Raw genomic sequence first — 40,716 nt, forward strand, 5'->3', positions numbered from 1 at the left:
CCAGCCTGTCCGGCTACACCGTCGACGAATCCAACATCGAGTGGGCCACGCCGCACATCAAGCGCTTCCTGGTCGACGTGGCCGAGAACTCCGGCGCCGACAACCTGTTCCTGGTCGCGCACAGCATGGGCAACCGGGGCCTGACCCGCGCCCTGGCCACGCTGATGCTCGAACGCCCCGACCTGAAGGGCCGCTTCCGCGAGATCATCCTGGCCGCGCCGGACATCGACGCGGAAGTGTTCCGGGAAGAACTGGTGCCCGCGCTGGTCCAGGCCGGCCAGCGCGTCACGTTGTACGCGTCCGGCCAGGACCTGGCGCTGAAGGCGTCCAAGGAAGTGCATGGCTATCCGCGCGCCGGCGACGCGGGCGCGGGCGGCCAGGGCATCGTGGTCGTGCGTGGCGTGGACACGATCGACGCCAGCGGCGTGGACGACAGCATCCTGGCCCACTCCTACTTCGTCGAGTCGATCCCGGTGATCCGCGACATCGCCGACATGGTCCGCCACCGCCTGCCGGCCACCCAGCGGGATGCGCTCAAGCCGGTGCGGAGCAAGGACGGCGGCTACTGGCAGATCGCGCCGGCGAAGTGACGCCGGCCGCCGCGCTCAACGGTCGCCGGCGGCGATCAGCACGAACGGCGCCCACGCCGACGGATGCGCCCACTGCGGCTTCCACCCCGGCAGCGGCGTGCCGTCCTCGCGCTGGCCGCTGCGGACGGTGCGCATCGCCTGCTGCAGGGCGCGCGAACGCGTCGGCTGCGCGGGGGCGCGCCAGGCCGAGAGTGTCTCCACGGTGAGCGCGGCGGTGGCGTCGTCGGATACCCGCCAGTGGCTGGCCAGCAGCGACTGCGCGCCGGCATAGAGGAATGCGCGCGCCAGGCCGGACAGGCTGGCCGCGCCGGGCGTGCCGTCGGCCGCGGCGGTGTTGCAGGCCGACAGGATCAGCCAGTCCGCGCGCAGCTCCAGGCCGGCGACCTCGGACGCGGTCAGCACGCCATCGTCCTCGCGGCTGGCCTGCGCCGGAGGCGTGAACACCAGGCCGGGCTCGTCGAGCCCGCGGACCTCGCGCGGCAGCAGGCCGTGGGTGGCGAAGGCCAGCACCGCCGCATCGCGCACCCGCGGCGAGCGCTTGAACGCGGCCTCGGTCGCCCCGGCGCCGGTCGCCACGTTCGCGCCTGCGCCGAACAGCGCGGCCATCGCATCGAGCTCGCGCCGGGTGCCCGGCAGCGGCGCCAGCGCGCGGATCGTCGCCGGGTCGGCCAGGCCGAGGCCGTCGCCATCGGCCACCGCGAACACCGGCCCGCCGCCCCGCACCGCGCCGGCGCCCCCGGCCAGCACCGGCGCACCGAACCCGAGGAAGGTCGTGGCCGCGCCGCCCGGCACCGCGGCCGACCCCGCAGGCACGGCGGGCTGCAGCGACGAGACGGCCGGCAGGGTCACCATGGCATAGCGGTCGGCCAGCCATGCGGTGCGCGCCAGCACGTCCGTGCTGGCGTCGTCCTCGCCCGCCTGCGGCGCCTCGGTGACCAGCACGCCCAACGGCAGCCCGCCCAGCGGGCCTGACGCGACGACGAACAGGCACGCGGTATCCACGAGCACGCCCTCCACCGGCGCCACCAGGTCGCGGTACAGGGCGTGGGCGATGCCGCGGTCGAAGCCGCGCCCGCCCTGCGCGGTGGCCTGGCCGTACACCGACGCCACGCCGCGCGACCCGTCCGCCGCGGCCTCGCCGCACGTGGCCGGGTCCAGCTGGCAGCGCAGCGCACCGACCTGCCTGGCGACGTCGTCCGCCCGGCCTTCCAGCCGGTGCCAGGCCACGCCCGCCGCGGACACGGCGAAGACGTGCACGTCGGCGGCCACCGGCACGAGCAGCAGCAGGCCCTCGTCGCCGGCCAGTTTCGATTGCACGTCGCGCACCGGCAGCGCCCGCGGCATGGCCATCTGCGCATACTCCGGGAACCCGGCGGCCAGCGCCTTGTCCACCGCGCCGAGTTCGGCGATGACCTCGGCGAAGCGCGCGCGCAGGCCGGCCGCGGCCGCGGGATCGGCAGCCACGGCCTCGGCCAGCTGGCGGTCCAGGGCGATGGCCTGTCCGGCCAGGTCCTGCTGGCGACGCACCTGCGCGGCCAGCGCGCCGCTGCCGGCGGCGGCGCGCGCGGCCGTCTGCGCCAGGGCCCGCGCCGCGCCGGAATGGTCGAAATCCTGCGCGGCGACGAAACCTTCGTTGCGGTACGTGCCGGCGAACGTCGGCTCGCCCGCCCAGCCCTGGTCGAACATTGGGTTGCCCGCCACCAGCCTGCGCCAGCTGACGTACAGCTGCGCCTGGTAGGCCAGCGCCATCGGGTCGGCGCCGCCCCGTCCCGCCAGCGCGCGCGCTGCGGCCGAGCCTCCCGCGTGCAGCAGGTGGCGCCGTTCGTTCGCGACGAATACCGCGTTCCCGGCCGCGGACTCGGCCTTGTCGAGGGTCGCGTCGTCGCGCCCCACCAGCAGCGCCATGCGCGCCTGCATCAGGCCGAACTCGGGATGGCTGGCGTCGAACAGTCCCAGCAGGCCGTACGCGGCGGTTTCGTACTCGCGCGCGGCCCGCGCGTGGTCGCCCCGGCAGTACAGGTTCCGCGCATGGGCCTCGTGGATGCGCAGCCCGGTCAGGGCCGGGATCCACATCGCATCGCCGGCGTCGGACGCCATCCGGTCCAGCAGCCCGCCCACCGCCTCGCATGCGCCGAGCGCCTCGGCGCTGTCGGCCAGTCCGAGCAGGATGTCCAGGGTCCTGGGCCCGGCGACCCCGCGTTGCGCGCGCGCGGCGACCAGCGTTCCCCATATCCCGACGGCTTCCTGGTGCCGGCCCTGCGCGACCAGCATCCGCGCCAGCGCGGCGGAGACCTCTTCCGACAGCGGGTTGGCGTCGCCCAGCCGCTCGCGGTGCAGCTGCAGGGCGCGGCGCAGCATCGACTCGCCTTCGGCGGTGCGGCCGCGCGCGGCGCGTATGCGGCCGAGCGTGGCCAGGCTCGCCGCCGCCGGGTACGACTGCGCGCCGTAGCGCGCCTCGCGGATCGCCAGGCTGCGGCTGGCCAGCGGCTCGGCCTCGTCGGCCAGGCCGTACTGCAGCAGCGAAACGGCCAGCAGGTCCAGCGCCTGGGCGGTGCCGACGCTCTCCGCGCCCATCGTCGCCTCGCGCGAGGCCAGTACCTCGCGGCGCATCTCCAGCGCCCATTCCGGCATGCCGTACGCCTGCGCGTAGGTGGCGGCGACCTCGAGGTCCGACGCGTAGTCGACGTCGCTGTCGCCGTCGAGCCGGTTCACGCCGTGGCCGCTCAACCGGACCAGCGGCCAGGAATCCAGCATCGCCCGTGCCGCCGCCTGGTCGTCGGCCTGCAGCATCGCAGCCAGCAGCGCGCGGGCGGCCATCCGCGCGGGAGGATTGAAGCTGCCGTGGGCCCGGTCCAGCACCTCCACCGCCGGCTTGAGCAGCGCGATGGCGGCGACCGGATCGCCGGCATGGACATAGCCCCAGCCGACGATGCCGGCGACCTCCGCGCGCAACGGATGGGCCGGCCCGTAGCTGGCGTCGAGCATCGCCACCAGCGCGTCGCCGAGGTCATGCGCCTGCGCCAGGTCGACCGCGTCGACCGCTGCGGCGAACGCCTCCATCCGCTGCGCCAGCGCGGCGGCCTCGACGTCGGTGAACGCGCGGATCGCCGGCGGATAGGCACCGGGGTTGGAGAAGTCGAGCACCGGCGCAGCGCCACCGCGGGTTCCGGACGGCCCCGGGACCGCCGCCGGCGATGACGGTGCGGCCTGCGCCCGGGCCGGCCCCGGCGCGCACGGCGCCAGCACGAGCGCCGCGTACAGGCACCACCGCAACGGGCGGGCGGCCACTCAGCGATCGTCCGCCGAGACGACCACGAACGGCGCCCAGGCCGACGGATGCGACCAGTCGGGCTTCCAGCCCGCGACCGCGTCGCCCGCCGGCGTGGTGCCGGTGCGCACCGCGCGCATCGCCTGCTGCAGGGCCGCGGCACGACCGCCGTCGCCGTCGCGCCACTGGCGCAGCGTCTGCACCGTCAGCGCGGCGGTGACGTCGTCGCGCACCCGCCAGTGGCTGACCAGCAGCGCCTGCGCGCCGGCATACAGGAACGCGCGCGCCAGGCCCGACAGGCTGTCGGCGGCGCCCGCGCCATCGGCCGACGCGGTGTTGCAGGCGGACAGGATCAGCCACTCCGCGCGCAACTGCAGCATCGCCGCCTCGGAGGCGGCGAGCACGCCGTCGTCGGCGTCGCTGGCCACCGCCGGCGGGGTGAACACAAGCCCGGGCTGTTCCAGGCCGTCCACCTCGCGCGGCAGCAGGCCGTGCGTGGCGAAGGCGACCACGCGCGCCTCGCGCAGCCGCGGATCGGCCTTGACCGCGGTTTCCGTGGCGGCCTCGCCCAGGGCGAGGCGGTCGGGGCCCGCGCCAAGTTCGCGCACCATCGCTTCCAGTTCCACCCGCGTGCCCGGCAGCGAGGCCATCCGCCGCAGGCTGTCCGGGTCGGCCAGCGACATGCCGCGGGCGTCGGCGCTGCGGAAATAGCGCGGAGCCGGTCCGGCGCCGGCATCGGCCGAACGCGATGCCGATGCCGTGGCCGTGGCCAGGACCGGATCGCCGAAGCCGACGAACGGCTGCGCGGCGGCGGTCGCGGAGGCGTCGCCCAGCGCCCGCAGGCTCGACACCGCCGGCAGGGTGATCAGCGCGTAGCGGTCGGCCAGCCAGGGCGTGCGCGCCAGCACGCCGGGATCGGCATCGTCCTCGCCCGCCGGCGGTGCGCCGGTGACCAGCACGCCCAGCGGCAGGGCGGCGACCGGTCCGGAGGCGACCACGTACAGGCGCCGCGCGCCCTCCAGCGCCGTCTCCACCGGGGCGACCAGGTCGCGATACAGCTCGAAGGCCGCGGTGCGATCGAACGGACGCCCGCCCTGCGCGACCGACGCGCCGAACACCGAGGCGACCCCGCGCGTTCCCGCACTGCCGCCCTCGCCGCAGGTGGCGCTGTCGACCTGGCAGCGCAAGCGCGCGACCCGGCGTGCCACCGCCCCGGCGCCGCCTTCCAGCCGATGCCAGGCCATGCCGCTGCGGCCGATGCCGAAGGCGAACAGGTCGCCGCCGGCGGGGACGAGCAGCAGCAGCGCCTCGCCCGGATGCAGGCGGGCCTGCACCTGGCTGGCCTCCAGCGCCCGCGGCGAGACCAGGGTGGCGTACTCGGGGAAGCGGCTGCGCAGCCGCGCATCGGTGGCGCGCAGGTCGGTGGCGGCGGCGTCGATCTGCCGGCGCAGGCCGGACGCGGCGGTGGCGTCGCCCTCGCCGGTGGCGGCCAGCAGCAACCGGTCCAGTTCGCGCAGGTGCGCGGCCAGGTCCTGCTGGCGCCGCGCCAGCGTGGCCAGGCAGTCGCCGGCGGCCGCGCCACCGGCGCACCCGCCATCGGCGATCCGCGCGGCCGCCTGCGCCAGCGCGCGCGCGGCGCCGGAGACGTCGAGGTCCTGGGCCGCGGTGAACGCCGCGTCGCGCAGCCGCGGCACCTCGGCCACCCGGCGCTGCGCCGCGTCCCACGCGATCGGCAGGTAGCCGCGATAGGCCTGCTGCATCGGGTCGACCGCATCGCCGAACGCGCGCGCGCTGGCGACCGCGTCGGCGCGGGCGCTTTCGCGTTCGCGCTGCGCGCGGGCGATGGCGACCGCGCGGCCGGCCTCGTGCTCGGCGTCGGCGTGGCGTCCCTGGCGGTGCAGCGCGCCGGCGAGCAGGCCGCGCACTTCGGCCACCTGCGGATGCTCCGCCCCCAGCGCCGCCTCGCGGATGCCGAGCGCGCGGCGGTAAAGTGCCTCGGCCTCGAGCGGCCGCTGCTGGAGGTCGAGCGAGGTGCCGAGGTTCTTCAGGCTGTAGGCCGCGTCCAGCGAATCGCGTCCCCACTGCCGCTCGCGGATCGCCAGCGAGCGGCGCAGGAACGGTTCGGCCTCGGCGGGACGCCCGGCCAGGTTGAGGTACCAGCCCAGGTTGCCGAGGTAGGTCGCCGTCTGCGGCGCATCGGCCCCGAAGCGCCGTTCGCCGGCCTGCAGCGCGCGGCGGTAGAACGCGCCGCCCTCCTCCATGTCCAGGGCGCCCTCGGTGAGGTCGCCGGCGAGGTTGTTGAGGCTGGCGATCGTATCCGGGTCGTCTTCGCCCAGGCGCCGCTCGCGGATCGCCAGCGCGCGACGGTCCAGGCGCGCCGCCTCCGGGTAGCGGCCCAGCGAGTTCAGCACCCGCGCCAGGTCGTGCACCGCCGCGGCGGTATCGACGTGGTCAGGGCCCAGGCGTGCCTCGCGGATCGCCAGGGCCTGCCGGTACAGCGGCTCGGCTTCCGCGTGGCGGCCTTGCGCGTCCAGCACGCCGGCCAGCCGCGCCATGGATTCGCCGACCTGCGGATGCCCCGCCCCCAGCAGCTGCAGCCGGCCCGCGTACACGCGCCGGAACAGCGCTTCGGCGCGCGCCAGCCGCCCCCAGGCCTCGTACATGTCGGCGAGGTCCGCGGCGATGGCGAGGGTGTCCGCCGAACCGGGTCCCTGCACGCGCTCCATCGTCGCCAGCGCGTCCAGGTACAGCGGCTCGGCCTCGGCCTGGCGCCCCTGGTTTTCCAGCGCGATCGCCAGCGCTTCGCGCGCCCGGGCGGTGTCGGCATGCTCCAGCCCCAGCGTGCGCTCGCGCGTGGCCAGGATGCGCCGGGTCAGCGCCTCGCCTTCGGCGTCGCGCGACTGCGCCTGAAGGTTGGAGGCGAGGTGCCCGACCGCATCGAGGGTGCGGGTGTCGTCCTCGCCGTAGTTCGCCGCCTGGATCTCCAGCGCACGGCGCCGCAGCGGCTCGGCCTCGGCTTCGCGGCCCTGCGTTTCCAGCACGCCGGCCAGCGCGCCCAGGCTGCCGGCGATGGTCGGCGAGCCGGCCACGTGGTTGGCTTCGTCCGCGGCGAGCACCCTGCGGTACTCGGCCTCGGCCTCGGGGTAGCGCCCTTGCCCTTCCATCAGCCGGGCCAGCCGGAAGCGGACGCTGACCGCCTCGCGCGCGTCCTCGCCGGAAACCTCGCGGTAGATGCCGAGGACCCGCTGGTACAGCGCCTCGGCTTCGTCTTCGCGCCGTTCGGCCTCCAGCAGCCGCGCCAGCGCCATCGCCGAGCGCGCCACCATGCGGTCGTCCGGGCCCAGCGACGCCTCACGCTCGGCCAGGTGGCGGCGGTACAGCGTTTCGGCCCGGGCCGCATCGCCGGCCTGGGCGATCATCCCGACCCACGCCTCGTGCGCGCTGACCGCCATCAGGTGGTCGGCGCCGACCGCCTTGGCGGTGATCGCGTACGCCCGCTCGAGCGCGGCCGCGGCCTCGTCCATGCGCCCGGTGCGGCCGAGGATGTCGGCCAGCATGCCGAGGCTGACCGCGCTCTCGAACGCGTCCGCGCCCAGCGCGGCGGCCTCCACCACCAGCAGCCGGCGCAGCAGCGGTTCGGCCTCCTCGTAGCGGCCCTGCCCGACCAGCCGCTTGGCCAGCGAGGACTGGCTGCCGCGCGTGCGCGGATGGGCCTCGCCCAGCCGCGCCCGGTAGATCGCCAGCGCACGGCGATGCAGCGGGAGCGCGTCCTCCTCGCCGGCGAAGCTGTACAGGGTGTCGGCCCATGCCGACAGGAAGTACGCGCTGGCCGCGTGCTCCGGGCCGTAGCTGGCCTCGCTGGCGGCGAGCGCCGCGCGCAGCAGCGGAACCAGGTCGAGCGATGCGGTGCCCGCGCGCTCCTCGGCCCGCGCCCGCTCGCGGGCGGCGGCCATGTGCCCGCGCTCGGGCGCGGTGGGCGCCCGCAGGTCGGGCGCCAGTTCCAGTGGATCGACCAGGTCCGGGACGGCGGCGGGCGACACCGGCGCGGACGGATCCGTCGCCGGCGAGGCCCGGGGCGGCAGGGCGGCGCCCGCCAGCGGCAGTCCCAGCAGCAACGCCAGGACGGCCGCGTGCGTCAGGCGTGCGCCCGCCACCGCCTGCGACTCAGTTGGTCACCATGTCGTAGGCGTTGTAGACGCTGCCGAGGTTCTTGACCTTGACGGTGAAGTCGCCGGTCCAGCGCGGGGTCCACTCGCACAGCATGGTGTCGGTGCTGTCCGCGTCGTCGCACACCAGGTTGCCGTTCTCGTCGTAGACGTACAGGTCCAGGTCGGTGTCGCCATCGCCGACCACGAGCACCGCGGCTTCCTCGCCACCGTTGAAGCGGATGGTGTAGGTGTCGGTGTCGCCCGCCAGCACGCGCTCGGACACTTCGCCCGGGCCGTTGCTGCGGCCCTTGCTCTCGCTGGCGCCGACGCGGTCGATCGCCGCCAGCAGGGCCGCGTTCTGCCCGGCCAGCGCGCGCGCCTCGCCCAGCAGCGAAGCGACGGTGCGCTCCGGCTTGGCGGCCTTGTCGCCGGCGGTGCCCTTGCCGTCGGAGGTCTTGGCCTGCTCGACCTCGCGCGCGCCGGCCTGCGCGATCATCTCCGCGGCCACGATCAGCGCCATCGGGTTGCGTGCCTCGTGGCCGTAGTCGGCCACGGCGTCGGCCAGGTAAAGCTGGTGCACGGCGCGCGAGTTGTCCGACGCGGTGCCGGCCTTCTCCGCCTCGTTGCTGCCCTTCGGTGCCGCCGCGGCCGCATCCAGGCTCGTCGCCGCCAGCACCATCGCCACCATCACGCCCATCGTCTTTCGCATTGCATTTCCCCTTGGTCTACACGGTTGAGTGATAAAGGCCACCGCCCTTCGCCGGGCCGCGGCCGCGACGGTGGCCGGGTCGCGGCCACCGCTGTTGCCCTGTCGGTGCGCGCGGTCAGTCCGCCGCCACCATCCAGCCGAACCTGAGTGCGCCCGCGCCGCCCTGCTGGCCGACGCTGGCCGAGCGCGCCGCGCCTTCGCCGAATCCCGCCTGGTCGAGCACGCGGTCCAGCGGCGTGGCCTCGCCCGCCGCGCGCGAGGGCGGCGATGCACCGGCCTGCGCGAGGTAGGCGTAGCTGGCCGGGCGCGCCTGGTCCGAGGCCTGCGGCACCGCGATCACCACCAGCTGCTCCAGGCCCAGCGGCATGCGCCGGCCGCTGGCGACGTCGGCGGTCTGGATCGGCGCGATGTAGGTGCGGCTCTGGCCCGGGCGCAGGCGGATGCCGTCCAGCTGCCCGTTCTCCAGGTAGGAGATGCCGAAGTCGCGGTCGAAGTAGAGCGGCGTCATGTCCAGGGTGACCTGGCCGGTGTTCTCGACGGTGACGTACACCGTGTCGCAGTGGCGCAGCTTGAGCACGCCGCCGTCCTCCGCGGTGGCCTGGTCCAGGGTGCGCGCGCCGGCCGGCGGCAGGCGCGCGACGCCGGCGCAGGCCTGGCCTTCCGGACGGCGGCTGCCGCGGTCGATGGCGACCGAGGTCGACAGCGAGGCGGGCGCCTGGGTTTCCAGCGCGCGCATCACGCCGAGCAGGCGCTGGCCGCGCGCGAACGCGACCAGCCGGCCCCGCAACGCCTGTGCCAGTGCGCCGGCATCGCTGCCGGGGGCCACGTCGAGCGAAGGCGGCTGCTGGCGGCCGGTGCGGTCGAAACCCTCGGCCTGGTCGGCCAGCCACACCCGGTCGGGACCGGCGCGCAGGTAGACGTCGGCCGGCTGGCCGGCGGGGACGAACACCAGGGCGGCATCCTGCGCCGCGGCGTCGGCCTCCAGGCGCGCGAGCGCGTCGCGCAGTTGCGCCGCCACCGGCGCGGCGTCGCCGTCGGCCGGACGGCCGACCCGGACCGCGAACGGCACCCCGGGCGCGACCGTTTCGGCGAGGTAGGCCAGGCCCGGATACAGCCCCTCGGCGGCCGCGGCCGCGGCGCCGGCGTGGGCCGCGCCCACCAGCGTGGCCGACGACGGACCGGCCTGCGCGACCTTCGCGTAGGCGAGCGGTGCGCCCGTGGGCTGGCGCGCATCGCGGATGGCCAGCAGGGTGCCTTCGTGCAGGCCGTCGAGCTGTCCGCCTTCGGCGAGCAGTCCCGCGCCTTCCCGGCGCACGCCCCAGCGTCGCGGCGGCACCCGCTCGTGGCCGAACAGCACGCGCTCGAACTCGCCGTCGAACGCCGGCTGCGGCGCCAGCCGCCCCAGTGCGTCGTACTGGCCCTGCACCTGCAGGTACAGGTCGCGGTAGGTCCGCGCCTGGCCGGAGGCGAGCGCCTCGGTGATGGCGTAGGTCAGCAGGCTGAGCGTGGGGGTGTTGGTGCCGTCGGGCAGCTGCTGCGGCCCGGCGATCGCCGCCTCTTCGGCGACGGCGGCGTAGAACGCGACCACCCCGCCATCCGCCGCGCCGCCGCCATCCAGGCTCCCGGCCGCGGGCCGGGCCCGCGCCGCCGGCGCGCGCGCGCCCTGCATGCGCGCCTGCGGCACCTTGAGCGCGGCCGCCGGAATGCCCTTGATCTCGATGTCCGCGCGCGCCGGTAGCGGCCCACCGCGCAACGCCGTGCCCGAATGGCAGGAGTCCACCACCACCCAGAGGTAGGCGCCGCGGTCGCGGATCTTCTGTACCGCCGCGCCGAACTCGTCGTCGGTGATGGCGTTGTCGACCATCTGCACGCTGTCCTGCCACGGGCCGATGTCCGAGGGCAGCAGGATCTCGTCGAGGCCGTCGTCCTCGTCGCCGTCCAGGTCCGGGCTCTGCGAGCCGTGGCCGCTGAAGTAGACCAGCACCTGGTCGCCGTTGCCGCTGCGCGCGGCGAGGTCCTCCAGCGCGCCCATGATCGCCGCGCGCGTCGGTGCGCGGGCACGCGCGTCGGCGCCGGCGCCGTTGGCCAGCAGGGTGATCTCGGCATCGGGGACGCCCAGGTCGCGCGCGGCGCGCAGCATGCGCGGCACGTCGTTGCGCGGCCCTTCCAGGTCGAACGGCCCCGCGCCTCCGGCGCTGCGGGCCGGCAGTGCGTCGTAGTCGGATACCCCGACGATCAGCGCGCGGCGGACCGGCGCCGCATCGGCGATACCCGCCATGCCCAGCGCGAAGAGCAGCACGCAGCCCCACGCGCGGCCCGCTGCGCGGCGCCGCCCAAGCCTCCCCACCATCGACTCCCCCTGTCGCGCCGGACCGGCGCCTGCCGGTCCCTTGCAGTCCGATATTGCGACGGGGCACACGTTACCCGAGGTCCCCGGGGGGCCGCCACCGGGGACCGGACGCGCAGCTGAACGCCCGGGCCGCGTCGGCCCGGGCCCCGGGGACCATGCCCGCGGCACGCAGCGGCGCCCGTCCGGCCGCCCCCCTCGGCCGGACGGGCCACCTTCCCCCGGGTCAGTGGGCCTTGGCCTCGCCGGCCTGCCGATCCAGCACGTGGCGTTCGAACAGCTCGTTGGCGTTGCCGAGCGACATCAGGTGCGCGTAGACCCAGCCGAGGTAGCCGGCCTTGTTCAGCGCCAGCACCTTCTTGTCCGGCAGCTTGAGGAACTTCTCCTCGTCGACGGCGACGAAATCGCTGAGGACGAAGCTCTCGCCGCCGCTGTGGGTCAGGCGCATGCTGCGCGGCGCCAGCAGGTCGAACTCGGCCAGCTTGGCCACGAACTGGCGGGTCCGCTCCATCTCGGCGGTGAAGTTGTGCAGGAAGCGGATCATTTCGTCGAGGTAGGCGCTGTTGCCGCCCTCGGCGTCGAACATCGCCTGGCCTTCCTGCTCGTTCCAACCCGCGAACTCGCGGTCGAAGCAGACCGTGAAGTTGCCGCGGCCCTGCGGGTCGGACCCCTGGTCGGCCTGGGCCAGCACGAACGGATAGCGGCGGACGAACGCCGGTACGTAGGCCGCGCGCCGCCACTGCCCGGATTCGCCGACGAAGCCGTTCTGGCCGGGCTTCAGGCCCAGCAGCGCGATCGGCGAGGCCTCGGCGCCCTCGCCCACGAACAGGATCGGGTAGTGACGCGCGGCCTGGAAGAACTCCACGCCGGCCAGCGGCACCAGGTGGGTGGAGGCGGCGAAGCGCGCGTCCTCGGCCTGGCGCAGCCGCAGCTGGCGGTGGGTGTCGCGGTTCAGGGCGGTGATCTGCTTGTACAGCAGCAGCTGGTTGCTCATGGGGTGTCTCCGTGTTCCGGTTCGGGTGCGCTCAGCGCACGATGATCTGAAGCAGGACCTGGCCGTCGTCCTGGTCGGGCACGATGTCGTCGAGCGCGCTGGCGGCGACCAGGCTGGCGCTGAAGTGGCGGTTCCAGTCCAGGTTCAGGCCGAGGCCGGCGCTCTGCAGGTCGACGTCGCGGGTGCCCAGTTCGGTGGCCAGGCCGTAGTCGTAGAACGCGAACAGCTGCCAGCGCTCGCCGAAGCGGCGCGAAAACTCCAGGCTGGTGCTCGCCCCGCGCGGCGCCGAGATCACGCCCGCGTCGTAGCCGCGCACGCTGGAGATGCCGCCGAGCTGGAAGTACAGCGCGGCCGGCAGCTTCGCCGGGTCGCTGGCGTACTGCCAGGCCAGCCGCCCGTTGAAGGCGTAGTGCTCGCCGATCACGCGGTTGACCAGGCCGCTGCCGTTGAGCAGCGTGTAGCTGCCGTCCTCGCCGCTGACCAGGTTGTCGGCCGAGGCCTGGCGCACGCGCTGGTCGTAGCGCACGTACCAGGGCGCGTTGCGGTACTCGGCGGTGCCGGTCAGGAAGAACTCGCCGATCTCGGTCTCGCTCAGCGGCAGGTCCTCCACCGTGGTCTCCGAGGCCTGCCACATGTAGCCGGTGCCGGCACGCAGCAGCCACTTCGGCCCCAGCCACCACGGATGGTCGTAGCCGGCCGAATAGACCTGCGAGTCGCCGGCGATGTCCAGGTCGGCGTACGGGCCTTCGGTGATCTTCATCGTGTTGCCGCCGGCCTCGGCCCAGACCACGCCGTTGTGGCGGTTGACCGGCCGGGTATAGCGCAGGCTGCCGTAGGTCGAATCGGACGTCCCCACCACCAGCGCGGTCAGGCTGTCGGACGCGCCCGACGGGGAGAACCAGGTCAGGCTGCCGCCGAGCTGCTCGCGGCCGCTGCCCTGGTTGCCGTAGTTGTTGGCGAAGGCCATCCACTGCAGGCGATCGGGTTCGTGCGCCTGCAGGGTCACCTTCGAGGTGCCGAACGCCTGCCCGGGCGACAGCCCGGCGCTGACCTGCGGACCGGGGGTGGTCGCGTTGAAGCGCTGGATGTCGGCCATCAGCCTGGGCCCGTCCAGCACCTCGCCCTGTGCGAGCGGGATGCGGCGGTCGTAGAACGCCGGGTCCACCCACTGGCGACCCTGCCATTCCACCTGGTCGACCTTGGCCTCGACCAGCACCACCCGCAGCTCGCCGTTCTCCAGCGTCTGCGGCGGGATGATCGCGCGCGCGGTCAGCTGCCCGGCCTTCTCGTACAGCGCGTTGACCTCGGCCAGCAGGCCGTTGAGGTCGGCGAAGCGGAGCTCGCGGCCGACGTAGGGCCGGGCCAGCGCCTCGAGGTCGGCGTCCTGCAGGAACTGCGACGGGGTGAAGCGGATGCTGCGCAGGACGAAGGCCACGTCCTGGTCCGGCAGCGCCTGGGCACCGATGGGATCTCCCCGCAGCGCCGGCACCTGGGTCTGACGGGCGCGCTCCTCCTGCTCGCGCTGGCGCTGCTGCTGCTCCAGCTGTTCGCGCTGCAGGGCCGGGCTCAGCTGCCCCGGCAGCGTCGGTGCGACCTGGGCGGCGGCCAGCCCGGCGGTGCACCCCAGCGCGGCCACCATGGCCAGGCGCAGTCCTTTTCCAATCGACATCACAGCATCGCTCCCAGGTTGCGTTCTTCTTCCTTCGGTTCGGCTTCGCTGCCGTCGCCGGACAGCTGCATGCGCGACCCGGCCGGCGCAGCGCCCCACGTCAGCTCCCACCCCTCCGGCGCGGCGCCCGCCTCGAACAGCTCCGAGTCCAGTCCACCGAGGCGCTGCTCGGTGAAGCCGGCCGACAGGTGCTGTTCGCTGTAGCGCGCGCCGCTGTTGCGCTGGAACTCCAGCAGCGTGTCCACGTGCGAGGCCTGGAAGTTCGGCACCAGCACCTGGTGGGTGTAGCGGCGGTGCACGACGTAGGCGTTGGTGGTCGAGACCAGTCCCTCCTGGCGCAGGCGGAAGGCCTTGTCCAGTTCGTACAGCTGCACGTCCGCACCGGCCAGGTACACCGGCGTGGTGTTGTCCATGAGCACGCTGGCGTTGGCGGTGTGCAGGCGCAGGTGGTCCACGTGCTGTGCGTCGGCGATCACCACCAGGTCGGCGGTCGTGCGCAGGCTGCCATCGACCACGAACAGGCGCGGCAGCAGGATCGCGCCGGCGTCGATCACCGCATCGAGCCGGTCGGCGGCCGGTGCGTCGATGCCCTCGACCCACAGGCCCAGGCTGCCGCTGCCGCTGTGGCGGCCGTACAGCTCGATGTCGCGGCCGTGGAGCGCCGCGGACTCGCCCAGCGTGGCGTCGCCGACGTGGATGCGGTTGCCCGAGTACACCTCGAGCGTCGGCGCGACGAGCTCGTCGAGCCAGACCGTGGCCTCGCTGGCGACGCCGCCACGCCAGCCGGCATTGACCACCGCGCCGCCACCGGCGGCGAGCCGCCGGCCGCGCGTGTCGAGCAGGCTGTCGAGATAGGCCTGCGTGCCGGCGAGCAGCTCGTCGAACGCGATGTCGCCGCTGCCGGCGTGCCAGTCCTGACGACCGCCGCTGCGGCTGCTGCCGACGTGGATGAAGCCGCGGCCGAGCAGGTCGATGTCGTTGCTCGCGACCAGCGAGCCGATGCTCAGGCTGCCGCCGTCCACGCCGATGCTGCCGGCGTCGGCCTGCAGCGCGGCCACGTCGATGTCGCCGCTGGCGACCAGGCTGACCTGGCCCGCCATCGGCTGGCCGTCGTGCGCGCCGCGCGAGCGGATCACCCCGCCGCTGGAAATGCCCCCGCCCCGCGCCAGCAGGTCGATGTCGCCGCCCGCGTCCACGCCCTGGTCCAGGTTGATCGCGCCGCCGGCGTTGACCAGCACGTTGCGCCCGGCCTTGATCGCCTCCAGGTCGACGTCGCCGCCGACGTTGAAGGTCAGGTCGCGGCCCGCCTCGGCCACGCCGTCCACGTCCAGGTCGCCGCCGATGCCCACGGTCAGGTCCTTGCCCGCCTTGAGCGAGTAGGTACCGCCGAAGCGCACTTCCGGCATGTCCAGGTCGCCGCCGGCGATGATGCCGACGTCGCCGTGCGCGTCGACCAGCAGGGCGAAGATGTCCTGCTCGGCCTGCATGAAGACGTCGCCCTGCAGGCTCTGGACCCGGCCCAGCCGCATGTTGCGGCCGATCAGGGTGACCAGGCCATCGGCCTCGGCGTTGCCGCCGTAGAGGTCGCCGTCGGTGCGCACGAGGATGTCGCCGCCGGACTTCAGGTGCGCGGTCGACAGGCCGTCGACGGCGTCCGGATCGGCCGGCGTGCCGAAGTGGATTTCGGCCAGCGAGCCCGGTTCGGCGGTCAGGGTCAGGTTGCCGCCGGCGTGGCCGTGCTGGATCCGCAGCGGGCCACCGGTGACGTGCATGTCCAGCGTCGCCGAGGCGTCGGCGGCATCGACGTCGATGCTGCCGGCGACCAGGTCGATGCGGCCGGAGGGCGTGGCCAGCGCGCCGGCCGAGAACCGGCGCTGCGCCTGCAGCAGCAGGTCGCCGCCGAGGCTTTCCAGTCGCTGCAGGTCGGCGCTGCCGACGTCGAAGCGCGCATCGGATCCGACCGTGGCCACACCGCCGCTCCAGTCGCCGTTGCCGGCCACGTCGAGCGTGTTGCCCACGACCAGCGTGCCGTACGCGAGCTGGCCGGTCGCGCCGGTGTGGCGCAGCACCGCATCGCGGCTGACCGCGGCGCTGCCGAGCACCAGGTGGTTGGCGACCGACAGCGACAGGTCGCCGTCGATGCCGAGCCGTTCGATCCGCGAGGCGTTGCCGGCGGTGATCCGGGTGGAGCGTGCGTCCAGCGTGCCCAGCGACAGGTCGCCGGACAACGCCACGTCGACCTCGCCAGCGACCGTGGCCTGTTCGACCACCGCATCGCCGCCATCGAGCTGCCAGTTTCCGCCGACGACCAGCGTGTCCATGCCCAGGCGCCCGGCCTGCTGCGTGGCGTCGCCCTGGATCGTCGCCGCGGCGATGTCCGCCTCGCCGGCATCCAGGCTCCAGTCGCCGCCCACGTCCAGCTGCTGCTGGGTCAGGGTACCGGCGGTCTGCGCAGCATCGCCGGCGATGTCGGCCGTGCCGATCCGCGCCTGCGCCGCCTGCATGGTCCAGTTCGCGCCGGCGACCAGGTCGCCCACCTCCAGCGTTCCGGCCACGACCATGTCCGTGTCGCCGGTATCGCTTTCGGCCGTGTCCAGGGTCAGGTCGTCGGCCTGCAGGTCCAGCGCGCCGTAGGCATACAGCGAGCCGATCGACACCGCACCGGTGCCGTCCAGCTGCACGTCGCCGCCGCCACTGCGGACCTCGTCCAGGACCACGTTGCCGAGCGTGGTCAGCCACTGGCCGCCGGCACTGGCCAGGCTGCCGCCGCCGATGCCGCCCAGCAGCTTCAGGTACAGGCTGCCGGGGATGCTGGCGATGTCGAGCCGCTGGCCGCCGACGGTCACGTAGCGGGTGGCCTGGCCGATGTCGCCGCCGGCCGCGCGCAGGCGCAGCAGGTCCATCGCCCGCCACTGCGCGTCGTCGTGCGTGGCACGCAGCGCATAGGCTTCGATGTCGATGCTGCTGCCGGCCGCGGTCGTCTCCACGTCGCCCAGTTCGGCGTCGCCGTCGACGCGGGCGAAGATGCCGTCGCGCGCCAGCAGCGAGGTGCCGGCCTGCATCCGCCACAGGTTGCCCAGGTCCAGCGAGAGCCCGCCGACGCTCCAGTCGCCGTACTGCCACAGGTCGGTGGTCTGGCCGATGTCGAGCAGCCCGGCCACGTCGACGTTGCCGAAGCGCAGCACGCCGGGCAGGCCAAGTGCGCCCTGCAGGCCGCCGATCCAGGCGTCGCCGCCGATGTCCAGGTTGATCCGGTCGGCCAGGCTGCCGGTGCCGAGCTGGATCCGCGACAGGCTGTCGCCGGCGCTGCCGGTCACCCACAGGTCGATGCTGCCGCCCAGCAGGTTCTCGCCGAACTGGGTGGACGCGGACAGGTTGCCGAGCACGCGCAGGCGCAGTGCGTCGGTGCCGGTCACGCGCTGGATGCTCAGGTTGCCGTGGTTGACCAGGTCCAGCACCTTCGCGCGGGCGGTGAGGTCGCCATCGATGTCGGTGTGCAGGCTGCCGTCGCCGCCATTCGGGTCGCCGCCGATCGTGCCGCCCGCCGCCTCCAGCACCACGTCGTGGCCGCGGATGACCACGTTGGTCCCGTTGGCGCTGCTGATGCTGCCGTCGGTCTTGATGTGGATGGTACGGCCGTTGACGTCGTAGATGTTGAAGTCGCGGTCGCCGCCCAGGTAGACGTCGCCCGCGGCGGTGGCGCGGATGTCGCCGCTCGCGCGCAGGTTGAGGTCGTCGCGCTGGACGATGCGGATCGTGGTCGGGTTGGTGTCGTCGTCGAAGTAGATGTCGTCGTACTCGGCCGACGCCAGCGCGGCGCGCTGCGCCGTGGTCAGCGCCCCCGGCCCCCGGGTCAGGTCGATCACCACGTCGTCGTCGAGCAGCCTGCCGATCTTGCGCGCCTCGAGGGTCACGTCGCGGCCCTCGATGTTCATCGTCTCGATCCGGCTGGACCCGCCGCTGCCGCGGTTGAGCAGGCTCGCCGACACCGAATACCGCAGCTCGTCCTCGGTCCAGTGCGAGGTGGACTCCAGCGCCGCCAGCTCGGTCGGCGAGAGCGCGTACTGGAAGCCGGCCGCGTAGTCCGCCCCGCCGAACTCGGCGTTCCACTTCGCGTACTCGGCGCGTTGCTGGGCCTGGGCCTCGGCGATGCGGGCGTCGCTCCAGCCCAGCGACCGCATCTGCGCGACCTGGGCCGCGCTGAAGTCGGCCTGCGAAGCGTCGTAGGCGTCCGCCACCCAGCTGCCGTTGACCAGCTGCAGGTTGCGCATCTGCCAGTAGCGGGCGTAGCGCTGGTTGCCGGCGCGGACCAGGGATTCCTTCTGCAGCAGCAGGGCGTCGTCGGCCTCGTCGCCGGTCAGGCCCATGCCCGCCCACAGCTCGCGCAGCTGGTCCAGCGTGCGCTCGTCGTAGGTGACGTCGGTGTTGCCGTCCAGCAGGTCGCCGTTGCGCACCTTCAGGTGCACGTCGCCGCCGGCGCGGACCGTGTCGATCCACAGGTCGCCGTTGGCCTCCTCGACGAACACGCCACCGACCGCGTCGGCGCTGAACAGCGCGCGCTCGTGGCTGCCGGTGTCGATGTTCAGAAGGCGGCCGGCGCTGCCGATGCTGCCATGGGTGGACGCGAGGCCGATCGACGCGCCGGTGACGGCGGCGCCGCTGCTGCTGGTGATGTCGCCCTGCGCCACCAGCTGGACGTCGCCGCGCGCGGCTTCCAGGCGGGTGAAGTCGACGCCGCCGTTGACCGCATGCAGGTTGACGTCGCCGTGGCTGCTGTAGGCGGACAGGGTGTCGCCGACCTGCACGCGCAGCGCCTGGTCGACCCCGCCGATGCCGTCGCGCGCTTCCAGCTCCAGCCGGTTGGCGGCCGCGACCACCGCGTCGTTGCCCTGGGTCAATGCACCCTCGGTCACCTTGACCGAGGTCCGCCCGCTCTCGTTGAACAGCGAACCCAGCAGGGTCACGTTGCCCTTCGAGGCCAGGTCGATCAGGCCGCTGTCGTAACCGATGAAGTCGATCCCGATCGGGGAGTCGGCCAGCACGGTGAAGCGGTCGATTTCCTTCACGCCGCGCTGGCTGACCGTGGTCCGCGTGGTGCGGTAGACATGGCACCAGATGAAATGCTTGAGGCAGTATCCCCCGTTGTAGCGGTTGATGACTTCCCAGTCGCTGGTGGTGTACTCCTGGTCGCGCTGCGACATGACCTGGCCGGCCTCGGTCAGCCAGATGCGGTACGGCGCGATCAGGCTGGAGGACGCATCGCCGGTGCGGACCGCAGTGACGTAGGCGCTTTCCAGCGCCTGGGCTTCGGCCACCTGGCCCAAGGCCCGCAGCCGGAACGACTCCAGGATCAGGGCGTTGATGTCGAGCCGATAGGCATTGCCCGCCGTGCCCATGTACTCGGCACCTTCGATCGGCTTGCTCGCACCGGCCACCGTGCTGTTGCTCAGCTCGGTGCCGTCCCCGGTGGGGATGAAGCCCCAGAACTCGTCCCAGTATTCGACGCGGGTGTTGGTGTCGGTGCGGTCGCGCCCCTGCAGCCAGACGTAGGTGCGGCCATCGGTCACGTCGTACTGCGCGGTGCGGCCGGCGGTGCTGCCGACCCGGAACCGGTCGTCGACCCGGATCTCGCTGCTCCAGCCCTCGTAGCGCTGCACCTGGTTGTTGTCGTAGGTGTAGATCGTCGACCACGCGCGGTCGTCGCCGGCCTTGCGGGCCAGGTCGTTGATCCGCAGCTGGCCCTGCACCCCGTTGCCGAGGTCGATGCCGCTGATGGTCAGGTCGCGGATGGTGTTGTTGACCACCTTGACCTGGCTGTAGCCGTCGAGCACCCGCAGCTGGCCGTTGCCGGTGCTCAGGATGTGGCCGGTCAGCTCCATGTAGCCGCCACCGATGTCCACCTGGTCCAGGACGATGCTTTCGGTGCGGAAGTCGTAGCTGTAGCCGATCCGGCCCAGCCGCGCGTCGGTCGTCGCCAGCTGCACCACCGCCGCGCCGCCGGCCTTCCAGGCGGCCCGCAGCGTATCGAGGGTGTTGAACGCGCTCTCGTCTATGACCACCGACCAGTCGGCCACGCCGCTCTGCACCAGGCCGTTGATGTTCAGGTACAGCGCGGTGATCACCACGTTGTTGCCGGCGACGGTGGCCGAGGCGGCCGGATTGAGCGTGCTGCCGTTGTTGTTGTACGCCGGGTCGCCGCCGATGTGGGTGAACCCGTCCATGTTGTTGAGGACGAAGTCCTTGCCGGCGCTGATGTTCAGGCTCTGGCCGCGGATGTCGGCGTTGGCGTAGATGCTGCCGTAGGACGCGGTCAGGTCGATGCTGCCGCGGCGGTTGCTGACCTTGCCGTTGATGTGGATGTCCGGCGCCGGCGCCTTCAGGCCCGAGCCGTCCACCTGGCCGGTGGCCGGGTTGTAGCTGTTGGTGACCGTGATCACCGGCGGCGGCGAGTTCTCCGAGGTCTCGATCGAGCTGAAGCGGGCCGCCAGGCCGAAGCGGTTGGCCGCGGAGATGTCGGCATTGCCGCGCATCCTGGCGCCGTTGAACAGCACCTGCCCGCCATCGCGGTCGGGGATCTCCAGGCCCTGGATGTCCAGGAACATCGAGCTGGCGTTGGCGATCTCGATCCTGGCGTCGCCCGGCGCGCTCAGGCTGCCGTTGCCGAGCAGCGCGTCGCCCTTGACGTGGATATTGCCCGGGCGCGCGAGGATCGGATCGACTTCCAGGATCCACACCTTGAGCTGCGAAGGCAGGCTGACGCCGTTGCCCGGCGTGCCGCCGAGGTCGGCGTACAGCTTGTCCAGGGTGCGGGTCAGCAGGTTGAGCTCGGCCTGGAAGCCGGACTTCTCGATCGGCGACAGGCCATAGTCGGCCAGGCGACGCTGCAGTTCGGCGATGCGGTCGGTGAGCAGCTGCGAGTAGTCGCCCCCGCGCACCGACCAGGTGACGTCCTCGCTGGCGTCCACCACCGGGACCACGGTCAGGTTGCCGGTGGTACCGGCGTTGATGCTGCCCAGGTCGGTGATTTCCACGCCGTCGATGAAGTACTTGAGGCCGGTGACCTTCAGGTGCCGCTGGCTGTACACGCCGGCGTCCAGGCTGCCGTTGGCGGTGACCAGCGCCATGCCGCCGTTGATCGTCTCGCCGCCGGTGATGTCCAGCGACAGGCCCAGCGCCTTGCCGATGCCCTCGCGGTAGAGGTCCTTGCCGACGCCCTCGCCGGTCAGCACCGAGTAGCCGGTGCCGGCATAGGCATGGACGTCGCCGACCGCGCGCCCGGCGCTGGTGCTGGCCAGGTTCACGTTCGAATCGCGCTGGTACCAGGCCACCGCTTCGGGATCGTTCACCACCGGGAAGGCGGTGTTGTTCCACAGGTCGGTGCGGGCCACCAGGGTGGCCTTGTTCATCGCCCCGGCGACGTCGTAACCGGCCAGGAACTTGAGGTCGTTGTAGGCGAACAGGTCGACGTCGCCGACATCGACCGTGTAGTTCGCATCGACCCTGGACAGGCTGTCGCCCATCGCCGCGCCGGCCAGGCCCCAGGTCTTGGCATTGGTCGAGGTTTCGATGTCGTAGCGGCCGCTGGCCGACAGCACGAGGTCGCCGATGCTGTACAGGTCGCTGCCGTTGCCGACCGACACCTTCGCGTCGGCCTGGCGCACGTCGATGCGCGACTCGGCGTCGGCGATGGCGATCGCGCCGCCGCTGTCGAGCTTGACCCGGTCGCGCGCGTAGACGTCGTTGTACGCCTGCACCACCAGCTTCTGCGGGTTGCGCCAGTCGCCGGACAGGGCCAGGTCGACGTTGTCGCCGATGGTGCTCTGCGCGTCCAGGTAGAGGGAGGAGGTGCTGCTGGCCGCGGCCGCGTCGAAGATGCCGCCCGAGCCGGACTGCACGTTGTAGTTCGCGCTCGCCGCCTTGGTCGCCTTGTTGCGCGCTTCCTGGTTGTAGCTCGCGGCCACGACGTCCGAGCCGTCCAGCAGGCGGGCACGGGTGTCGAGGTCGACGGTGTTGCTCGCCCACGAGCCGCTCATGCCCAGGACCGCGGCGCTGGTGCTGTCGACGAAGGCGTTGAACGTGGACTGGTGCAGCGCCGACAGCGTCAGGTGGCCCAGGTGGGCGGCGGTGCCGCCCTGTCCACGCGCGTACAGTTCGGCGCGGGTGGTGCTGTCGTCGCGGGTGGTGACGCTGGAGGCGGCACCGCTGACCAGGCCGCCCTGGCCTGCGGACGCCTCGGCCAGGTTGTCCACCGCCGCGCTGGCGCCGACGTTCATGCCGGCGTAGCTGCCGGAGAACAGGCCGTTGACCAGCGCCTCGGTGGTGGCGTTGGCGGTGGCCTCGGACACGTGGGCGCCCAGCGTGATCAGGCTGCCCGCGCGACCGGTGGTCCAGGCCCGCTGGCGGGTGTCGGTCGAGGCGACCAGGTTCCAGCTGCCGCCCTTGCCTTCGAAGGCCACGTCGCTGGCGCTGGTGAGGCGGCTGCTGCTGGTGTTCTTCGCGGTGGCGACCACCGCATTGACCGCCACGCCCGCGCCGCCGCTGACGCCATAGGCGGAAACGCCGGCACTGTTGCGGCCGGCGTTCAGGCCGACCCTGCTGGCGAGGGTCGCGTCGCGCGCGGCAAGGCGGGCGCCACTGCGCAGGTCCAGGCTGGCGTCGGCGGTGCTGTCGGCGACCGCGATCGTGCCGCCGGCCGAAAGCAGGCCGCCGATGGACACGCCTTCGCTGTAGATGTCCACGTGCGGCCGCGCCTCGGCGGTCAGCGACAGCGCGCCGTCGGCCGAGATGTCGGCGTTCTCGCCGACGGTGAGGCGCGAGTCGCTGTCGTCGCGGGCCACCATGATCGTCGCGTTGACCCCGGCGAGGATGCCGCCCGAGCCGCCGCGTCCGACCAGGCTGACCGCCGATTCGGACACGCTGGCCAGGTCGATGCTGGCCGCCTCGAGCGAGGTACCGGCCGACACGCCCAGCGACACGTCGCTGTCATGCTTGGCCACCCCGATCACCACGCCGGCGCCCGCGGCGCCGCCCACGTTGGCGCCCAGCGCTTCGACCCGGATGTCCTGCGCGTCGCGCGCGCGGCCGTACAGGGTGCCGCTGGCGTCGATGTCGCCGCCCAGCGTGGTCGAGACGCGGTTGTCCACGACCGCCACGCCGACCGCGGCGCCGGCGCCGACGAAACCGCCGGCCGCGCCGCTTTCGGCCTTGACCGTCACCGCCGGGGCGCTGCCCAGGTCGAGCGACTGCGCGGTCACCGAAACGTCGTTGGCCTGCAGGCTGCCGCCGAGCACTTCGGCCTTGACCTGCGCGTTGGAGAAGGTCAGGCCCATGCCGATGCCGACGCCGGCCAGGCCGCCGACCGCGACGTTGCCGGCCAGGTTGCTGGACTCCAGCCGGTCGGTGGCGTTGACCCCGGCGTCGCCGCCGGCCACCACCGTGCTGCCGTTGATGCGGGCGACGGTCTCGTGCCGGTAGCTGGCCGGTGCCGAGGCCTGCAGGCGGTCGCTGCCGGTGGCCTTGCTGCTGCTGTTGAGCGTGTTCTTGGAGGTGGCGTCGGTGCGCTCGACCCGCTCGTACTGCTGGGTCGTGCTGTTGTAGACGTAGTCCTCGTAGGTGATGTCGCCGACCCGGTCGTCGTCGCCGATGCCGTCGAGGGTGGACAGGGTGCCGTTGCCGTCCTTGTTCAGTTCGCCCATCGGATCGAACGACTCGCCCTCCTCGCTGACCTGGGTCGAGGCGCCCGAGCCGAGCACGAGCAGGCCGATGCTGCCGCCCAGCCCCACGCCCGTGCCACCGGAACCGGTGACGGTGTTCATGGTCACGTCGGTGGTGCGCTGGGCGTCCACGCCGACGTCGCCGGTGGCGTGCACGCTGCTGTTGTCGAGCAGCGCGCGGGTGGCGCTGTTGGCGACCAGCACGTTGGCGCTGGCGCCGACCGACAGCGCGCCGGCGGCGGCCGAACCGACGGTGACGTTCGCCTTCAGGCGGTCGCTGGCGTCGATGTCCAGGTGGTCGATGCGGTTGCCGGCCGAGCCGAAGTCGGCCTGGCTGGCGCCGGCCTCGGTCTCGGTCTCGATGATGGCGATCGTGGCGGTGCCGGCGATCGCCGCGCCGCCCGCGGCCACGCCCACGCCGAGCATCTGCAGGCGCGTGGTGTTGTCGGCCGAGATGTCGACGCCGCCGGCGTCGATCCGGGTGTTGAGCGCCGAGCCGTCGGTGCCGACGGGTTCGCCGACCCAGGCCCGGGTCGTGCTCTGGTTGTAGACCATGCCGAAACCGGCGCCCAGCGCGCCGGCGCCGGCGGCCAGGGTGGCCACGTTCGGCGCGATCACCTGCAGCGCCGAGGCATCGACCCCGAGCGAGCCGACGTCGAGCTGGCTGCCGCCGCCGACGACCGCCTCGGTCGTGCCCTTGAGGATGCTGATCTGCGCCGCCGCGGCGGCGCCGACCACGCCGCCACCGGCGGCCGCGACAATGCTGCTGGCGTATTGGGTCGACTCGGCCTGCACGGTGGTGTCGCCGACGCTGTCCAGCGTCGCGCCATTCACGCTGGCGCGGGTCTCGCGCTGGTTGACCAGGACGTCCACGCCGGCGCCCACGCCGGCCCAGCCGGCGGACACGCCCAGGCTGGCCTCGTAATTGGCGCTGAAGCCATGGCTGGCCGCACCCACGTGCACGTCCTGCGCGCTGCCGGCGCCGGCGGCCTGGTTGATCTTCGCCGAGTCGATGTAGGCCTCGGTCGCCCCGCCCAGCACGCTGGTGTTGAACAGGCCCGCCACCGAGGCGCCGCCCAGCGGCACCACCGAGACGGCCGCGGCCAGCGACAGCTGGCCGACCTGCTGCAGGCTGCTGGCCTGCACCGCCAGGCCGGTGAACGCGCGCTGGCCGATCCCCAGGTTCGGCGCCGGGTTGAACAGGTCGCCGCCGACCCACTCCTCGTCGTCGCCGTGGTCGGCCTCCACCGCGGACTTGTCGAACCATTCGCGGTCGTCCAGCGGCGCGTTGAGCAGCTCGCCGCTGTCGATGGCCATCGTGTCGCTGCTGCTCAGCCCCAGCGCGCTGACCTCGGTGGTCGCGCCGCTGATGTAGGCCTGGGTCTGGGTCTCGATCAGGTTGACCGTCACCGAAGCGCCCACCGCGACCGACCCGGCGCCGGCGATGCCGGCGCCGATGCCGAGGATGGCATCGTGGTTGCTCGCGCTGATGCCGACGTTGTGCTGCGCGACGACCTTGGCCCCGTCGCTGACGTGCGCCTTGCTCTGGGTGGTCACCAGGTTGGTCGCCACGGCCGCGCCGACCCCGACGCCGCTGCCGCCGCCGCCACCGACGGCCACCGACAGGATGTCGCTGGAGGAGTCGGCATCCACGGCCAGGTTGGTCACGTTCCAGCCGCTGCCGCGGGTGCCGGTCAGTGCCGCCTCGATTTCGCTGTCGATGCGGTTGATCGCGGTGCCCGCGCCCGCGCCCGCGCCGCCGGCGACGGCGACGCCGCCGGAGATGGCGTTGATCTCCGAATCGTCGGTCGCGCGCACGGTGACATTGCCCGCGCTGCCGCCACTGTTCTGGACCAGCGCGCCGGTGCGCGCGGCGATGTTGTTGCTGGTGTTGGAGAACGCGCCCGCGCCAGCGCCGCCACCGGCGCCGGCCACGGCCAGCGTATCGATGCGACCGCTGGTGGAGGCCAGCACGTCGACCGTGCCGGTGCCCACGTCCAGGCTGGAGTCGACGATCCTGGCCTCGCGCTTCTGGCCGATCGTGCTGATCGCCACCGCGCCGCCGACCGCCGCCGAGCCGCCACCCTGGACGTTGCCGGCCAGGGTCTTGATGTCGGCTTCGCCACGGGTCGCGGTGACGCTGACCGAGGCGGCCGAATGCACCGTGCTGTCGTCCAGCAGCGCGGATTCCTCGCCTTCGATCACGTTGATCGCGATCGAGGCGCCGCCGGCGAACGTGCCGCCACCGCCGCCGCCGACCGCGGCCGAACGGATGTCGGCATTGCCGCCGGCCGCCACGTCCAGGTCGCCGGACAGGGTCAGGCTGGCGCCGCTGACTTCCGCCTGGCGCTTGGCCAGGATGATGTTGTTGGCATTGGCCACGCCGATGGCGACGCTGCCGGCGCCGCTGACCGCGCCGCCGAGGCTCCAGATCGTGCGGTCGCCCTCGGCGGCCGAGACCTTCAGCGAGCCGGCGTCGATGCTGCCGCCTTCCACCGCCGCGCGCTCGGTGCCTTCCAGGACATTGCTGGTCGACGAGCCGTTCACCGCCACGTTGCCGGCGCCACCGCCGGCGACGGCGATCGCATAGATGTCCTGGTCGGCGCCGGCCAGCAGCGAGACGTCGCCGAAGCCGGAAATGGTGTTGGCCGCCTCGTTCTGGATCAGCGCGCTGCGGTCGGCGCCGATCCGGTTGACCGAGATCGCACCGCCGACGGCATTGCTGCCGCCGCCTTTGATCGAGCCGGTCAGCGAGGCGATCATCAGGCCGCTGCCGGCGCTGGCGTCGAGCTTCAGTTCGCCGTCGGCCTTGGTGGTGCCGATGTCGCTGTCCTCGACCAGCACGGTGTCGCTGCCGTCGATGTTGTTGACTACGATCGAACCGCCGACGCCGTTGGCGCTGCCGCCGGTCGCATCGACCGCGAAGCCCCAGATCTCGCCGTCCAGCGAAGACGCCAGGGTCGCGTCGCCGGTCAGGTTGACCGTGCTGCCGCTGACCTTGGCGGTGCGCTCGGCATCGATCAGGTTGATGGCCACCGCGCCGCCGACCCCGTTGCCGCCGCCGCTGGCGGCCAGGTTGAAGGCCAGCGACCAGATCTGCGCGCCCAGGCCGGGCTGGCTGGCGGTGACCGACAGGTCGCGCGCGTCGAGTTCGACGCCCGTGAGCGCCGCGGTGGTGGTGTCGGCGATGCGGTTGAAGGTGCCTGCGCCGCCGATCGCCAGGTCGCTCAGCGACACGCTGCCGGACAACGCGGCGGTGATGACGTGGCTCTGCTGGGCCGCGCCGATGGTGGCGTCGCCGGACAGGTCGTAGCTGCCGCCCTTGACCTCGGCGCGGGTGCCCTGCTCCAGGTCGTTGATGCTGAAGGCCCCGCCCATCGAGCGCGAGCCGGCGCTGCCGGTGATGTTGCCAGCCAGCGAATAGGCGCCGCCGCCCTTGGTCGCGGTCACGTCCAGGTCGTTGGCTTCCAGGGTGGCGCGGCCGGTCATGTCGACCGTGGCGGTGACCGTGCCGCGGGCGATGATCGCGGTGATCGAGCCGGAGGTGGCCGAATCGCCATTGCCCAGCGCGCCGGACACCGCGGCGGCCAGCGCCTCGGTGCTGTTGAGCGCGTGCACGTCCAGGTCGCCGCCGAGGGTCACGTCGGTGTTGGCCACCGAGGCGGTGTAGTCGCTGCCGGTATAGATGCCGCCGGCCGACACGCCGACCGCCTTGCCGTTGGACAGCGACAGGCTGCCGGCGATGCCCAGGATCGCCTCGCCCGCCGGCACGCCGTCGAACAGGCTGTGGGTGGTGCTGGTGTCGTCGGATCCTCCGAACAGGCTGTCGTCGGTGGACTGCTCGACCTCGATGCCCGCGACGGTGGTGGTGCCGTCCAGGTCCAGGCCGCTGCTGGACAGCGCCGCGGTGGAAGCGCTGTCGAACTGCGCGTCCAGCGCACTCATGCCGCTGACGCTCTTGGCCAGCACCTCGACGTTGCCGCCGTCGAGCACGGAATGGTCGGTGTCGTCGCTCCTGTCGACCTTGGCTCCGACTTCGTTGTCGACGATCAGCACGAACATCGAGCCCGCGCCGGCGGTGCTGTCGCTGCCGGCCGATACCGCGCCGGCGATCGCGCCGGCCAGCACGCGCGTGGCGCTGAACGCGCCGACGCCGAACTGGTCGAAGCCGTGCGCCTGGCTGCCCAGCCATTCGGCCTGCAGGGTATTGCCCAGGTAGCCGATGACCAGCGAGCCGCCGGCGCTGGTGCCGCTTCCGGAGGTGCCCGCGAAGGCGCCGCCGCCCAGCAGCACGCGCGCACGGTCGTACGCGGAGACCTCGACCGTCTGGGTGCTGCCCGCGTCGTCGCGCGAGTTCACCTCGCTGTCGACCACGGCCGCCCGCGTGGTGTTGGTGATCGCGCCGCCGGAGGCCGAGAAGCCGACGGCGGTGTTGTTGGTGCCCCCCGTCGACACCGCCAGGCCCAGGCCCAGCGCGATCTGGTCGCCGGCATTGGCGGCCTGCACCACGAGCGCGTCGCTGTCGTTGAAGGTGACGCCGTCGACCAGCGCCTCGGTCTCGTTGAACAGGTGGTTGTAGGCGATCGCCCCGGCCACCGCCGAGCTGCGGTCGGACTTCGGCCCGCTGGCCAGGGTCAGCGCACCGGCGCCGGCGCCGCTGAACTGGTTGGTCTGGTTGAGCGCGAGCACGGTGACGTCGCTGCCGGCGCCGCTTGTGCGCGGATCGATGGTGATGCCGCTGACGGTCGCGCGGGTGTTCTGGCCCGACACATTGATCGAGGCCGAACCGGCGCCGGCGATCTGGTTCTCGGGCTTCTGCGCCGCCTTCCCACCTTCCAGCTGGCCCGCGACCTTGTCGGGGGTCTCGGTCAGCGCATCCTTGATCTTGCTGCCGTAGTCGATCGCCGTGGCCAGGCCGTCGTACAGGCCCGCCTGGGCCAGGCCGAACTTGGCCAGCAGCAGCGCCCCCTCGCCGCTGAGCAGGTCGACCGGGCCGCTGTCGCCGCCGCCGTCCTCGGCGGTCGCTTCGTCCTGCTTCTGCTGTTCCTGCTCGCTGCGCGCCAGCGCGCCGGCGATGCCGAACGCACCGCTCTGGCCGGTGCTGCGGGCATCGACCAGCATTTCGTCGACGTTCCAGTTGGCGCTGGCGGCGCCCGCGGCGCCGTCGCCGATCGCCTCGGGCCGCCACCGGTTGACGCCGTCCGCGTCCCGCGTGTTGTTGTCGCCGACCGCGGCTTCCACGTCCGAGGTCAGCACGTTGACCGCCGCGCCGATGCCGATGCTGGTCTCCTGCGAGACCGCCAGCGCGCCGGCCGCGCTCCACAGGCCGATGTCGTGGCCCGCCGACAGGCCGACCTGGCCGGCCTGGACGGCGGTGCTGCTGTGGATGGATGCGTTGACGTTCGCGTCGACCACGCCGACCACCACCGCGCCATTGCCGGCGGCGCTGGTGCCCTTGCCCGCGGACGGGCTGATGCCGATGAACAGCTCGTCCTGGTGGGCGGAGACGTCGACCTTCTCCGACTCGACCGTGCCGTTGGCGCCGATGCCCGCGACGGTGCGGTTGGTGGCGACCTGCACGTTCACGCCGCCGCCGACCGCCTTGCCGTCGTCGCCGTCGGCGCCGACGTTGAACAGCGTCCACCACAGGTTGCCGGCGATCGACAGCTGCTCGACCAGGGTGTCGGCCTGGACCGCCAGCGAACCGTCCCAGTTCCACTCCAGGTTGCGCAGTTCCTCGCGATCGGCGTCCGCGTCGCCCTGGTCGTCGTAGAACGGCGCCAGGCCCAGCAGCGGCTTGCTGCTCCAGGCACCGCCATCGCTGGCGGTGCTGGTGAGGCTGACGTTGTCGCCGACCCAGGCGGTGGCGTCGAGCGCGTGGTAGCTGACCGCGAACGATCCGGCCATGCCCAGGTCCTGGGCCTCGCTGGTCGAGTTGGCGTACGAGGTGGAGATGCTGCCCGGGATCTCGGGCAGCCCGCCGGCGATGGTCTTCAGGTTGCCGAAGATGTCCGACACCGAGCTCCAGCGGGTGATGGTGCCCAGGTCGAGCAGTTGCTCGTTGCGCGCGCCGACGCCGATCCGGGCGGCGCTGAGGCTGCTGCCGTCGCCGACGATCGCGCGGGTCTGCTGGTCGATCTGGTCGTAGGCGGCGGCCACGCTGATCGAGGTCTTGGAGCCGTCGTCCTTGTCCGCGTCGGCATTGACCGTGCTGTCGGCGCTGTTGTGCATCGAGGACTGGCGCTGCAGGGCCTGCAGGCTCAGGTTGCCGGCGATGTCGATGTCCGGGGCGGTGCTGCCGCTGCCGATGACCGCTTCGGCCTGGTGGTCGGAGATGCCGATCGCCAGCGCCGAGGCCAGGCGGAACTTGCTGTCCGTCGGCGTCTTGTCCTTGTCCGCGCTGGGCTTCATGCCGAACAGCGACTTGACCTTGTTGGTCAGCGCGTCGGTCACGCCCTTGACCTGCGAGCTGCCCATCACCTGCTTCTTCAGGTGGTTGAGCGCGTTCTTGCCGACCTGGACCGAGGCGCTGTTGCTCTGGCTGTGGACCAGGTTGGTCGCCGAGACCGCCAGGTCGGTCGCCCCCGACAGGTCGGCGTCGAACACCGCGCGGGTCTTGCTGTTGAACAGGGTCAGCGCGATCGACGGGCCGCCGCTGGCGCCCTCGCCAATGGCCTTGAAATCGGCGCTGTTGGACAGGTTCTGCTCGGTCAGCGCGGCCACCGCGACGGCACCGTCCACGTCGAGCCCGGCGCCATCGGCGACCTTGGCTTCGGTGGTGATGTCGCTGTGGGCCATGCTGAAGGCGATGCCCATCGTGGTGAGCGTATTGCCGTTGGCGTCGTGGTTGTTGACCGAGGTGGCCATCACGTCGAGCGTGTCGTTGCTCAGCGCCTTGATGTCCAGGTCGCCGCCGGCGTTCAGCTCGGCGCCGGCCTGCACGTCGACCCTGGTGGTGCCGTCGATCCGGCCGTAGGCCAGGCCGAAGTTGAACGGCATCTTCTTGTTGACGATCGGCAGCGAGAACGTGGACGCCTGGACCAGGCGGGTGCTGTCGGCCTGCAGGTCCAGGTGGCGCGAGGCGTCGAGCACCGCGGTCGAGCTGACCGTGACGTCGGCATTGGCGCGCGCGATCAGCACCGACAGGTACGGCAGCAGGACGGTCAGCTCGCTGAAGTTGTTCGGGTCCAGGCCGAGCAGGTTCAGGTCGGAGACGCGCTGGTAGTCCACGGACTCCTGCAGCGTCTCGAACAGCTGGGTCCAGGCCGCCTCCTCGCCGATCGAGCCGACCAGGTTGCCGACGTCGGACGCCAGGTCGCCGGTATTGAGCAGGTTGTTGAGGATGCTCGCCGACACGTGCGCGTCGCTGGCAGCGCGCAGGGTGATGTCGCGGCCGGTGATGCTTCCGTCCACCCGGATCGAGCTGGTGGCCTCGGCGAAGCCGGCCATCTGCCGGTCGAAGGCGAACGCCTGCACGCTGACGTCGCCGGCCTCGCCGGTGCCCCCGCCGGTATGGCCGGCGTCGAGCGCGGCACCCGCGGCGATCACGACTTCCGCCTCGCCCAGCTTGGCCTGCAGCAGCGGGCTGGCCTGGGTCTTGAGGCTGTCGGCCAGCTCTTCGACGGTCTTGGCGTCGCCGGCATCGCCGTTGCAGAAGCTGCAGCTGACGTCGCTGTAGGCGTTGAGGGTGATGTCGCCGGCATCGCCATTGCCGCTGGCACGCGTCACCACCGCCGAGCTTTCCAGCAACTTGATCGTCGGCGCCTCCAGGGTCACGTCGCCGCCGTCCAGGCCGGCGACGGCCGCGGTGGTGTCGATCCGGCCGCTGCCCTTGAGTTCGATGCCGCGCGCGGCGGCCACCTGCACCACCGCGCCGGAGTTGTCCTCCATCAGCGCACGCAGCCCGCCGCTGAGCTCGACCGTGGTGTCGGCCACGATCTGGATCGCCCCGTCCTTGCGCACCGCCGCGCTGACGTTGAGCGAGCCGTCGTTGTTGACCACCGCGTCGAACACCTGGCTGCCGGCGTTGACCTGGCCGGCGACCACCGCCGAGGCGGCGAACAGGTCGACCTGCCCGGCGCTGTTGACCAGGCCGTCGATCTTCAGCTGGCCGTCGCCGCCGTCGTACTTGCCGGCCAGCAGGTCGAGCACCAGCTGGTCGCTGCCGGCCGCGCCGGTGCCGCGGGCGAAGTCCAGCAGTTCGTCCATCTTGCCGCTGCTGGGCGTGGTCACCAGCAGGCTGCCGACGTTGATCAGGCCGGTCCCGCCGACCACGAAGCCGTGCGAGCTGGCGAAGAAGATGTTGCCGCCGATCCTGCCGCTGGATTCGAGCAGGCCGTTGAGCGTGCCGTTGATCGTCGGCGCGCTGCTGTGCACCAGGTTGACCAGGTTGTTCGCGCCGGTGGGCACGTACAGGTTCACCGTGTTGCCGTTGTCGACGGTGAAGTGGCCGAACGAGTTGAAGCCCGTGTTGCCGCGGACCGTGGTGGTCTTGATGTCGGTGACGTTGCCGCCGCGCGGGGTGATCGTGGTCGCGGTGTCGGTGACGCCCGGGGTGCGCTCGGTCAGGGTGATGTTGTTGGCAGCCCCGGCCACCGCAGGCAGCGCGCCCCACGTCGCCATCAGCGCCACCGCCAGGCGGTTCGGCTTGAGCACCCCCGCGGGATTCGCGCTGCGCTTGCCGTTGCGGGTCGTCCTGACGGGGCCGGTGCTGTTCATGGCATCTGTTCCTGTAGGCCAGCGAACGCGCTGGCACGGGCACGGCCGATCCGGGCCGTTCGGCAAAACGGTCGGAGGAGGCTCAGCAGCGGGCGCGGCAGCACCCACGCGCCAGGGCGTCCGCCTCCCCGGCGGACGGCCTGGCGCCGGCCTGCGGGGCGGTGGCCCGGCAGGCTGCGTGGATGTTCTTCAGGTGTGTCGCGCAATCCCCCGCGCGACGGTCCGGCGCCAGGCGCCGGCCGGTGCGATGCTGCTGTCCCATGGTTTCCCCCTGGAGCGGAACCGACGGATTCACCCGTCCGCTATTCCACAAACCGCGAAACGCATCGCAAAACTATCATGGCCGCCCGGGACGTCCCGGCCGGCGCCGCGATCACGGGATCGCGCCTAAACCCTTTGGTTTCAGTGGGTTGCGCTGGTTTCACAGGCGACCATGTCGATCCGGAGGTCAGTCCGGCATGCCTTCCGTCGCCACGGACGACCAACGGTAGCCCGTAACCGACGAACGGCAGGGCCGAGCCCTCAAGTGGCGGCGGGTGCGGCCGCGCCCTGGGCGACCCACGCCGGAAGCAACACCCCCGGGTCGCGCACCAGCCGCTGGCGGACCACGGTCTCCACCTCGGCCGGCAGCGGCCCCATCAGCGCCACCTCGCCGGCAACCAGCGACGCCACCGGGATCCCGTCGCGGTAGATGACGCGGGCGCCGGCGATCCGGGGCACCTTGGCCCCGGCGACCACCGTCCCCGAGAGGTTGAGCGGATCCAGCGCGCTCAGGCAGACCAGCGTCCCGTCTTCCGGCTTGTTCCGCGCCTTGCGCAGCAGGCCGATCGCTTCGGGCAGGGCGAACTGCTCGCCGGACAGGCCGTCGATGAAGCGGCCTCCCCGGACTTCGCCCCGGGCCTCCAGCCGGTGGTACACGCGCAACAGTTCCCGCCACGGCGGCAGCCAGGCCGCTTCGCGTTCGAGGACACGCCAGCAGACCACGCCATAGCGGCGCAGCAGGACCCGCGCCACGTGCTCGACCGCTTCCGGGTCGGGCCTGGACGGGCGCGCGCCCGCGCGCCCGATGCCGGAATCCTCCGCCGCGAGCGCTGGGGCACGCCGCACCAGCGCCCAGCGGCCTGCGTCCTCGATCCCGAGCATCATCGAGCGCCGCCGGCCATGGCCGGGCACCGGCCGCCGCGACGCCGGCACCAGCAGCGCGCGCAGGCCGGCGAAACTGTCGCAGTGCGCACGCCCGCGCGCGACCAGTTCGGCCAGCGCATCCTCCAGCTCGGTCTGCAGCAGGCGGGTCCCGGCGACCATCTCGTCGAAGAACGAAGCCCCGTGCGCGGCCAGGAAATCGGCGACCTTCTGCGCCCGCGACGACAGTGCGCCGTCATCGGCCGGGGCCGGCGCCAGCGCCGTCCACTGCGGCGCGCTGCGCCGCGGCAGCAGCAGCACCGGGGTCGCCCGCAGCGACGTGTTGCCCCGCGGCGCGGCCGACTCGGTCTCGGCCGCGCGCAACCGCGTCCACAGGACCCGGCCGGCCGTGCACAGGTCGTCCAGCCAGGCGATCGAGTAGTCGCGCACGCGCGCCGGCAGCAGGTCGCCCTCCCACGCGGCGGCCTGCGCCTCGTAGCCTTCGAGTTGCGCCAGTACGCCGGCCAGCGCCTCCGGGCCGCTGACCTGGGCCTCCGTGGACACGCGCTGCCAGTCGAACAGGAAGCGCATGAAGTCGCGCGGCGCCACCGGCTGGATCTCCCGGCGCAGGCGCTTGAGCGTGTAGCGGTGGATGCGCGCGAGCAGGTAGCGCTCGCACCACTCCTCGCCGGCGGCGCCGGGCGAGAAGCGTCCCTGCATCGCATAGCCCTGCGACTGCAGCCGCAGCAGGGCCATGTCGGTGGCCAGCGGCGCCAGGCCAAGGCTGTCGGCGAGCGCGGCCGCCGTCACCGGGCCCAGCCCGGTCAGGCGCGAGCGCAGCAGCGCGACCGCGGCATCCTCGGGATTCCATTCCACGCGGGCGAATTCTCCGGGAACCGCGATCCCCGGCTGCTGCAGCGCCGACGGATGCAGCGCCAGCAGCTGCGGCAGCCGCTCGGCCGCGACCCACCACTGCCTTCCGGCGGCGGTGAGGCGGGTCGCGCGCGCGTCGCGGACCAGCGCCTGCAGCAGCGGCATCCACGCCGGCTCGCGCGCGGCCTCGTCGTCGGTGACGAAGCCCAGCCCGGTCAGCACCTCGTGCATCTCGTCGATGCCGCGCGCGCGCGGCCAGGCTTCGGCGCGCACCTGCTCGACCGCCGCGGCGTCGAGCCGGCCGAGGTCGCTGGCCGACTGCGGGTCGGCGAAGCGCCGGGTCTGCACGGCCTGGGTGCGGCGCTCCTCCAGCGGGGCGTCGTCGAGGAAGGCGTAGGGCCGCGCGTTGAGCGCCTCGGCCGCCAGCGGCGACGGCGCCGTGACGTCGCGCGCCTGCACGTCGATCGCGCCCGATTCCAGCCCGCGCAGGACCTCCAGCCATCCCTCGGTATCCATCGCCTCGTGCAGGCAGTCGTCCAGGGTCTGCGCCACCAGCGGGTGGTCGGGCACCTCGCGCTCGCCGACGATGTTCTCCAGGCAGGCGACCTGGTCGGGGAACACGGTCGCCAGCAGGTCCTCGGACTTCATCCGCTGCAGCTGCGGCGGCACCTTCTTGCCGCCGATGAAGCGCGGCAGGGCCAGCGCGGTGGTGGCGTTCCAGCGCCAGCGCACCGGGAACAGCGGCGCGTCCAGCAGCGCCTGCACCAGCACGTCCTTGGCCGAGGACGAATGCAGGTACTTCGAGACCTCGATCAGCGGGAAACTGTGGCTGGTCGACAGCGACAGCACGATCGCGTCCTCGGTCGCCGCCGCCTGCAGCTCGAAGTTGAACTGGCGGCAGAAGCGCTTGCGCAGGGCCAGGCCCCAGGCGCGGTTGAGCCGGCTGCCATGGGGACTGTGGATCACCAGGTGGGTGGAGCCGGTCTCGTCGAAGAAGCGCTCCAGCACGATCCGCTGCTGGGTCGGCATCGCCCCGCCCAGCGCGATCGCGCTGGAACCGAGGTAATCGACCAGCTGCCGTGCCGCCGCCTCCTCCAGGCCGGCCTCTTCCTGCAGCCAGCGCATCGCCGCGTCGGCGCCCTCCACCGCCAGTTGCGGCAGCGGCGGTTCGCCGTCGCCGGTGTCGCCATCGACGCCGGCGACGGGCGGCGACTCGACCAGCACCACGCGCGCGCCGTCCATGCGCGCGCCGATCTCCCCGCGCAGGCGCGACACGCCGAGCGAAAGCTCGTCGGTGCGGCCGGGCGCCTCGCCCAGCCAGAACGGGATGCTCGGCGGCATGCCCTGCGCATCCTCCACCCGCACCCGGCCCGGTTCCACGCGCATGATCCGGTAGCTGGCGTTGCCGAGCTGGAAGATATCGCCGGCCATGCTCTCGATCGCGAAGTCCTCGTTGACGCTGCCGATGAAGGTCGAGGCCGGTTCCAGCACCACCGCGTAGTCGCCGGTCTCGGGGATCGTGCCGCCGGACATGGTCGCGACCATGCGCGCGCCCTGGCGCCCGCGCAGGCGCCGGTTGACCGCGTCGCGGTGCAGCCAGCCGGCGCGCGGGCCACGGCGGTCGCTGAAGCCGTCGGCGAGCATCTTCACCACGTCGTCGAACCTGGCGCGCTCGAGCCCCGCGTATGGCCAGGCGCGCCGGCACCAGTCGTACAGGGCGTCCTCGTCCCATTCGGCCGCGGCGACCTCGGCGACGATCTGCTGGGCAAGCACGTCCAGCGGCGCGGGCGGGATCCGCAGCGCGTCCAGCTCGCCGCGGCGCACGCAATCGAGCAGCGCGGCGCATTCGACCAGTTCGTCGCGGGTCTGCGGGAACAGCCGCGCCTTCGGCACGCCGCCGACGTGGTGGCCGGAACGGCCGGCGCGCTGCAGGAACGCGGCGATCGATCGCGGCGAGCCGAGCTGCACCACCAGGTCCACGTCGCCGATGTCCAGGCCCAGCTCCAGCGAGGCGGTGGCGACCAGCGCCTGCAGCTCGCCGCGCTTGAGCTTCTGTTCGGCCTCCAGCCGCAGGTCCTTGGACAGGCTGCCGTGGTGGGTGCCCACCACCTCGCGGCCGAGCAGCTCGCCGAGGTGGAAGGCCGCGCGCTCGGCCATGCGCCGGGTGTTGACGAACACCAGCGTGGTGCGGTGCTGGCGCACGAGGTCGACCACGCGTGCGTAGACCTGGCCCCACTGTTCGTTGGACATCACCGCCGACAGCGGCGTCGGCGGCAGCTCCAGCGCCAGGTCGCGCTGCTTGGCGTAACCGATGTCGACCACCGCGCAGTCGGGCACGTCCCGGGTGGCGGTGCCGCCGAGCACGGCGGCGCTACCGGCCAGCGGGTCGGCGCCGGACCAGCCCGGCAGCTCGTCGCGGGTCGGGTAGACGTTGGCGCCGCCGACCAGGAAGCGCGCCACCTCCTCCACCGGCTTCTGCGTCGCCGACAGCCCGATCCGCACCAGCGGTTGGCCGCACAGCGCTTCCAGCCGTTCCAGCGACAGCGCCAGGTGGCTGCCGCGCTTGTCGTCGGCCAGGGCGTGGATCTCGTCGACGATCACGCTGCGCACGCCACCCAGCATCGCCCGCCCCGACGCCGAACCAAGCAGCACGTACAGCGACTCGGGCGTGGTGACCAGGATGTGCGGCGGCTTCTTGCGGGTCTTCGCGCGCTCGGCCTGCGGCGTGTCGCCGGTGCGCACGGCCGCGCGGATCTTCACGTCCGGCAGGCCCAGCGCGGCGAGCGCATCGCGGATGCCGGCCAGCGGCGCGTCGAGGTTCAGGTGGATGTCGTTGGACAGGGCCTTCAGCGGCGAGACGTAGACCACGCTGGTCCGGTCGGGCAGTTCACCGCCGTTGGCCAGCCCTTCGCGTACCAGCGCGTCGATCGCGGCCAGGAAGGCGGTCAGGGTCTTGCCCGACCCGGTGGGCGCGGCCACCAGCGTGTGGCGGCCGGCCATGATCGCCGGCCACGCCGCGGCCTGGGCGGCGGTCGGCCCGGGGAAGGTCGCGTCGAACCATCGGGCGACGGCGGGATGGAAGGCGTCGGTGGTCATGGCATGGAAGAGGCGCGGATCGCAGCATGGCCGCGGGCCGTCGCAGCGGGCGAGACGCGGCGCGCGGCATGGACCCCGAATATGCGCCCGGGCCGGAGGGCCTTCAACCGCGGAGGATGCGGCGATGCCGAACCGGTTCAGTGAAGACGGCCAGGCCCGTCCGGTGTGCCTGCGCCGGCTGGCGCACCGGCTCCATGGGCCGCAGCGGCCGGAAGCGGACGGCCGCCATCGGCCCGCCCCGCTCCTCCGGCTAGCGCGGGGCTTCGGAGGATCCCTGCTCGAATCGCGTCACGCGAATGCCCAGCGTGTCCAGTTCGGCCTTCACCCAGATCCCGCCTTCGGCGCGTTCCAACTTCCCGTTGCGGTACGTCACCAGGGACGCCGGATACTCCGGGTTCTCGACCACGCGTCGATAAGCCGTTTCGGACATCATGGCCGGACAGCTTCCAAGCGACGCGAGATAGGCTTTGTCCGCGTCCGGCCTGAGCAGGACGATCGCCGCCTTGCCGCTTGCCAGCGACGACTTCCAGACCTCGTCCCGGCCGTACATCGTGCATGTACGCCCCTTGAACTCGCACACCTGGACGTCGCGCACGGATTCGTGCCGGCCATCCCTTTCGTATTCCAGTACGAAGGGGAACTCGCCACGCGTCCGGGCCGGCTCGGGATTGTCGTCGGGGTCGGACAGGCACTGGAGCTTTGCGTCGGCGGCTGCCGCCAGCACCATGGTCGTGACGCATCCGCTCAAGAGCAGGCAGGACAGCACCGCTGCAAGCAGCTTGATCGCGCGCATACGTCCCCGGGCATGAGTTATGTGAGGCCGCTGGACTGGCGACCCGTATGAAGCCGGCCCCGATCTTAGGCGCGCTCCGAGTGGCCAACAAGCGTAACGATGCGCCCGGTACGCGCTCCCCGTCCAGCTCGGGAGGCCGCCGCGATGGACGGCGATGCCGGGTCCGGGGCGTCCGCTTGGACCGCAGGCTCGAATCGGCGCCCGGTCGCGTCGCCTACGGGGGCTGCCGTTACGGAGCCCGCTGCTCCACGCGGCATCGCCTCAGGCGCACGCGGTGGATGCGGATTGGTGGGCCGTGATGGATTCGAACCATCGACCAGCGGATTAAAAGTCCGATGCTCTACCGACTGAGCTAACGGCCCACGGGGTGCCGGCGCTCGGCCGGGCGGGCATTTTACCCGATCGCGCCGCGGCTGCGGCCCCGGGGTGCAGGCGGGTGCTCAGGCGTAGCGCGTGGGGTCGGCCACGCCGGCGGCGGCGAAGCCGGCGGCACGCAGCCGGCAGGCGTCGCAATGCCCGCAGGCGCGGCCATCGGCATCGGCGCGGTAGCAGGACACCGTCTGGCCGAAGTCCACGCCCAGGCGCAGGCCCTCGCGCACGATCGCGTCCTTGCCCATGTCGATCAGCGGCGCATGCACGCGGATGCCGGCGCCTTCCACGCCGGCCCGGGTCGCCAGGTTGGCCAGCCGTTCGAACGCCTCGATGAACTCCGGCCGGCAATCCGGGTAGCCCGAGTAGTCGACCGCATTGACCCCGCAGAAGATGTCGGCCGCGCCCAGCACTTCGGCCCAGCCCAGCGCGACCGACAGCATGATCGTGTTGCGCGCCGGCACATAGGTGACCGGGATGCCCTCGCCGCCGGCCTCGGGCACGTCGATGTCATCGGTCAGCGCGGAACCGCCGATGCTGCGCAGGTCCACGTCCACGGTCTTGTGCGCGACCGCTCCCAGCGCCCGGGCGACGCGGTCGGCGGCGTCCAGCTCGGAGGTGTGGCGCTGGCCGTAGCGCACGCTCAGCGCGTGCACGGCATAGCCCTGTTCGCGGGCGATCGCCAGGACCACGGCCGAGTCCATGCCGCCGGAAACCAGGACGACTGCGTTCTTCATCGGGGGAACATCGCGGAAAGGGGGGATGGCCATTGTAGGCCGGCCGAGACGGGCGTCCGTTCAGCGCCCCGGCTCGTCGTTCCAGAGGATCTTGTGCAGCTGCATCTGGAAACGCACCGGCAACCGGTCGGCGACGATCCAGTCGGCCAGCTCGCGCGGCGCCAGCTCGCTCTTGCTCGGCGAAAACAGCACGTCGCAGCGTGCGTCCAGACCATGCTCGGCGACCATGCCCCGCGCCCACTCGTAGTCGGCGCGCCCGCACAGCACGAACTTGACCTGGTCGCGGGCGGTCAGCAGCGGGAGGTTCTCCAGCCGGTTGCGCGCCATCTCGGCCGAGCCCGGCGTCTTCAGGTCGACCACCCGCGACACCCGCGGATCCACGCCGGCGATGTCCAGCGCGCCGGAGGTCTCCAGCGATACGTCATAGCCCGCGTCGCACAGCCGGCCGAGCAGGTCCAGGCAGCGCTTCTGCGCCAGCGGCTCGCCGCCGGTCACGCAGACGTGGCGCACGCCGTGCCGCGCGACCTCGGCCAGGATGTCGTCGATCGCCCACCATTGCCCGCCATGGAAGGCGTAGGCGGTATCGCAGTACTGGCAACGCAGGGGGCAGCCGGTCAGGCGCACGAAGACGGTGGGCCAGCCGGCGGCATTGGCCTCGCCCTGCAGCGACAGGAAGATTTCGGTGATCCGCAGGCGATCCTGCGGGGCTGGCATGTCCATGGGTGGGATCGCAGGGCAGTCATGCCCGGTGGGATGGCCGCGACCGGTCGGGCCGCGCTGCGCCTCAGCGCAGCTGGCCGATCTGGATCGAGTGCAGGCGATCGCCGGCGATGCGCGCGGCGTCGGAATCGGGATAGCGGCTGACGACCTGCTGCAGCGTCGCCTCGGCCTGCTGGACCTGGCCGTCGCCGAACTGCGACAGGCCGAGCTTGAGCAGCGCGCCCGGCGCCTTGTCGTGGGTCGGGTAGCGGCCGATCAGCGCATCGAACTGCTGCGCGGCCAGCGTGTAATTTTTGGTGGCGTAATAGCTTTCGCCCAGCCAGTACAGCGCATTGGGCGCATAGACGCCGGCGGGCCAGGTATCGATGAAGGCCTGGAACAGCTGGGCCGACTCGTCGTAGCGACCGGCCTTCAACGCATCGAAGGCCACGTTGTAGGCCACGCGCTCGTCGCCGGCCTGCGCCAGCGAACCGGGGTCGCCGTGCACGCGGGGCGCGGCGTCCGCCGCGGCTGGCGTGACGGTGCGGGTCGGCGCGGTCGCGGGCCTGGCCGCGGACGGTCCCGGGGCGGCCGGCGCGCCCGCATCCGGCGGCGGCAGAGCCCCGCCTTCCAGGCGGTTGAGGCGGCCGTCCAGGTCCAGGTACTGGTCCCGGTTGCGCTGCTGCAACTGCTGGTTTTCGTTCTGGAGCTGCTCGACGGTCTCGCGCAGCGCCTGCACTTCCGTGCGCAGCTGCTCCATCTGGTTGAGCAGGTCCTGGTTGGCCTGGGTGTTGTTGGCCTGCAGCTCCAGCCGGGTGACCCGGTCGGCCAGGCTCAGCTTCTGCGCGTACGCGGGCGTGGGGGGGGCCCC

13 protein-coding genes and 1 tRNA gene (1 of these 14 only partly in view) are annotated in these 40,716 nt (G+C 72.6%); 1 reads left to right on the plus strand and 13 read right to left on the minus strand.

The window, feature by feature from the left end; all coding sequences use genetic code 11:
- Positions 1 to 590, plus strand: the end of a protein-coding gene (locus ACA089_RS08630; protein WP_372015742.1) for an alpha/beta hydrolase. 625 nt of this gene lie to the left of the window's left edge; only the last 590 of its 1,215 coding nucleotides appear in the window; its start codon lies off the left edge, out of view; it ends in the stop codon at positions 588 to 590.
- 15 nt (positions 591 to 605) lie between these two features.
- Here the strand turns inward: ACA089_RS08630 and ACA089_RS08635 are convergent, their stop codons facing one another.
- The 13 genes from ACA089_RS08635 to ybgF form a co-directional block, all read right to left on the minus strand.
- Positions 606 to 3,734 (minus strand): CHAT domain-containing tetratricopeptide repeat protein, encoded by a 3,129-nt coding sequence (locus ACA089_RS08635; RefSeq protein WP_372015745.1) that lies wholly within the window; start codon positions 3,732 to 3,734, stop codon positions 606 to 608.
- Positions 3,735 to 3,878: 144 nt separating this feature from the next.
- Positions 3,879 to 8,012: a tetratricopeptide repeat protein gene (locus ACA089_RS08640; RefSeq protein ID WP_372015747.1), complete on the minus strand. Its 4,134-nt coding sequence runs from the start codon at positions 8,010 to 8,012 to the stop codon at positions 3,879 to 3,881.
- A 10-nt stretch (positions 8,013 to 8,022) separates the two neighbouring features.
- The gene (locus ACA089_RS08645) at positions 8,023 to 8,715 is read right to left on the minus strand and encodes a hypothetical protein (protein WP_372015750.1); all 693 of its coding nucleotides are present in this window, start codon (positions 8,713 to 8,715) and stop codon (positions 8,023 to 8,025) included.
- A gap of 115 nt (positions 8,716 to 8,830) precedes the next feature.
- Positions 8,831 to 11,014: a caspase family protein gene (locus tag ACA089_RS08650; RefSeq protein ID WP_372015752.1), complete on the minus strand. Its 2,184-nt coding sequence runs from the start codon at positions 11,012 to 11,014 to the stop codon at positions 8,831 to 8,833.
- A 274-nt stretch (positions 11,015 to 11,288) separates the two neighbouring features.
- Positions 11,289 to 12,056 (minus strand): SapC family protein, encoded by a 768-nt coding sequence (locus ACA089_RS08655; protein WP_372015755.1) that lies wholly within the window; start codon positions 12,054 to 12,056, stop codon positions 11,289 to 11,291.
- A gap of 31 nt (positions 12,057 to 12,087) precedes the next feature.
- Complete coding sequence (locus ACA089_RS08660; protein WP_372015758.1) at positions 12,088 to 13,725, minus strand: ShlB/FhaC/HecB family hemolysin secretion/activation protein; 1,638 nt, start codon at positions 13,723 to 13,725, stop codon at positions 12,088 to 12,090.
- Positions 13,725 to 32,156 (minus strand): leukotoxin LktA family filamentous adhesin, encoded by an 18,432-nt coding sequence (locus ACA089_RS08665; RefSeq protein ID WP_372015761.1) that lies wholly within the window; start codon positions 32,154 to 32,156, stop codon positions 13,725 to 13,727. The genes ACA089_RS08660 and ACA089_RS08665 overlap by 1 nt, the downstream gene beginning before the upstream one ends.
- 522 nt (positions 32,157 to 32,678) lie before the next feature.
- The gene (locus ACA089_RS08670; RefSeq protein ID WP_372015764.1) at positions 32,679 to 37,247 is read right to left on the minus strand and encodes a DEAD/DEAH box helicase; all 4,569 of its coding nucleotides are present in this window, start codon (positions 37,245 to 37,247) and stop codon (positions 32,679 to 32,681) included.
- A 250-nt stretch (positions 37,248 to 37,497) separates the two neighbouring features.
- Entirely contained in the window at positions 37,498 to 38,040 is a 543-nt protein-coding gene (locus tag ACA089_RS08675; protein ID WP_372015767.1) for a hypothetical protein, read from the minus strand.
- Between the two features lie 286 nt (positions 38,041 to 38,326).
- Positions 38,327 to 38,402 (minus strand) — tRNA-Lys (locus tag ACA089_RS08680).
- Positions 38,403 to 38,480: 78 nt separating this feature from the next.
- Positions 38,481 to 39,146 (minus strand): 7-cyano-7-deazaguanine synthase QueC, encoded by a 666-nt coding sequence (gene queC, locus ACA089_RS08685; protein WP_372015770.1) that lies wholly within the window; start codon positions 39,144 to 39,146, stop codon positions 38,481 to 38,483.
- 60 nt (positions 39,147 to 39,206) lie between these two features.
- Positions 39,207 to 39,866, minus strand: a complete 660-nt coding sequence (queE, locus tag ACA089_RS08690; RefSeq protein ID WP_372015773.1) for a 7-carboxy-7-deazaguanine synthase QueE — start codon at positions 39,864 to 39,866, stop codon at positions 39,207 to 39,209.
- Positions 39,867 to 39,930: 64 nt separating this feature from the next.
- The coding region (gene ybgF, locus ACA089_RS08695; RefSeq protein WP_372015776.1) for a tol-pal system protein YbgF at positions 39,931 to 40,716 on the minus strand (786 nt) is incomplete at its 5' end.

It is taken from the genome of Pseudoxanthomonas fibrivorans (assembly GCF_041464125.1).
In the GTDB taxonomy this organism is placed as follows: domain Bacteria; phylum Pseudomonadota; class Gammaproteobacteria; order Xanthomonadales; family Xanthomonadaceae; genus Pseudoxanthomonas.

What these genes read in the sequence shown, in the direction of transcription:
- ACA089_RS08645 (WP_372015750.1), bottom strand. Translation starts at nt 8,715, where the DNA reads ATGCGAAAGACGATGGGCGTGATGGTGGCGATGGTGCTGGCGGCGACG.
- ACA089_RS08655 (WP_372015755.1), bottom strand. Translation starts at nt 12,056, where the DNA reads ATGAGCAACCAGCTGCTGCTGTACAAGCAGATCACCGCCCTGAACCGC.
- ACA089_RS08660 (WP_372015758.1), bottom strand. Translation starts at nt 13,725, where the DNA reads ATGTCGATTGGAAAAGGACTGCGCCTGGCCATGGTGGCCGCGCTGGGG.
- ACA089_RS08665 (WP_372015761.1), bottom strand. Translation starts at nt 32,156, where the DNA reads ATGAACAGCACCGGCCCCGTCAGGACGACCCGCAACGGCAAGCGCAGC.
- ACA089_RS08670 (WP_372015764.1), bottom strand. Translation starts at nt 37,247, where the DNA reads ATGACCACCGACGCCTTCCATCCCGCCGTCGCCCGATGGTTCGACGCG.
- ACA089_RS08675 (WP_372015767.1), bottom strand. Translation starts at nt 38,040, where the DNA reads ATGCGCGCGATCAAGCTGCTTGCAGCGGTGCTGTCCTGCCTGCTCTTG.
- queC (WP_372015770.1), bottom strand. Translation starts at nt 39,146, where the DNA reads ATGAAGAACGCAGTCGTCCTGGTTTCCGGCGGCATGGACTCGGCCGTG.
- queE (WP_372015773.1), bottom strand. Translation starts at nt 39,866, where the DNA reads ATGGACATGCCAGCCCCGCAGGATCGCCTGCGGATCACCGAAATCTTC.